Annotated in this window: 54 protein-coding genes and 2 tRNA genes (1 of these 56 cut by a window edge); 27 read left to right on the top strand and 29 right to left on the bottom strand. The window is 62.4% G+C overall.

The window, feature by feature from the left end:
* A protein-coding gene (locus BN1143_RS07885; protein WP_042050217.1) for a disulfide bond formation protein B crosses the window boundary here: on the top strand, positions 1-574 show its 3' portion. It extends 2 nt beyond the left edge of the window; only the last 574 of its 576 coding nucleotides appear in the window; its start codon straddles the left edge of the window (only 1 of its three bases is visible, at position 1); it ends in the stop codon at positions 572-574.
* 156 nt (positions 575-730) lie between these two features.
* On the opposite strand, the gene BN1143_RS07880 is transcribed toward BN1143_RS07885, so the two are convergent.
* Positions 731-1,975: an MFS transporter gene (locus tag BN1143_RS07880; protein WP_042050215.1), complete on the bottom strand. Its 1,245-nt coding sequence runs from the start codon at positions 1,973-1,975 to the stop codon at positions 731-733.
* Positions 1,976-2,062: 87 nt separating this feature from the next.
* Between BN1143_RS07880 and BN1143_RS07875 the strand changes: the two genes are divergently transcribed.
* Positions 2,063-2,971 (top strand): LysR family transcriptional regulator, encoded by a 909-nt coding sequence (locus tag BN1143_RS07875; protein ID WP_042050213.1) that lies wholly within the window; start codon positions 2,063-2,065, stop codon positions 2,969-2,971.
* Between the two features lie 417 nt (positions 2,972-3,388).
* On the opposite strand, the gene BN1143_RS21840 is transcribed toward BN1143_RS07875, so the two are convergent.
* The 12 genes from BN1143_RS21840 to nudF all read right to left on the bottom strand — a co-directional run bounded on the left by BN1143_RS21840 (position 3,389) and on the right by nudF (position 15,746).
* Entirely contained in the window at positions 3,389-4,273 is an 885-nt protein-coding gene (locus BN1143_RS21840) for an alpha/beta hydrolase family protein (RefSeq protein WP_231570564.1), read from the bottom strand.
* A 254-nt stretch (positions 4,274-4,527) separates the two neighbouring features.
* Complete coding sequence (parC, locus tag BN1143_RS07870) at positions 4,528-6,822, bottom strand: DNA topoisomerase IV subunit A (RefSeq protein WP_042050211.1); 2,295 nt, start codon at positions 6,820-6,822, stop codon at positions 4,528-4,530.
* 109 nt (positions 6,823-6,931) lie between these two features.
* The gene (gene parE, locus BN1143_RS07865) at positions 6,932-8,830 is read right to left on the bottom strand and encodes a DNA topoisomerase IV subunit B (protein ID WP_010636044.1); all 1,899 of its coding nucleotides are present in this window, start codon (positions 8,828-8,830) and stop codon (positions 6,932-6,934) included.
* 114 nt (positions 8,831-8,944) lie between these two features.
* The gene (locus BN1143_RS07860) at positions 8,945-10,954 is read right to left on the bottom strand and encodes an FUSC family protein (protein WP_042050209.1); all 2,010 of its coding nucleotides are present in this window, start codon (positions 10,952-10,954) and stop codon (positions 8,945-8,947) included.
* 1 nt (position 10,955) lies between these two features.
* Positions 10,956-11,822: an efflux RND transporter periplasmic adaptor subunit gene (locus tag BN1143_RS07855; RefSeq protein WP_042050207.1), complete on the bottom strand. Its 867-nt coding sequence runs from the start codon at positions 11,820-11,822 to the stop codon at positions 10,956-10,958.
* Positions 11,815-12,033, bottom strand: a complete 219-nt coding sequence (locus BN1143_RS07850) for a DUF1656 domain-containing protein (protein ID WP_005305321.1) — start codon at positions 12,031-12,033, stop codon at positions 11,815-11,817. The genes BN1143_RS07855 and BN1143_RS07850 overlap by 8 nt, the downstream gene beginning before the upstream one ends.
* Positions 12,034-12,150: 117 nt before the next feature.
* Positions 12,151-12,552: a GFA family protein gene (locus BN1143_RS07845; protein WP_005305324.1), complete on the bottom strand. Its 402-nt coding sequence runs from the start codon at positions 12,550-12,552 to the stop codon at positions 12,151-12,153.
* 36 nt (positions 12,553-12,588) lie between these two features.
* Positions 12,589-13,212, bottom strand: a complete 624-nt coding sequence (locus BN1143_RS07840; RefSeq protein ID WP_042050206.1) for an NUDIX hydrolase — start codon at positions 13,210-13,212, stop codon at positions 12,589-12,591.
* 2 nt (positions 13,213-13,214) lie between these two features.
* Positions 13,215-13,802 carry a YqiA/YcfP family alpha/beta fold hydrolase gene (locus BN1143_RS07835; protein ID WP_017785033.1) on the bottom strand — a complete coding sequence of 196 codons (588 nt, stop codon included), beginning with the start codon at positions 13,800-13,802 and terminating at the stop codon, positions 13,215-13,217.
* A gap of 9 nt (positions 13,803-13,811) precedes the next feature.
* Entirely contained in the window at positions 13,812-14,630 is an 819-nt protein-coding gene (cpdA, locus tag BN1143_RS07830; RefSeq protein WP_042050205.1) for a 3',5'-cyclic-AMP phosphodiesterase, read from the bottom strand.
* A 26-nt stretch (positions 14,631-14,656) separates the two neighbouring features.
* Entirely contained in the window at positions 14,657-15,058 is a 402-nt protein-coding gene (locus tag BN1143_RS07825; RefSeq protein WP_414730663.1) for a DUF1249 domain-containing protein, read from the bottom strand.
* Positions 15,059-15,104: 46 nt separating this feature from the next.
* Positions 15,105-15,746 carry an ADP-ribose diphosphatase gene (nudF, locus tag BN1143_RS07820; RefSeq protein WP_026139168.1) on the bottom strand — a complete coding sequence of 214 codons (642 nt, stop codon included), beginning with the start codon at positions 15,744-15,746 and terminating at the stop codon, positions 15,105-15,107.
* A gap of 305 nt (positions 15,747-16,051) precedes the next feature.
* Between nudF and tolC the strand changes: the two genes are divergently transcribed.
* Positions 16,052-17,377 (top strand): outer membrane channel protein TolC, encoded by a 1,326-nt coding sequence (gene tolC, locus BN1143_RS07815; RefSeq protein WP_042050203.1) that lies wholly within the window; start codon positions 16,052-16,054, stop codon positions 17,375-17,377.
* 135 nt (positions 17,378-17,512) lie between these two features.
* On the opposite strand, the gene hldE is transcribed toward tolC, so the two are convergent.
* A complete protein-coding gene (gene hldE, locus BN1143_RS07810) occupies positions 17,513-18,940 on the bottom strand; it encodes a bifunctional D-glycero-beta-D-manno-heptose-7-phosphate kinase/D-glycero-beta-D-manno-heptose 1-phosphate adenylyltransferase HldE (protein WP_042050201.1) in 1,428 nt (475 codons plus the stop codon).
* Positions 18,941-19,203: 263 nt separating this feature from the next.
* On the opposite strand from hldE, the gene lpxL reads away from it, so the two are divergent.
* Both lpxL and BN1143_RS07800 read left to right on the top strand, forming a co-directional pair.
* Positions 19,204-20,127, top strand: a complete 924-nt coding sequence (lpxL, locus tag BN1143_RS07805) for an LpxL/LpxP family Kdo(2)-lipid IV(A) lauroyl/palmitoleoyl acyltransferase (protein WP_042050200.1) — start codon at positions 19,204-19,206, stop codon at positions 20,125-20,127.
* A 150-nt stretch (positions 20,128-20,277) separates the two neighbouring features.
* A complete protein-coding gene (locus BN1143_RS07800) occupies positions 20,278-20,745 on the top strand; it encodes an energy transducer TonB (RefSeq protein WP_005305352.1) in 468 nt (155 codons plus the stop codon).
* A 100-nt stretch (positions 20,746-20,845) separates the two neighbouring features.
* Here BN1143_RS07800 and BN1143_RS07795 read toward each other — a convergent pair whose 3' ends face one another.
* Entirely contained in the window at positions 20,846-21,808 is a 963-nt protein-coding gene (locus BN1143_RS07795; RefSeq protein ID WP_042050199.1) for a CYTH domain-containing protein, read from the bottom strand.
* Positions 21,809-21,977: 169 nt separating this feature from the next.
* Here BN1143_RS07795 and BN1143_RS07790 point away from each other — a divergent pair, with 169 nt between their 5' ends.
* The 3 genes from BN1143_RS07790 (at position 21,978) to ybaK (ending at position 24,564) form a co-directional block, all read left to right on the top strand.
* Positions 21,978-22,658: a TIGR00153 family protein gene (locus BN1143_RS07790; protein WP_005305357.1), complete on the top strand. Its 681-nt coding sequence runs from the start codon at positions 21,978-21,980 to the stop codon at positions 22,656-22,658.
* Positions 22,659-22,682: 24 nt separating this feature from the next.
* On the top strand, positions 22,683-23,948 hold the full coding sequence (locus tag BN1143_RS07785; protein WP_005305360.1) for an inorganic phosphate transporter: 1,266 nt from the start codon (positions 22,683-22,685) through the stop codon (positions 23,946-23,948).
* A gap of 145 nt (positions 23,949-24,093) precedes the next feature.
* On the top strand, positions 24,094-24,564 hold the full coding sequence (gene ybaK, locus BN1143_RS07780; RefSeq protein ID WP_017788178.1) for a Cys-tRNA(Pro) deacylase: 471 nt from the start codon (positions 24,094-24,096) through the stop codon (positions 24,562-24,564).
* 46 nt (positions 24,565-24,610) lie between these two features.
* On the opposite strand, the gene BN1143_RS07775 is transcribed toward ybaK, so the two are convergent.
* The 3 genes from BN1143_RS07775 to BN1143_RS07765 are packed head-to-tail and all read right to left on the bottom strand — an operon-like array spanning position 24,611 to position 26,257.
* Positions 24,611-25,345: a GNAT family N-acetyltransferase gene (locus tag BN1143_RS07775; RefSeq protein ID WP_042050198.1), complete on the bottom strand. Its 735-nt coding sequence runs from the start codon at positions 25,343-25,345 to the stop codon at positions 24,611-24,613.
* Entirely contained in the window at positions 25,335-25,772 is a 438-nt protein-coding gene (locus BN1143_RS07770; protein WP_042050197.1) for a rhodanese-like domain-containing protein, read from the bottom strand. Before BN1143_RS07770 ends, BN1143_RS07775 begins: the two co-directional genes overlap by 11 nt.
* A 17-nt stretch (positions 25,773-25,789) precedes the next feature.
* Positions 25,790-26,257 (bottom strand): OsmC family protein, encoded by a 468-nt coding sequence (locus tag BN1143_RS07765; protein ID WP_042050196.1) that lies wholly within the window; start codon positions 26,255-26,257, stop codon positions 25,790-25,792.
* Between the two features lie 131 nt (positions 26,258-26,388).
* On the opposite strand from BN1143_RS07765, the gene pdxR reads away from it, so the two are divergent.
* Entirely contained in the window at positions 26,389-27,825 is a 1,437-nt protein-coding gene (gene pdxR / locus BN1143_RS07760) for a MocR-like pyridoxine biosynthesis transcription factor PdxR (RefSeq protein WP_042050195.1), read from the top strand.
* A 54-nt stretch (positions 27,826-27,879) separates the two neighbouring features.
* Positions 27,880-28,758, top strand: a complete 879-nt coding sequence (locus BN1143_RS07755; RefSeq protein WP_042050194.1) for a hypothetical protein — start codon at positions 27,880-27,882, stop codon at positions 28,756-28,758.
* A gap of 6 nt (positions 28,759-28,764) precedes the next feature.
* On the opposite strand, the gene BN1143_RS07750 is transcribed toward BN1143_RS07755, so the two are convergent.
* A complete protein-coding gene (locus BN1143_RS07750) occupies positions 28,765-29,640 on the bottom strand; it encodes a LysR family transcriptional regulator (RefSeq protein ID WP_042050193.1) in 876 nt (291 codons plus the stop codon).
* A 127-nt stretch (positions 29,641-29,767) separates the two neighbouring features.
* Between BN1143_RS07750 and BN1143_RS07745 the strand changes: the two genes are divergently transcribed.
* From BN1143_RS07745 to BN1143_RS07730, 4 genes are all read left to right on the top strand, one after another.
* Positions 29,768-30,169 carry a CidA/LrgA family protein gene (locus tag BN1143_RS07745; protein WP_005305385.1) on the top strand — a complete coding sequence of 134 codons (402 nt, stop codon included), beginning with the start codon at positions 29,768-29,770 and terminating at the stop codon, positions 30,167-30,169.
* Positions 30,162-30,851 carry an LrgB family protein gene (locus tag BN1143_RS07740; RefSeq protein WP_042050192.1) on the top strand — a complete coding sequence of 230 codons (690 nt, stop codon included), beginning with the start codon at positions 30,162-30,164 and terminating at the stop codon, positions 30,849-30,851. Before BN1143_RS07745 ends, BN1143_RS07740 begins: the two co-directional genes overlap by 8 nt.
* 100 nt (positions 30,852-30,951) lie before the next feature.
* Positions 30,952-31,866: a hypothetical protein gene (locus BN1143_RS07735; protein ID WP_042050190.1), complete on the top strand. Its 915-nt coding sequence runs from the start codon at positions 30,952-30,954 to the stop codon at positions 31,864-31,866.
* 73 nt (positions 31,867-31,939) lie between these two features.
* Positions 31,940-32,818 (top strand): type 2 periplasmic-binding domain-containing protein, encoded by an 879-nt coding sequence (locus BN1143_RS07730; RefSeq protein ID WP_042050189.1) that lies wholly within the window; start codon positions 31,940-31,942, stop codon positions 32,816-32,818.
* Positions 32,819-32,918: 100 nt separating this feature from the next.
* Here the strand turns inward: BN1143_RS07730 and BN1143_RS07725 are convergent, their stop codons facing one another.
* Positions 32,919-34,157, bottom strand: coding sequence for a multifunctional CCA addition/repair protein (locus BN1143_RS07725; protein ID WP_042050188.1), 1,239 nt, complete (start codon positions 34,155-34,157; stop codon positions 32,919-32,921).
* Positions 34,158-34,428: 271 nt separating this feature from the next.
* On the opposite strand from BN1143_RS07725, the gene exeA reads away from it, so the two are divergent.
* The 5 genes from exeA to mltC all read left to right on the top strand — a co-directional run bounded on the left by exeA (position 34,429) and on the right by mltC (position 39,475).
* The gene (exeA, locus tag BN1143_RS07720) at positions 34,429-36,072 is read left to right on the top strand and encodes a type II secretion system protein ExeA (protein WP_017778382.1); all 1,644 of its coding nucleotides are present in this window, start codon (positions 34,429-34,431) and stop codon (positions 36,070-36,072) included.
* On the top strand, positions 36,072-36,755 hold the full coding sequence (exeB, locus tag BN1143_RS07715; protein WP_042050187.1) for a GspB family T2SS assembly factor variant ExeB: 684 nt from the start codon (positions 36,072-36,074) through the stop codon (positions 36,753-36,755). The genes exeA and exeB overlap by 1 nt, the downstream gene beginning before the upstream one ends.
* Positions 36,756-36,938: 183 nt before the next feature.
* Positions 36,939-38,000 (top strand): A/G-specific adenine glycosylase, encoded by a 1,062-nt coding sequence (gene mutY / locus BN1143_RS07710; RefSeq protein ID WP_017778384.1) that lies wholly within the window; start codon positions 36,939-36,941, stop codon positions 37,998-38,000.
* An 8-nt stretch (positions 38,001-38,008) separates the two neighbouring features.
* A complete protein-coding gene (locus BN1143_RS07705) occupies positions 38,009-38,281 on the top strand; it encodes an oxidative damage protection protein (protein WP_005305420.1) in 273 nt (90 codons plus the stop codon).
* 93 nt (positions 38,282-38,374) lie between these two features.
* A complete protein-coding gene (mltC, locus tag BN1143_RS07700) occupies positions 38,375-39,475 on the top strand; it encodes a membrane-bound lytic murein transglycosylase MltC (protein ID WP_005305423.1) in 1,101 nt (366 codons plus the stop codon).
* 66 nt (positions 39,476-39,541) lie between these two features.
* Here mltC and BN1143_RS07695 read toward each other — a convergent pair whose 3' ends face one another.
* Positions 39,542-39,922 (bottom strand): YgiW/YdeI family stress tolerance OB fold protein, encoded by a 381-nt coding sequence (locus BN1143_RS07695; protein ID WP_005305426.1) that lies wholly within the window; start codon positions 39,920-39,922, stop codon positions 39,542-39,544.
* A gap of 237 nt (positions 39,923-40,159) precedes the next feature.
* Here BN1143_RS07695 and BN1143_RS07690 point away from each other — a divergent pair, with 237 nt between their 5' ends.
* Positions 40,160-41,176 (top strand): SGNH/GDSL hydrolase family protein, encoded by a 1,017-nt coding sequence (locus tag BN1143_RS07690; RefSeq protein ID WP_005305430.1) that lies wholly within the window; start codon positions 40,160-40,162, stop codon positions 41,174-41,176.
* Between the two features lie 61 nt (positions 41,177-41,237).
* Here BN1143_RS07690 and BN1143_RS07685 read toward each other — a convergent pair whose 3' ends face one another.
* Positions 41,238-41,972, bottom strand: a complete 735-nt coding sequence (locus tag BN1143_RS07685) for a substrate-binding periplasmic protein (RefSeq protein WP_026141191.1) — start codon at positions 41,970-41,972, stop codon at positions 41,238-41,240.
* 232 nt (positions 41,973-42,204) lie between these two features.
* Between BN1143_RS07685 and ompA the strand changes: the two genes are divergently transcribed.
* Entirely contained in the window at positions 42,205-43,263 is a 1,059-nt protein-coding gene (gene ompA, locus BN1143_RS07680) for a porin OmpA (RefSeq protein WP_042050245.1), read from the top strand.
* An 85-nt stretch (positions 43,264-43,348) separates the two neighbouring features.
* Here ompA and BN1143_RS07675 read toward each other — a convergent pair whose 3' ends face one another.
* Genes BN1143_RS07675 through BN1143_RS07665 form a run of 3 tightly spaced genes read right to left on the bottom strand, consistent with a single transcriptional unit; the run spans position 43,349 to position 46,837 of the window.
* Positions 43,349-43,918 (bottom strand): PqiC family protein, encoded by a 570-nt coding sequence (locus BN1143_RS07675; protein WP_017778389.1) that lies wholly within the window; start codon positions 43,916-43,918, stop codon positions 43,349-43,351.
* The gene (gene pqiB / locus BN1143_RS07670; protein ID WP_005305443.1) at positions 43,918-45,564 is read right to left on the bottom strand and encodes an intermembrane transport protein PqiB; all 1,647 of its coding nucleotides are present in this window, start codon (positions 45,562-45,564) and stop codon (positions 43,918-43,920) included. The genes BN1143_RS07675 and pqiB overlap by 1 nt, the downstream gene beginning before the upstream one ends.
* Positions 45,557-46,837 carry a paraquat-inducible protein A gene (locus BN1143_RS07665; protein WP_026142031.1) on the bottom strand — a complete coding sequence of 427 codons (1,281 nt, stop codon included), beginning with the start codon at positions 46,835-46,837 and terminating at the stop codon, positions 45,557-45,559. The genes pqiB and BN1143_RS07665 overlap by 8 nt, the downstream gene beginning before the upstream one ends.
* Before the next feature lie 177 nt (positions 46,838-47,014).
* Here BN1143_RS07665 and hfq point away from each other — a divergent pair, with 177 nt between their 5' ends.
* Positions 47,015-47,374 (top strand): RNA chaperone Hfq, encoded by a 360-nt coding sequence (gene hfq, locus BN1143_RS07660; RefSeq protein ID WP_005305447.1) that lies wholly within the window; start codon positions 47,015-47,017, stop codon positions 47,372-47,374.
* Between the two features lie 146 nt (positions 47,375-47,520).
* On the opposite strand, the gene BN1143_RS07655 is transcribed toward hfq, so the two are convergent.
* The 4 genes from BN1143_RS07655 to dapA all read right to left on the bottom strand — a co-directional run bounded on the left by BN1143_RS07655 (position 47,521) and on the right by dapA (position 51,892).
* Positions 47,521-48,111: an HAD family hydrolase gene (locus BN1143_RS07655; RefSeq protein ID WP_042050184.1), complete on the bottom strand. Its 591-nt coding sequence runs from the start codon at positions 48,109-48,111 to the stop codon at positions 47,521-47,523.
* A 65-nt stretch (positions 48,112-48,176) separates the two neighbouring features.
* Positions 48,177-49,280, bottom strand: a complete 1,104-nt coding sequence (locus tag BN1143_RS07650; RefSeq protein ID WP_042050183.1) for an EAL and HDOD domain-containing protein — start codon at positions 49,278-49,280, stop codon at positions 48,177-48,179.
* Between the two features lie 4 nt (positions 49,281-49,284).
* Complete coding sequence (locus BN1143_RS07645) at positions 49,285-50,925, bottom strand: GGDEF domain-containing protein (protein WP_017788195.1); 1,641 nt, start codon at positions 50,923-50,925, stop codon at positions 49,285-49,287.
* Between the two features lie 94 nt (positions 50,926-51,019).
* The gene (gene dapA / locus BN1143_RS07640) at positions 51,020-51,892 is read right to left on the bottom strand and encodes a 4-hydroxy-tetrahydrodipicolinate synthase (protein WP_042050182.1); all 873 of its coding nucleotides are present in this window, start codon (positions 51,890-51,892) and stop codon (positions 51,020-51,022) included.
* A 280-nt stretch (positions 51,893-52,172) separates the two neighbouring features.
* Here dapA and rsmC point away from each other — a divergent pair, with 280 nt between their 5' ends.
* The 5 genes from rsmC (at position 52,173) to BN1143_RS07615 (ending at position 56,361) form a co-directional block, all read left to right on the top strand.
* Positions 52,173-53,201, top strand: a complete 1,029-nt coding sequence (gene rsmC / locus BN1143_RS07635; RefSeq protein WP_042050181.1) for a 16S rRNA (guanine(1207)-N(2))-methyltransferase RsmC — start codon at positions 52,173-52,175, stop codon at positions 53,199-53,201.
* 149 nt (positions 53,202-53,350) lie between these two features.
* Complete coding sequence (gene glgC, locus BN1143_RS07630; protein ID WP_005305468.1) at positions 53,351-54,568, top strand: glucose-1-phosphate adenylyltransferase; 1,218 nt, start codon at positions 53,351-53,353, stop codon at positions 54,566-54,568.
* On the top strand, positions 54,558-56,018 hold the full coding sequence (gene glgA / locus BN1143_RS07625; RefSeq protein ID WP_042050180.1) for a glycogen synthase GlgA: 1,461 nt from the start codon (positions 54,558-54,560) through the stop codon (positions 56,016-56,018). The genes glgC and glgA overlap by 11 nt, the downstream gene beginning before the upstream one ends.
* Positions 56,019-56,134: 116 nt before the next feature.
* Positions 56,135-56,220: transfer RNA gene (locus BN1143_RS07620), tRNA-Leu, on the top strand.
* Between the two features lie 55 nt (positions 56,221-56,275).
* Positions 56,276-56,361 (top strand) — tRNA-Leu (locus tag BN1143_RS07615).
* The last annotated feature ends 1 nt before the right edge of the window (position 56,362 follow it).

Below are 56,362 nucleotides of genomic sequence, written 5' to 3'. Positions count from 1 at the left end.
GCGCCTTTCGACCTCCTCAACAGCCGCGAAGAGTGACCTGCCACAGTTGCTCGATACGCTGGGGCTGGCCGGTATCTGCCTGACCCTGATCGTCGCCTTCTATTACCAGCTCTATCTGGCCGAGCTGCCCTGCCCCTTGTGTTTATTGCAGCGGGTCGGCCTTGTGGTCGCCGGTTTCGGCTTTATGTTCAACCTGCAATTTGGCGCAAAAGGGGCCCACTACGGCATAGTGATTGTCGGCGCGCTGACCACCGCCATGATCGGTGCCCGGCAGGTGCTGCTGCATATTCTGCCCGGCGATCCCGGTTATGGTTCCACCTTTCTCGGGCTGCACTTTTATAGCTGGTCGCTGGTCAGCGCCCTGCTGATCCTATTGGCCGTCGCCCTGATATTGATGGTGCGAGACGGGCTCGCTATTCCCCTGCCCAAGCTGGATCTGGCGCGCTGGGGACGCATGGCCTCCCTGCTGTTTGTCTTGCTGATTGCGGCAAACCTGATCTCTACCGTACTGGAGTGCGGCGCGGGACAGTGCGCCGATAATCCGGTCGGCTATGAGCTGCTGAGCCAGCGTTAACAATCCTCAAAGGTGGCGGCCAGTCCGCCACCTTTTATGGCCGTCTTATATTGCCGAAAGGGGCAACAAACGCGGCGCATTGCACTCACTGGCAATCTTCATACCTCGCCAATCAAACCTGCGGCCCTGCTGCCTCATCATGAATAAAACATGATGCTAATCGGCCACCACACATACCCGTTTCAGCAGCCGATGGAGAAAGACGGGCTGCACCAGCGTCAGCGCTATCACCAGCCAGGCCAGGGTAGCCATATTGCCCAGGTGACCATCGACATCCATCAACAGCATCGAGGAGACGACGGCGGCCGAACCGCTGAATATATGCTGGAACACATTCTGCAATGACATGAACCCTGCTCGTTCCCCGGGCTCTGCAACCTGGCTAGTCACTGCCGCAGCGGTAATCGTCCGTGTCGATGTCACCACCATGAACAAGGTAAAAATGATCATCGTCGGCAACAAGGGGGAACCCAGGAAACCATCCCAGACAATGGCGATAATCAATCCCCCCAGCCACATGGTGACGTGCATTGGGCCAACCCGGTCTATCAAATAGCCACCCAACTGCATCGCAAGCACGCTGACCACGCCGCCCATGACATAGTACTGACTCATTTCGCCGCGAGGCACACCGAGGTTGAACTGAAAATAGGTGGCCATGTTTGGGACAATCAGGAAGGTACTGAAAATGGCCAACCCGATTGCCATGAATGCATGCCATACCACGGCTCGTTTCAACATCTCCGTGATTGAAAAGACCTTCTGCTCTCGTCCCAGGTGAGCAGTCATATTCGGCAGCCGTATAGATACCAGCACGCTGACGCACAAGCCCAATCCGCCAACGGCATAAAAGGGGGCGCTCCACCCTTTCAACATGGCCAGCTCCAGCCCCAGGGGGACACCGGCAATGGCTGACAACGAGAAAGCCCCCATCACTATCGCCATCGCTCGACCACGTTGTGGTACTGGCGTCGCATCCACGACGATCGCCATCGCTATCGACGTTGCCGGACCGGCAAATATACCGGCCAACAAACGGGTAAAGAACAGGCTTTCCATATTCCACGCCAGCGCGCATGCCCAGGTGGACAGGGTGACCCCCAGCAATGAGAGCAATGCCACCTGTTTTCTATCAAATCGATCAATATATCTGGCACATAATAAGGATGATAATGCGGCGGCCAGTGCATACCCTCCCCCCAAATATCCTATATAGGTTGGGCTGATACCCAGCGCACGAGACAAGTCAGGCCCAAGCGGCATAATCATCATAAAGTCCAACGCACTCACCAATTGGATAAAGGCGGCCAGCCAGACGCACCCCATATCCATCACTGCACCGTTAGAATAAGGTTTATTACCTGATTTGTTTTTTTCTGATGCCATAGTGTTCGCGCTCAATATTTGGAGGCAGACAGCATATCCCCTACCATCCTCTATTTTTATCCTTTAGAATGGCACAGACTGTTATCATATCAGGGACAATGGATGCGCACCGGCCTGGACTTTACCTCATCAAGGATATTTATTGCCGTGACTGAACAGGGCAGTTTTATCGGTGCATCCAAGACCCTTGAAATACCGACTTCAAACATCAGCAGGAGTATTGCTCAGCTGGAAGAGAGACTGTCACTCCAGCTTATTGAACGCAGTACTCGGCATATGAAACTCACCCAGGCGGGCCAGCTGCTCTATTCCCGAGTAAAACCCTTGCTGGAATCACTGGAGCAAACCGAAGCTGAATTGACATCACAGCAGATCCAGCTGAAAGGGCCACTGCGCCTGTGCATTCCCAATGAAGCCGGTCCCAGGCTGCTCGGCACAGCCATCGCTGACTTTGCCTGTCAGCATCCCGAAATAAAGATCAGCTGTATTACCAACCTGTCAGGATTTGAGACATTAAGGGAAGATCTGGACATAGCCGTCATCATTCACAGAGGAAAGCTGGATGACAGCGATTATATCGCCAGCCATCTGACCACCATTCCCTGTACCGTGGTTGGTTCCCCTGCTCTTATTCAGCGATGCGGACAGCCCAACCACACGGCCCAGCTAAAGGATCTCCCCTGCATCACCACGGTAAGCGCCCTAAAAGGCATGCCGTGGCAGTTCGCTCGTCCCGACGCTGAATTTTCCACCGTTCAGGTCAATGAACACTATCGGGTCAATAGTGGTGAGCTGGCGCTAAAAGCCGCGCTCGCCGGGGTCGGGTTTGCCATTCTGGCCAAGGTCTCTTGCCAATCGTTTATTGATGATGGCAGCTTGGTCGAAATTGAACTTGAGTTACCCGCCGCCCCATTGCAGTTGTTTGCTGTTTATGCAAACCGCCAATATCTACCGGCTAAGACGCGCGTATTTATTGATTTTATACGGCAAAACATCATGAGTTATCAGTAGCTAAAATCGGTAACGTCTCACCAGGCTGACTTTTCGAGACACCAAAATGGTGAACCAACCAGATTCTATCACTCAAGCATGCTTCACTAATCCAACCTGCGCCCCTCACCCTGACCCTCTCCCAAAGGGAGAGGGAACCAGCGCCTGCCAACCTGTAGCCATAGATGTCACGCATTCCAAAAATGCTGCGGTCTGGGCTCCCTTCTCCCCTTGCGGGAGAAGGGTCGGGGATGAGGGGGAGCAAGCCATCGACAACTAGTAGAGCGTTAAATCAAGCAGGAGCGCGTAGGGTCGATTAGCGAAGCGTAATCGTCCGCACCGCAATCCCGGTGGCGATGGACATAGAGAAGAGATCAGCTGGAGCATCAACAGAATAATGGCAACCTGTTTTCGCGTTCGTCTGATGACTCTTCGCCATCAGACCCGCGGCTCTTTCACTTTAAGCCACGCTCTGCTGAGAAATTCAGAAATTCTACCGTTAATTACCGTGTGTATATCGTCTCTGTTTACTCCTGGTGCATCATTACAAATAGCTTGTGCCAGTTTATTTAATTGAGCAGAGCATGGAGAGAGAAAAACAAAATGACCGGCATTGTGTATTACCTGAAATTCTTTTTCTGCAGCCAACGTGGTGGCTAGCTCCCTGGCATTTTCTTTCCAAGAAAGCTCTTCATCCTGATCACCAGTAAAAATAAGGGTAGGGGCAATCACTCTTCTGAGTGAGCCGGGAGCGAATGCCATACTCACCGGAGCCATGAAAACCCATGCCTTTATCCTAGAATCGGGGTGCACAACTAGACCGGGATGATCATTTATTATCACCCCTTTGGTTGAACATATGGCTTTCATCTCATGTTTACGACAATAATTTCCATAGCGTCCTGCATCGACTTCCCCACCTCTTAACAACAGTCCTGTTGCTCCACCGGCAGAGAAGCCAATAAATGCTATTTTATCTTCATCAATATATTTGGCTAGTTCAACATCATTGGTCGCAGCAGTAATAACGGCAGATATTTGTAATGGACGACCATACCACGAACTAATGGCCCCTGCTCCTGTCTGATCCTTGTAGTTATCACCAGGGTGCGTGAGGGTAATAACAATATTTCCCTGCCGAGCCAGAGTCGTGGCAAGGTCATGATGACTCCATAAACTACCAGCGTTGCCATGTGATATCACTATGACTGGATAGCGTCCTGGTACTATATTCAGCGCCTTTTGTGCCGCTATTTGATAAGGGCCTATCGTACTTGGTGTCTTTTCTGCGGCCACACCGGGATAGAAATATACGGCATCCATAGGCTTTCTACCTACAGGATCAGTCACTATAAGACGCTTAAACCCTGTATATTCAGCCGATGCGACGAAGGATGGCAAGGCACTACACGTACATATTGCACAAAGTAAAAAATAACGAAAAAGAAGCCTCATCAGATATCCTTTCTGATCCAATCGACACAGGGACGACACGCTACCACTATCCCCATGAGGAGTCATTTTTCACAAAAAAATGGGAGCGAATAATTCGCTCCCATCTTGTATAGATCCGTTGACTACCCTTCCTGATTTTCTCCGGCTACCGGTTCGGCGCCGGCGACGGGTTCAATCTCGATGCGATCGACCCGCTGCAAACCGCGGGGCAATTTGGCGCCGCGGCGGCCGCGCTCGCCGCGGTAGTAGTCAAGGTCGGATGGCTTGAGGGTGAGCTTGCGCTTGCCGGCAAACAGGGTAACCGACTGGCCCTGCGGGATAACGGCGGCCATCACCACAAACTCCTCCCGCGCCTTCACGCGCGCCGAGGGGATGCTGATGAGCTTGTTGCCCTTGCCCTTGCCGAGCACCGGCAGTGTGCTCAGCGGGAACAGCAACATGCGTCCTTCGTTGGAGATGGCCATGCAGAGATCGGTGTCCGGTGCGCCTATCTTCTGGGGCGCCATGACGATGCCCCCTTCCGGCACGGTGAGCAGCGCCTTGCCGTTCTTGTTCTTGCCAATCAGGTCGTCGTATTTGCAGACGAAGCCGTAACCGGCGTCGCTCGCGATCAGATACGGCTCGCCCTCGTTGCCCATCACCAGATGGCGCACCTCTTCACCAGCCCCCAGCGCGAAGCGGCCGGTGAGCGGCTCGCCCTGACTACGGGCGGAGGGCAGGGTGTGAGCCTCCAGCGAGTAGGTTCTCCCCAGGGTGGAGAGGAACACCGCCTGCTGGTTGCTACGGCCATGGGCGTGGGCGAGATAGTTGTCCCCCGCCTTGTAGGAGAGACCCTCCACGTCCACGTCGTGGCCCTTGGCGGCGCGCACCCAGCCCTTGTCGGACAGGATCACGGTGACCGGCTCACTCGGGGTGAGCTCCTTCTCGGTCAGGGCCACGGCGGTGGCGCGCTCCACCAGCGGGGTGCGGCGATCGTCGCCGTACTTCTCGGCATCCGCCAGGATCTCTTTCTTCAGCAGGGTGCTGAGACGGCGCTCGGAACCCAGGATCAGTTCGAGCTTGTCGCGCTCTTCCGCCAGTTCGTTCTGTTCGGCGCGCAGCTTGAACTCTTCGAGCTTGGCCAGGTGGCGCAGTTTGAGCTCGAGGATCGCCTCGGCCTGGGTCTCGCTGATGTTGAAACGCTCCATCATCACCCGGCCCGGCTCCTCCTCGGTACGGATGATCTCGATCACCTCGTCGATGTTGAGGTAGGCGATCAGCAAACCTTCGAGGATGTGCAGGCGGGCCAACACTTTGTCGAGGCGATACTGTAGGCGGCGACGCACCGTCTCACGGCGAAAACTCAGCCACTCGGTGAGGATGGTCTTGAGGTCTTTCACCTGGGGCCGGTTGTCCAGACCCAGGATGTTGAGGTTGACCCGGTAGTTCTTCTCCAAGTCCGTGGTGGCGAACAGGTGGGCCATCAGCCCCTCCACGTCCACCCGGTTGGAGCGCGGCACGATCACCAGACGGGTCGGGTTTTCGTGGTCCGACTCATCGCGCAGATCGGTGACCATCGGCAGCTTTTTCGCCACCATCTGGGCGGCAATCTGCTCCATGATCTTGGCGCCGGAGGCCTGATGGGGCAGCGCTGTGATGACGATGTCGCCATCTTCTTCGCTCCACACCGCCCGCTGCTTGATTGAGCCCTTGCCGGTCTCGTAGATTTTGCGGATGTCGTCGCGGGGCGTGATGATCTCGGCATTGGTCGGGTAGTCCGGCCCCTGCACATGGGCCATCAGCGCATCCAGGCCAGCATTGGGGTTGTCCAGGAGCTCCACACAGGCGTGGGCCACTTCCCGCGCGTTGTGGGGCGGGATATCGGTCGCCATCCCCACCGCGATGCCGGTCACCCCGTTGAGCAGGATGTGCGGCAGGCGGGCGGGCAGCACCACGGGCTCTTTCATGGTGCCGTCGAAGTTCGGCGTCCACTCCACCGTGCCCTGACCCAGCTCGGAGAGCAGCAGCTCGGAGAAGCGCGACAGCCGCGCCTCGGTATAACGCATGGCGGCGAAGGATTTGGGATCGTCCGGTGCCCCCCAGTTGCCCTGACCGTCCACCAGCGGGTAGCGGTAGGAGAAGGGCTGGGCCATCAGCACCATGGCTTCGTAACAGGCGCTGTCGCCGTGGGGGTGGTACTTACCCAGCACGTCACCCACGGTACGGGCGGACTTCTTGTGCTTGGAGAGGGCCGACAGACCCAGCTCGCTCATGGCGTAGATGATGCGCCGCTGCACGGGCTTGAGGCCGTCGCCGATATGCGGCAGGGCCCGATCCATGATGACGTACATGGAGTAGTTCAAGTAAGCCTGTTCGGTGAAGGTGCGCATTGGCTGGCGCTCTACCCCGTCCAGACTGAGCTCGATAGCATCACTCATGTGATTATCTCTTTCGGTTCGGGAGCCGCCACAGGGCGACTCCGGCTAAATGCTTGCTGGCCCTGTCCGGGCCAGCCGACGGCTTGGATGATGACGAGAGCGGGCTGACCTAGATGATCGCCAGGTTGCCCTTCTCTTCCAGCCACTCGCGGCGATCGCTCGCGCGCTTCTTGGCCAGCAGCATGTCCATCAGCTGCAGGGTCTCATCCCCCTCGTCCCCTTCGGCGCCCATGGTGAGTTGCACCAGGCGGCGGGTGTTGGGATCCATGGTGGTTTCCCGCAGCTGTTTCGGGTTCATCTCACCCAGCCCCTTGAATCGGGTCACCATCACCTTGCCCTTTTTCTTCTCGGCTTCGACCCGCTGCAACACGCCGTTCTTCTCGTCCTCGTCGAGGGCGTAGTAGACCTCTTTGCCGATATCGATCCGGTAGAGGGGCGGCATGGCCACGTAGACGTGCCCCTTCTCCACCAGCGCGCGGAAATGCTTCACAAAGAGCGCGCAGAGCAGGGTGGCGATATGCAGACCGTCCGAGTCCGCATCCGCCAGAATGCATACCTTGCCGTAGCGCAGGCCGGAGAGATCGTCGGAGTCCGGGTCGAGCCCGATGGCTACCGAGATGTCGTGCACTTCTTGCGAGGCGAGTACCTGACCGGCCTCCACCTCCCAGGTGTTCAGGATCTTGCCGCGCAGCGGCATGATGGCCTGAAACTCCCGATCCCGTGCCTGCTTGGCACTACCACCCGCAGAGTCACCCTCCACCAGGAACAGCTCCCCCTGCATGGGGTCGGCGCAGCCGCAGTCGGTGAGCTTGCCGGGCAGGGCCGGGCCCTGGGTTATCTTCTTGCGCACCACCGTCTTGGCGGCGCGCATCCGGCGCTGGGCGCTGGAGATGCAGAGCTCGGCCAGCTGTTCGGCCAGCTCAGTGTTGCTGTTGAGGTAGAGGCTGAAGGCATCCTTCACCACGCCCGACACGAACGCCGAGCTCTGGCGCGAGGAGAGCCGCTCCTTGGTCTGACCGGCAAACTGCGGATCCTGCATCTTGATGGAGAGGATGTAGGCGCAGCGATCCCAGATGTCTTCCGGGGTCAGCTTGACCCCGCGCGGCAGCAGGTTGCGGAACTCGCAGAACTCGCGCATGGCGTCGAGCAGCCCCTGGCGCAGACCGTTGACGTGGGTACCGCCCTGGGCGGTGGGGATCAGGTTTACATAGGATTCGGCGAGGCATTCGCCCCCTTCAGGCAGCCAGCACAGGGCCCAGTCCACCGCCGACTGCTCGGTGCTGAAGGCGCCGACAAAGGGCTGCTCCGGCAGGCAGGTGAACTGCTTGACCGCGTCGACCAGGTAATCCTTGAGGCCGTCTTCATAGCACCACTCCAGCTTGATGCCGGTGTTCTTGTCGAGGAACTTGATGGTCAGACCCGGGCAGAGCACCGCCTTGGCCTTGAGCAGGTGCTCCAGCTTGGAGACCGAGAAACGGGGCGAATCGAAGTAGTGGGCTTCCGGCCAGAAGCGCACCCTGGTGCCGGTGTTGCGGCGCCCGCAGGTGCCGGTGATAGTCAGCTCCTGCACCTTCTCACCCTTCTCGAAGGCGATGTCGTAGACCTGGCCATCGCGGCGCACCGTCACCTCGACCCGCTCGGAGAGGGCGTTTACTACCGAGATACCCACCCCGTGCAGACCGCCGGAGAACTGGTAGTTCTTGTTGGAGAACTTGCCGCCCGCGTGCAGCTTGCAGAGGATCAGCTCCACCCCGCACACCCCTTCCTCCGGATGGATGTCGACCGGCATGCCGCGGCCGTCGTCGATCACCTCGAGGGACTGATCTTCATACAGGGTCACCTCCAGGGTACGGGCGTGACCCGCCAGCGCCTCATCGACGCTGTTGTCGATGACCTCCTGGCCGAGGTGATTGGGCCGGGTGGTATCGGTATACATGCCGGGGCGGCGACGCACCGGTTCAAGGCCATTGAGGACCTCAATGGCATCCGCATTGTATTGAGTAGACATGGAGGGCCTTGCGAATTGACGTTTGGGGAGAATCTTACTCGTTGGGAGGGTATTGGACAAACCCGGCGGCGGCAAAGCTTGATCCGGACGGGGTAAGTCGCCCCGCCGGCCCGTTCAGCGTGCCTCGGCCGCCACCGGCAGCGCCTGCTGCAACTGGGAGAGGGAGCTGTGCAGCCGCCACACCATGCCGGCCAGCTCCCGCGCCGTCGGCTCCCTGTGGTTGGCCAGGGCCGCGCTGATCCGCTGCAGCTCGGCCAGGGTGCGATCCAGGGAGGCATGCTGCACCCCCTGCTCGGTGAGGATCCCCTGCAGAGAGCGGATGCAGTTGTCGCGCACCAGGTAGAGGGGCTGATCCTCGCCGCGCCACTGGCGCAACTGCCAGACGATGTGGCTGCAGTTGAGCAGCACCACGCCCCAGCGCAGCACCCAGAGGCGGGCGGTCTGATCCTGGCTCTGGCTGAGCTGGCTGATGCAGTGATAGATGAGCGATTCGAACTGGCTCTCGCTCTGGCGCGGGGCCGGCTCCAGCTGATCGATAAAGTGGCAGCGCAGGGAGCGGATGAGGCGGCGGCTCTTGCGCCGATCCGAGCTCGGTCGCAGCAGCTGGAATGCCAGTCCGGCGCTCATCACCCCCAGCGCCTGCCCCAGGCTGCCGTTGATGTACTGCAGGTAGTCGTAGCTCGGTGGATTGGTGATGGCGAGAAAGGAGCCGAGCAGCACGATGAGCTGGCCCCACAGCACCGCCTGCCTGGGCTGTTGCTGCTTGAACAGTTGCATGGTGATGAGCACGGGCAGCAGCAGGGCGCAGAAGAGCCAGAAGTCGTCGAGGCGGATCATCAGGCCGAACTTGACCACAAAGCAGATGAGGCTCAGCAGCAGGATCGCCTTGAGCATGGTGTTGGCCCCCTTGGCAGGTGCCGGGGTGGCCGAGTAGAGCACGCAGCAGATGGCGAGCAGGGTCAGCGCCGAGCTGCCCGCATCCCACTGGCTGTGGATCCAGAAGGCGCAGCCCAGCAGCACGCAGAGGAAAGTACGCCCGCCGTTGTAGGCCGCCTCCAGCGTGTCGGTGTGGTTGGTGAGCGAGGAGTGGTGCGGCGGCGCCGGCCACTCCTGATCGTCGTAGCGGGCCAGCCGATCCAGCCAGCGCTGACACTCCAGATAGCTCCAGCAGAAGTGGCGCAGCCGTCGCCAGAAGGTGTGCAGCCGGTAGTCTCTGGCCGCCGTCGGCACCAAGGGGGCCAGCAACCGGGCAATGCGATACTTGTCACAGCCGGGCTGGCCCAGCTCGACCAGCAGCCGCTCCAGCAGCGCCTGCAGACCCTCCGGTTGCGCCGGCCAGTTGTGCAGCATGCGGCGCTGGCTGGAGATGAGGCTGATGAGGCGCAGCTGGCGGTGCAGCAGGAAGTTGAGCAGCTTGTTGTGGCGCCGCAACCTGTGATGGCTCCAGACCGCCTGGATGCGCAGCACGTTCATGGTGAGGATCTGGCCGATCAGCCCCTCGTGGGCGGTGCGCACCTCCGGGCTCGCCTCCCCCAGCCAGAGCAGCTGGGCATGCTCCAGCAGACGGGCCTGGGTCTTTTGCAGCGACTGCAGCAGGGTCTCGCCATCGGAGGTGCTAGGCAAGATCATCATCAGCAGGCCGCCGCAGAGGATGCCGACGATCACCTCGCTCACCCGCGCCTGGGCGATGTCGAAGATGTGCTGCGGGTCGGTCACGTTGACGCAGGAGAAGGCGATGATGGCGGCGGTGTAGCCCGCCAGCGCAAAGGCGTAGGAGACGTTGTTCTGATGGTGGTTGGAGATGTAGGTGCACAGCGCCAACCAGAGCGCGATGAGGAAGCTGAACAGCCAGGGATCGCTGATGCCAAGGCCGGTGATCACCACCGCCGCCATTGCACCGATGAGGCTGCCCACCACTCGCCCCAGACTCTTGCTGATGACCCCGCCCACGGTGGGAAAGCTCACCACCGCGGCTGAGGTCATCGCCCAGTAGGGGGAGTCCAGCTCCAGCACGAAGGCCAGCCAGAGCGACAGGCACATGGCCAGGCTGTTGCGCAGGGCGTAGCGCCACTGGCCGCCATTGGCCTTGCCCCAGGGGGTCTGGCGCCAGAGCGAGGCGACCACCTTACTCCCCTATGGTGATGGTGCAGGTGGTGCCTGCAATCAGCGTCAGTTCGGGCGGCACCTCCAGCAGCTTGATCCGCACCGGTACCCGCTGGGCCAGCCGTACCCAGGGCACATTGGGTTTGACGTCCAGCAGCAGGTTGTCGACCCCCTCCACGCTCTGATCGTGGATGGCGCGCCCTATGCTCTCCACCTCGCCGCGCAGCCGCTGCTCCCCGCTGTAGAGCACCACCTCGGCCGGTTTGCCCGGCGCTATGTGCCTGAGCTTGGTCTCCTCGAAGTAGCCCTGCACGTAGAAGGAGTGGATGTCCACCAGCGCCACCAGCGGCACGCCGGCGCTGGCATAGTTGCCGACCCGGGTCTGCAAGTTGGTGATGTAACCGTCGCTCGCGGCATGCACCCGGGTCTTGGCCAGCGACCATCTGGCCTGCTCCAGATTGGCCTGAGCCACCTGGTAGGCCGCCCTCATCGCCTGGGCATTGAGGCGGGCCTCGTCCACCGCCTCGGCGGAGATGACGCTGCGCGACAGGCCGCTGCGCCGGCTCGCCTCGTGCTCCGCCTTGTCGAGATCCGATTTGGCCTTGGCCAGCGCCGCCTGGGCGTTGTCCAGCGCGATCCGGTAGGGCTCGGGATCCAGGGTAAAGATCTCCTCCCCCGCCTTGACCAGCTGGTTGTCTTTCACCGCTATCCTGACGATCTTGCCCGACACCTCGGGGGTGATGCTGACCAGCTCGGCCCGCACCTTGCCATCCCGGGTCCAGGGCCCCTGCATGTAGTAGTTCCACAGCCACCAGCCCGCCGCCAGCGCCAGCGCGCAGACCAGCAGGGTGGAGAAGTATTTGAGGGTCGCGAGGGGTGATTTAGCCATGTAGCAATATCCATAGGGCGCCGCTGACGGCGAGGATAAACAGGGAGAGATCCATCAGCAGGGGATGCCAGACATCCCCGCCGTAGAGCCAGTCACGCAGCAGGTGGTGCACCGGCAGCCAGCCCAGCAGACCGAGCAGGACCGCCTTGAACAGGGGCGGAAAGTAGAGAGAGGCGCCCAGGATCAGATCCGGCAGGGCTGAAGTTGTCACAAGCGGGCTCCCTGTTGGCAAGCGAGATAATGCGGACTCAAGGCCCGCCCTGCGGCGGGTCTGGCAAGATTATCACAGCCATGCAGGGCGCTACAGAAGCAGATGAGACCCTGCCGGTCAGACCAGCCGATCCGCCGGATGGTTGATGCCGTCGCGCGTCGGCACCTCGCCCAGCTCGAATGGATTGACCCCTTCGAGGCAGGCGAGATTGTAACCATACTGGGCCGGATTGGAGCGACGCTGATGGTGGGTGTAGATGCCGCAGATGCTGCAGAAGTAGTGTTTGGCGGTGCGGGTATTGAACTGGTAGCAGCTCAGCACCGCCTCCCCCTGCAGGATGCGGATGCCGGAGAGCGGCACCGAGGCGACGATGGCGCCCCGCCGCCGGCAGAGCGAACAGTCGCAACGGCGCGGATCCACCACGCCATCCGGCAGGGTCAGCTCCAGCACCACGGCGCCGCAGTGACAGCTGGCCTTGTGTCGCTCCTGGATGGGGGTATTGCCGATGCGCTTGATCATGCTGCCTCCTTGCAGACGGGGTCACATCCTCAGATGTCAATCAAACAGGGTATCCTGCCGCCCCTGCAAAAGATGGTCGTACAGGGTGCGCAGCTGGGATTCCACCACCCGATGGCGAGAGAGCGGGGGCAAGTCATCGATGGGAAAGAACCCCGCCCCTTTGGTTTCATCGGTTTCGTCCAGCAGCTGGCCGCCGGTCACCTCGCACAGGAAGAACGCCTTGTGAGCGTGGGGCAGCTGAGGTGGATGGGGGTGTTTGAGCTTGTCGAACAGCGCCAGCAGCTGCACAGTCCGACACGCCAGGCCGGTCTCCTCCACCACTTCGCGCACCACGGCCCCCGCCGGCGAGTCACCGATGTCGCACCAGCCCCCCGGCAGAGTCCAGCAGCCGTCGCTGCGCTCCTGCACCAGCAGGATATGGCCCGCATCGTTTTGAATGAAGGCCCGCACATCGAGCTTGGGGGTGGGATAACCGCGATCGAGGGCGATCCAGTCGCTGATGGCTTCCGGTGCCAGCTCGCTCTGGCTGGCGATGAGCGCCACAGTGGCGGCTCGCAGCGCCTCGAAGCGGCCGATATCGAAGGGATCGTTGGAGTAAGTGAGGCCCGCTTGCGCCGTGGCCAGCACCTGTTCCAGAAAGGCGGCCAATGGCGGTTGCATTATTAAAGCCCGAGGAAACGGACGATCTGGGCGGGGTAGCGTTCGAACGCCACAAAGGCGTGGTCGCCACCGCACTCCAGCGAGAGGCGGGCAAAACGGTATTCGTCCAGCGCCTTGCGATAGTCGAGCACCTCGTCTTCCTGCTGTTGCAGTACCCAGAGTCGCTCGGGGACGCTCACCGGGACCGCCAGTGCCCGCAGCTCATCCATGTGTTCAGGCAGCAGTTGATACTGTTCCCCCGTGTAGGGGTTGGTCTGGGGGCCGAGGTAGTCGCAGAGCAGCTCGTGCGGGCGCACCGCCGGGTTGATCAGGGCGGCGCGGCAGCCATATCGCTCGCTGACCCGGGTCGCCATAAAGCCGCCGAGGGAGCTGCCCACGGCGCCAAGCGTGAATGCGCTGCCATAACGGCTCTGCAGATCGGCAATGGTCTGCTCGATGGCCGCCCAGGCCGCCGCCGGGGTGTTGGGCTGGGCCGGGATCACCACCTCGATATCGGGCCTGTGCTCGGCCACCCAGGCAGCCATCTGCTGCGCCTTGGCGGAGCCGGGCGAGGAGTTGAAACCGTGCAGGTAGAGGAGTACGGGCTTCATCGCAACTCCTCAATAACCGGTGGCATCGGGGTCGGGCACGAACTGCCCCACCGGCAGACGCCACACCTGGCTGGCGATGCGACCATCCGGGTAGAGGGTGAGGTAGCGCCAGCCCGGGCCGGACTCGTCCAGCGCGAAGCCATCGGAGAGCGGTTTGAACTGGATGCAGGTGGAGGGGCTGGCGATCAGCCGCACCCCGCGGTGCACCTCGTCAAACTCCTGATGGACGTGGCCAAACAGGATTGTCTTCTGCTGCGGGTGGCGAGCCAGCACGGCAAACAGGTCGTCGGCATTCTTGAGATTGTGCTGATCGAGCCAGGCGCAACCCACCGGCACCGCCTGGTGGTGCAGGGCGATCAGGGCATGGCGCTCGGGATGCTGGCGCAGCGCCTGATCCAGCGCCGCCAGCTGGTGATCCCCCAGCACCCCGTGGGGTTTGCCGCGCACCTGGGTATCCAGCAGGATCACCTGCCAGTGCTCACCCACCAGCTGCTTGGCCTCGCTGATGCCGGCCGCATGCAGGTATTCGGTCATCAGGGGGCCGTCGTCGTGGTTGCCGGGCAGCCAGTAGATGGGGCGCGCCAGCGGCGCCATCATGGAGGCGAAACGCTGGTAGGACTCCGGGCTGTGATCCTGGGAGAGATCCCCGGTAGCGAGGATCAGATCGAACGGGTGGTCGTTGGCCTGCACCCGTTCCAGCACGGCAGCCAGGCTCTCGGCAGTGCGCACGGCCAATAGCCGCCCCTCGGCACTCGCGAAGAGGTGGGTGTCGGTAATTTGCAACAGGCGCGCACTGCCGTCCTGCGCCTGGGGTAGCTCTGTTTCCAAAATCACGCTTCTTTTTATGAGTTCAACTAGAGGATGTTTATCAGGCTGGTACCATGTCTGAGACAAAATTTTAGCCAATCGGCCAGAAACAGGTTTACCTGCTCCTTTTCATCCCGCTGGTGCATATTTTTATTGGGATAATCATAACGTGGTTGCAACCTTGAAATCTGTTGCGCCGCACACACTTCCGCCATCCGCACGTCATGGTACAAACGAATCTCTATCCGAGCCTGCAAATAACTCGGCAACTCCGGGTTGTGCTGGGCCAGGATCACCTGACTGGTGAAGCGGCTTTCCTCGCTCACCATGAGCTGGAACTGCAGGCCGTTGCCCACCTGATAACGGCGTTCCGCCCCCACACTGCCGCCTGGGGGCAGCAGCTTCATCAAGGTCATGTAGTTGACCTCGCAGGTACGCTGCAAGGACATCAAATCAGGCACATAGCGCTTGGCCTGGGTATGAACGAGCGCCACCTCAGCGCTCCGCCAGCCAGCGGGCACGCAGCTCGCCGTGATTGAGAGCCAGCCACTGCAGGGCGATGACCGAGGCGGCGTTGTCGATGCGCCCCTCTTTGAGCCAGGCATAGGCCTGCTCGCGGCTCACCACGTGCACCCGGATGTCTTCCCCCTCTTCCGCCAGACCGTGGATCCCCTCGGCCTGGCTGGCATCCACTTCGCCCACGTAGACCTCGATCCGTTCGGTGCTGCCGCCCGGGCTCACCAGATAGCTGATGGCGTGCTCGCAGCGGCCGACCTCGATGCCCGCCTCTTCCACCGCTTCGCGCCGCACCACGGCCTCGGCGGTCTCCCCTTCATCTATGATGCCGGCCACCAGTTCCAGCAACCAGGGGGTGGCGCTGGTCTCGATGGCGCCGATGCGAAACTGCTCCACCAGCACTATCTGATCGCGCACCGGGTCGTAGGGCAACAGGGCGGCGGCATGGCCACGCTCGAACAGCTCGCGGACGATGGGCTCGTTCCAGCCTCCCGCAAACAACTTGTGCTGCAGGCGATAGATGTTCACCTTGAAGAAGCCGTTATATCCCGATGATTTATCGATGATTTTCACGTCATCGGCAGAGTAGTGACGGGTTTGGGGCAAGGCTTGCTGCGACATACGAGACTCCCACCAGCTTGACTTGGCTCGGTTAGACCATAAAATCCGGGAACATGAATGAACATTCATTCACTCGCTCCCGTCGGAGAAGAGGGATGGATTTTAGCAGCCACAGGGCATTTGGCTAGGCGCGAGGGGGAGAAAACTCACCCTCGTCCTTGACGTTCCTGTCGCTGGAAAAGAGACAGTTAGCATAAAATTTTGCTTATAGTAGAGTGATTAAGCTGAAATCAAGCTTGCTCAATGACAATACCCTCCTTCATCCAGCGACAGCTTTGGGTTAATACATAAGGTTAAAACGATCTATGAAAAGAACACTCTTGTCAGCCATGGTGTTGTTGGGCGTCAGCGCCGGCGCCCATGCCGAAAACCTGCTCGATATCTACCAACAGGCCCAGATCAAGGATACCCAGCTGCTGGAATCCAAAGCCAAACGCGACCAGGCCTTCGAGAAGATCAACGAGTCCCGCGCCTCCCTCTTGCCGCAGATCAACCTGGGTGCCGGGCTGAACTACCTGCAGAACAAGGGTGACACCCAGACCAACAGCAACGCCACCGGTTCCCTGTCGCTGGATCAATCCATCTACCGCCGCAGCAACTGGGTCAACCTGAGCCTGACCGAGAAGAGCGCCACCCAGTCCGACGTGGCCTACAACCTCGAAATCCAGAACCTGATGCTGCGTACCGCCCAGGCCTATTTCAACGTGCTCAAGGCCATGGACACCCTGGAGTTCGTGCGCGCCAACAAGGCCGCGGTGGAACGCCAGCTGGAACAGACCCAGCAGCGCTTCGAAGTGGGCCTGACCGCCATCACCGACGTGCACGAAGCCGAGGCCGAGCGCGACCAGGCGCTGGCGGACGAGATCAACGCCGAGAACACCCTGGACAACAGCTACGAGAGCCTGCGCGAGCTGACCGGCATCGACCACCGTCAGCTGGACGTGCTCAACACCGATCGCTTCAGCCCGCAGAAGACCCCGTTCAACTCCGACAAGTGGCTCGAGCTGGCACTGGACAAGAACCTGCAACTGCACAGCGCCCGCATCGGCAAGGATATCGCCAAGGAGCAGATCGATCTGGCCAAGACAGGTCATGAGCCGACCCTGGATCTGGGTGCTGGCCTCTCCAGCACCTACAGCGACTACAAGGACGAGATCCGCAACCCGGAGAGCAACGCCAATCAGGCCAACATAGGTCTGAACTTCAAGCTGCCGCTCTACACCGGCGGGGCGACCACCTCCCAGGTCAAGCAGTCCCAGTTCAACTACGTGGCCGCCAGCGAGCAGCTGGAGCGCAGCTTCCGCAACGTGCAGAGCACGGTGCGCTCCTCCTACAACAACGTGAACGCCAGCATCGGCTCGGTGCGCGCCTACGGCCAGTCCGTCATCTCCGCCGACAGCGCCCTGAAGGCGACCGAAGCGGGCTACGAGGTCGGCACCCGCACCATAGTCGACGTGCTGGACTCCACCCGCAAGCTGTACCAGGCCAAGCAGAAGCTCTCCGAGGCCCGCTACAACTACATCCTGAGCATCCTCTCCCTCAAGCAGGCCGCCGGCACGCTGGAACAGAAGGATCTGGAAGACGTGAACCAGGGGCTGATGCCCGCCAGCCAGGCCAAGAGCAAATCCTGAGCCGATTGATGGCAGCAAAAAGGCGACCCCAGGGTCGCCTTTTTCATCTCTGGCCTGCGGGGATCGGTGGGTTCGAATCGCCGTCCAGCTCCCACCGCAGAGCATAAAAAAACCCGGCCTTGGCCGGGTTTTCGCTTATCCGCGTTCGCGGATGGTCTTGATGATGTCGGTGGTGGAGCAGCCATCCTCGAAGTTGAGGACCCGCACCTCGCCGCCGTTGGCGGTCACCTCGGCGTAGCCGGCAATCTCTTCCGGCTTGTAGTCGCCGCCCTTGACCAGCAGGTCCGGCAGCACCTCGGCGATCAGTCGCTGCGGGGTCTCCTCGGAGAAGGGCACCACCCAGTCCACTGCGCCCAGCGCGGCCAGCACGGCCATCCGGCGCTCGGTCGGATTGACCGGACGACCCGGCCCCTTGAGGCGGCGCACCGACTCGTCGGTGTTGACCGCCACGATCAGGCGATCCCCCAGCTTGCCGGCATTGGCCAGGTAGGAGACGTGACCTGCGTGCAGGATGTCGAAACAGCCGTTGGTCATCACCACCTTCTCGCCACGCAGGCGGGCGGCCTGCACGGCAATCTTGAGCTGGGCTTCGGACATGACGCCAAAACCGGTCTCCTGCTCGGTGTAGAGCGCATTGGCGAGCTCGACCGGGCTGACGGTGGAGGTCCCCAGCTTGCCGACCACGATGCCGGCGGCGGTGTTGGCCAGGGCACAGGCCTCGTCCAGGCTCTTGCCGGCGGCCAGCGAGGTGGCCAGGGTGGAGATGACGGTATCACCGGCACCGGTCACGTCATACACCTCGTGGGCCTGGGCCGGCAGGTGCAGCTCGGGCTGACCTTCGCGGATCAGGGTCATGCCGTTTTCGGAACGGGTGACCAGCAGGGCCTCCAGCTCGAAGCGCTTGACCAGCTCCAGCCCCTTGGCAACCAGCTCCTCTTCGCTTTTCACCTTGCCCACCACGGCCTCGAACTCGGACATGTTGGGGGTCAGCAGGGTGGCGCCGCGGTACTTCTCGAAATCGGTCCCCTTGGGATCGACCAGCACCGGGATGCCGGCGGCGCGAGCGCGCTGGATCATGCCGGGCACGTCGTTGAGGGCGCCCTTGCCGTAGTCGGAGAGAATCATCACGTTGCTGTTCGGCAGCGCCTGCTCCACCTTGCCCATCAGCAGGGTGGCATCCACATCGTGGAAGGCCTCTTCGAAATCGAGGCGCAGCAGCTGCTGGTTGCGCGACAGCACCCGCAGCTTGGTGATGGTCGGATAGTCGGCCAGACGAACGAAATCACAGGCGACCTTGACGCCGGCCATCTGGCCAGCCAGGGCATCGGCAGCCTCATCCTGACCGGTCAGGCCCAGCAGCACGGCGTGAGCCCCCAGGGCGGCGGAGTTGAGCGCCACGTTGGCGGCGCCACCCGGGCGCTCCTCAATGTGTTCGACCTTGACCACGGGCACCGGTGCCTCGGGCGAGATCCGGCCGGTGGGGCCATGCCAATAACGGTCCAACATGACATCGCCAACGACCAGAATGCGGGCTTTTTCAAACTCGGGCAGGGTGATCTTCATCTGTATCGACTCTCAAAACCTGAAAAATCAGCCGCCGATTTTATCACACTCTTTTATTGGGTGTGAAAAAAGCGCAAAGGCGCCGCTTGGTGCTTTTCAGCTCTGACCAGGGCAGAGGTCATTCGCACCCGGACCCGCTTTTCGGCTAGAATCCCCCGATTGCGAGTAAAACGATCCGCTCTGGATATCCACGTGCTTTTATCGCCTCCCCTTATCCGGCCGGGTCTTCCCTGCCCATGGCGATTGCGAACAAGAGACTTTTCATGGCCCACGACAATGCTCCCCGTCTAGAACCCCGCCTGTTTCATCCCCGTTACTGGGCCAGCTGGTTCGGTCTCAGCCTGCTCTGGCTGCTGGTGCTGCTGCCCTGGCGCAGCCAGATGTTGCTGGGTCGCCAGCTCGGCAACCTGGCCCGCAAGGTTTTGAAATCCCGCGTCAAGGTTGCCCGCCGCAATCTGGAACTGGCGATGCCCGAGTTGAGTCGGGATCAGCGCGAAACGCTGCTCAAGCAGAATTTCGAGAGCGTGGGCTGCGCCATCTTCGAGGTGGGCATGGCCTGGTTCTGGCCAGACTGGCGGATGCGCAACCTGATGAAGGTGGAAGGGGAAGAGCACGTCATCGCCGCCATGGAGAAGGGTCAGGGCATGCTGCTGCTCTCCTGCCACTTCCTGACGCTGGAGCTCAACGCCCGCTGTTTCGGCCTGGTGCGACCCGGGGTCGGCGTCTACCGTCCCAACACCAATCCGGTACTGGAGTATGCCCAGTATCACGGCCGCTGCGCCTCCAACAAATACCTGGTGGACCGGATGGACGTGAAGGGGATGATCAAGGCGCTGCGCAACGGCGATGCGCTCTGGTACGCGCCGGATCACGACTACGGCAGCCATGCCAGCGTGTTCGTGCCCTACTTCGCGGTGGAGCAGGCCGCCACTATCACAGGCACCGCCACCCTGGCGCGGGTGAAAAACACCGTCACCCTACCCTGCTACAACATCCGCACCAGCGAGGGTTACACCCTGCATATCGGGGCGCCGCTCGCCGACTATCCGAGTGGCGACGACCTGGCCGATGCGGCCCGAGCCAACCGCGAGATCGAGGCCGCCGTGCGCAAGGCGCCGGAGCAGTACATGTGGCTGCACCGCCGCTTCAAGACCAGGCCCAACCCGGAGGATGCGGGTTACTACTGAGCCAATCAGTGCAGAAAGCCGCCGAAAGGCGGTTTTTTCTGGCCTGTCGCCGGTAAAGGGTTTTCATTCGTGGCTGAATATTTTATTAATGGCCCTGCCGAGCGGCGGGTCCCGGCTCGCCTGCAATACCAATAACGAAGGGAAGCGAACATGAAAGCCACTCTTTTGCTGGGCGCCCTGTGCGCATTGACCGGCTGCAGCCAGCAGAGCCACACCGTCCACCTGACCTCCCTCCCCTTAAGCGATCTCAAGGAAGTGAACGCCCAGTGGAGCCCGCTCACCCGGATGGAGTCCCGCTACCCCAGAGAGGCCATCCTAGCGGAGCAGACCGGCTGCAGCTCCCTCGAGTACGTGATTAGTCCAGCGGGGCGGGCCGAGCAGATCCGGGTGCTGGAGAGCAGCGATCCACAGTTCAGCGATGCCGCCATCGCCGTGCTGCAGCAGTGGCAATGGCAGGCCACCGCCGCCAACCCGCAGCACAGTCCGGTCAAATCCCGCACCCGCTTCGAATTCTGCATCGAGCACAACGGCCAGCCCTGCGACACCAGTGCACTGGAACAGCGCTGTCAGGGGGAAGACGTGGTGCGCAGCACCGGGCTGGTCTACACCCAGGTCTGATCTGGCCTCGATTGCCTGCCGGCGACGCGCCCACCGCCAACCAAAGAAAAAGGTGAGCCAGGCTCACCTTTTTTGCATTGCAGGCGCGACCCAGCTCGGCTCATCCGCCTTGCCGGTGCAGCCAGGCGGCGATGGCCAGTTGCAGGCCCACGTAATCGGCCTGCAGAAACAGCGCCGGCAACGCCTGCTGCCAGTCGGCCTGCCCGGCGACCAAGGCCAGCCGCTGCCCGAGCCGGGTCAGGGTGTCGAGCCAGGCCGGGGGCGGCAACAGGTCGGCCGCCTCGGCAACCAGAACCATCCCCAGGCGCAGCTGTTGCAACGCCAGCGTCTGCTGCGCGGCGTCCGTCTGCTCCAGCCAGAACTGTTCATGGTGCTGCCAATGCTGCAGACCCAGGGTGATGCGCGCTACAGCACTCAGCTCGGTGACCGCGGGCAGGGACTGCAGCGCCAGTGGCTTGCCAAGCCCCGCCAGTCGATACCCGCGCTGGGCCTTGGACTGAGCCCCGAGGCGCAGGCCGCCCAGCCCCGCCAGCTGCTCAGCCAAGCCAAACAGGGCGCTCGCCTCGCCAGATTTGAGCTCCAGCTCCAGCTCGTCGATGGGGCTCTTGCCGAGCACGCCGACGATCTCCCCCTGATCCCAGGCCAGCTCGATTTCGGCCCCCTCGAAGGCGATCAGCCAGTGGCGACGCAGAAAGTCGGTGCGAAACTGGGCCACCAGTTCGCCCTGGATCCCGTCGCGCACCGCCAGGCTTGGCCAGATCGCATCGGGGAAAGCGGCCAAGGCAGGCTGGTCGCCCTCGACGGGGGCATTGTATTCGGGTCTGGCATGCAATCCGCCCACCACCTGACCCCGACATTTAATCGTCTGTTCGGCAAAATCATCGCTGCGACGAATTCGCAATCCCATTTCGAGTCGGCGTAAATCCAGCGCGGGCGTATCAAAATAGACATTGCCGAGCTCGGCTTGGGAGCTGGATATAATTTCCAGTGAATTCAGAAGGTTGAAAAAAGGCTGTCGAATATCTCGGGAGACAAAAAACTTTATCTCGATCTCAGTTTGCATAGTCATTCCGGGCTGGCAGGCAACTTTGGGGGGCGTGATGCTAAGCGCGAGGATATAATGCCTGCGATACATCAGGATTAATTCACGGTTTTATTGATGGCGCAGTTCGGTTACCATGCGCCCCTCATAAAATCGTATCGAGTGTTTTTTCACCGACACAGGTTTGGCCATGCCAGTAAATACTATTTTGGGGCTTTTTGCCAAGTCCCCCATCAAGCCGCTGCAGAAGCATATCGTCAAGGTTCACCAGTGCTCCCAGCAGTTGGTTCCCTTCTTTGATGCCGTTGCCGAAGACCGTTGGGAAGATGCCGAGAAGATCCGGCAACAGATTGCCCAGCTGGAGAAAGAAGCGGACATCCTCAAGCGTGAAATCCGTCTGAAGCTGCCCCGTGGTCTGTTCCTGCCGGTCGCCCGTACCGACCTGCTCGAACTGCTGACCCAGCAGGACAAGATCGCCAACCGTGCCAAGGATATTTCCGGCCGCATGCTTGGCCGCAAAATGGAATTCCCCTCCGAGATGCGGGCCGATTTCATGGCCTATCTCAAACGCTGTATCGATGCGACCGCCCAAGCCGAGAAAGCCATCGGAGAACTCGATGAGCTGCTCGAAACCGGCTTTAAAGGACGTGAAGTTGAAATGGTTGCCGAGATGATCCACCAGCTGGATCTTATCGAGGACGATACTGACACCATGCAGATCGGGCTGCGCCAACAGCTGCAAGCCGTTGAGCAGAAATACAATCCGATCGACGTTATGTTCCTCTACAAGATCCTCGAATGGGTAGGTGACCTGGCAGATCAGGCCGAGCGTGTAGGCGCCCGTCTGGAACTGATGCTGGCTCGTTCGTAATCGACTGACTGGGTAAAACACTGAATGGACATTATCGCGAATTACGGCACCACTCTGGTGCTCGTGGCGGCCTTGTTCGGCTTTTTGATGGCCTGGGGCATTGGCGCGAATGACGTGGCCAACGCCATGGGCACGTCGGTCGGCACCAAATCCCTGACCATCCGTCAGGCGATCATCATCGCCATGATCTTTGAATTTGCCGGTGCCTATCTGGCCGGTGGTGAAGTCACCGCCACCATCCGCAACGGCATCATCGACAGCAACGCCTTTGCCGCCACTCCGGATCTGCTGGTGCTCGGCATGATCGCCTCCCTGCTGGCCGCCGGCGCCTGGTTGATCCTGGCCTCCTACTTCGGCTGGCCCGTCTCCACCACCCACTCCATCATCGGCGCCATCGTCGGCTTCGCCGTGGTGAGCGTGGGCCCGGAAGCGGTGCAGTGGAGCAAGTTCGGCGGCATCGTCGGCTCCTGGGTGGTCACTCCGGCCATCTCCGGCGTCATCGCCTACTTCATGTTCATCAGCGTGCAGAAGCTCATCTTCAACACCGATGATCCCCTCAACAACGCCAAGCGCTACGTCCCCTTCTACATGTTCCTGACCGCGCTGGTGATCTGCCTGGTCACCATCAAGAAGGGGCTGACCCACGTCGGTCTGCACCTGAGCGATGGCGAGGGTATCCTGCTCTCCGTTGCCATTTCCATCGCAGTGGCCTTTGCCGGCTGGATCTACATTCGCGGCCAGCAGTACAACCCGCAGGATGACAGCAAGATGCACTTCGCCAACGTGGAGAAGGTGTTCGGCATCCTGATGATCATCACCGCCTGTGCCATGGCCTTTGCCCACGGCTCCAACGACGTGGCCAACGCCATCGGTCCGCTCTCCGCGGTCGCCTCCATCGTGGCGGCCGGCGGCGAGATCGGCGGCAGTTCCCACATCGCCTGGTGGATCCTGCCGCTCGGCGGCATCGGCATCGTGATCGGTCTGGCCACCATGGGCGAGAAGGTGATGGCGACCGTCGGCACCGGCATCACCCACCTGACCCCGAGCCGTGGCTTCGCCGCCCAGCTGGCCACCGCCGCCACCGTGGTGATCGCCTCCGGTACCGGTCTGCCCATCTCCACCACCCAGACCCTGGTCGGTGCTGTCATGGGCGTGGGTCTGGCCCGCGGTATCGCGGCCCTGAACCTGGGCGTGCTGCGCAACATAGTGGTCTCCTGGGTCATCACATTGCCTGCGGGTGCCATCCTGGCCATCGCCATCTTCTACGTGCTACAGATCTGCTTCTCCTGAGGCGCACCGCAGTGAAGAGCCCGGGTCATTGACCTGGGCTTTTTTGTCTCTCTCCCCTTATCCCTCCCTGTCAATGCAGGCTGCTTGCATCACCCGCCCGGCAGGCGCAGACTGTTTGGCCTTGTTTCGACTCAAGGCTCTCATCATGACACCAGCCATCAACCTGCTGAAAAAGCTCAAGATCCCCCACAAGCTCTACCCCTACGAGTGCGAAGCCCACGACGACTTCGGCAAGCATGCCGCGACCCAGCTCGGCCTGCCGGAAGCCCAGGTGTTCAAGACCCTGATCGCCCACCACGACAAGCAGGCGGTGGTGGCCATCGTCCCATCGTCCGGGCTGTGCAGCCTCAAGCAGCTGGCCAAGGCCACCGGTCTCAAGAAGGTGGAGATGATGAAGCCGGCAGAGGCCGAGAAGCTGACCGGTTACAAGGTGGGTGGCATCAGCCCGCTGGCCCAGAAGAAGCTGTTGCCCACCGTGCTCGACGACTCTGCCATGCAGTTTGACGAGATCCTGGTGAGCGGCGGCAAGCGCGGCCTCTCGGTCGGGGTAGCCCCCGCCGACATGCTGCGCCTGATGAAGTGGATTGCCGCCCCCATCGGCGAGCACCATGACTAACGCCTGAAATGACAGAGGCCCCGCGAGCGGGGCCTCGTTTGTCTTGTCACGGCAACTGACCATCGGCACGACAAGCTGTGGTCAGTTCGGACAACCGCAACCGCTGCCTGCCGCGCTCATCGAAGTTGTCGGGCGCCAGCCAGCGCGCAAAGCAATCCTGCAGCGCCGGCCACTCACTGTCGATCACCGAGAACCAGGCGGTGTCCCGCGTCCGCCCCTTGTCCACCCGGTTCTGGCGAAAGGTCCCCTCGTAACTGAAACCGAGCCGCAGCGCCGCCTGCCAGGAGGGCTTGTTCAAGGCATTGCACTTCCATTCGTAACGACGGTAGCCGAGGGCGAAGGCATTGGCCATCATCAGCGCCATGGCCGCCGTCGCCAGCCTTGAGCGCTGCAGGGCGGGGGAAAAGTGCAGCCAGCCCACCTCTATGCTGCCCGCCAGAGGGTCGATGCGCAGGTAGCTGGCCAGCCCCAGCGGCTGTTCGCCATCCTCGTCGAAGATGGTGTAGAACTGGGGGTCTGTCTTGGCGGCGCACTCTCGCAGCCAGACCAGCATATCCGCCTCTGTTGCATAGGGGCCTGTGGTCAGATAGGTCCACATGGCCCCACTGTCGGCGCGGAAGGCCTGCCACAGGCCGGGGCCGTGACGCTCGGGATCCAGCGGCTCCAGCCGGCAGCCCCAGCCGTTGAGCGTGCGGCGGGGCGGAAACTCGGCGCCCCGCCAGTCGGGCAGCGGCGCTCCGACCGGCTGGTCGAACTCGTTCAGATGGATATCAGCAGCCACAGGCAATCCCTCCCGTTTGCAGCACACCCGGTTCGCTACCGGTAGCGACCGCAAAACCGTCCTGCCGCCACCAGTGCAGGCCACCGATCAGCTCCTTGACCTGAAAGCCGAGCGCCGCCAGCTTGCAGGCGCCACGGGTCGAGCCGTTGCAGCCGATGCCGTCGCAATAGCAGACATAGACCTTGTCCCGCGCCAGTACTGCCGTGGTGGCCGGGTTCATAGTGGCGTGGGGGAAGCTGATGGCACCGGGGATGTGTCCCTCGGCGTAGTGACCGGCAGAGCGGGTGTCGATGACCACGATCTGCTCTTCCCCGGCCAGCAGATCGGCGGCCAGATCCGCCGGGTCGGTGCGAAAGGCCAGCTGGGCCTCGAAGAAGAGGCGGGCTTGCTCGGCGCTGGCCAGTCCGCTGCTCAATACATGACTCATAGTGACGCTCCTTGTACTCACACCCGGATCCGGGTGGTGATGACTGTGGTGACCGAGTTGGCGATGAAACACTCCTCGTGGGCCTGGTGGTGCAACTGCTCAAGCGCGACCAGATCCGGCTGGCGTTCGCCGCCGAACTGCACCAGCGGCTGCAGGGTGACCCGGGTGATGGCCTGACGAGTGCGGGTATTGGCCTCCATGATGCCCACCGCCTCGTCCCGGTAGCTCTCCACCCGATAGCCCGCCCTGGCCGCCAGCCAGAGGAAGGTGAGCATGTGGCAGCTGGAGATAGCCGCGACGAAGGCCTCTTCCGGATCGACGTGCTCGGCCACCGACCAGGGCAGCGGCACCACGTGGGGGGACGAGGAGGCGGGCACCCTGACGCCGCCGTCGAACTCCCACCAGTGGGCCCGGCTGTAGCGTTGATCGACGAAGGGCTCGCTAGCCCCGCGCTGCCAGCTGATGGTGGCGCTGTACTCCGACATGCAGACTCCTTTCTCAATTGCCAATCGTTGTGGATCCCGAACCTTGAGCCTCAATGTAGCGACATAATGGCCTTGCCACGCCGACCAATTTTGCCAATATGAGCAGACCAATTAGCGCCCGGGAGCTCCCCATGCCTGCCCTGCCCACCCTGTTTGCCACCCAGCAAGCCAGCGATCTGCCGCTGCACGAACAGCTGGTGCGCACCCTGCGTTCGGCCATGCTGGCCGGCCACCTGCCCCAGCACAGCCGGCTGCCCGCCAGCCGCATGCTGGCCGCGGATCTGGGGGTCTCTCGCAGCACGGTGGAGCTGGCCTATGGCCGGCTGGAGGCGGAAGGCTATCTGGTACGCAAGGTGGGGGCCGGCAGTTTCGTGGCGCTGGCGGCGGTCTCCCCGACTCCGCGCCCGCCCCAGTCAGCGGCCGGTCTGTCGCGCCGAGGTCAGGAGATGGCCGACAGCGGCGCCTGCCACGACGTGCCCGAGGTGGGCCGCTCCTTTGCCTCCAGCCAGCCGGATCCCCGCCTCTTCCCCCAGGCCCTGTGGGGCCGGTTGATGCAGCAGCAGTGGCGCCGGCACGCCGGCGACTGGATGAATTACGGGGATCCGCAGGGGCTGGAGGCACTGCGCGGCGCCATCAGCAGCTATCTGGTGCAGTCGCGCGGCGTGATGTGCGAGCCGGATCAGATCCTGATCCTCACCAGCTCCCAGCAGGGGATCCTGCTGGCGACCCAGCTGCTGATCGATGCCGGCGATACCGTCTGGGTGGAGGACCCCGGCTACCCCGGGGCCCGCACCGCCATGGAGAGTGCCGGCGCCCGGGTGCACCCGGTGCCGGTGGATGAAGAGGGGCTCAACCCACAGGGGGATCACCCGGCGCCGCGGCTCATCTACACCACGCCGGCCCACCAGTATCCCCTCGGCGTGCCCATGAGCCTGCCGCGGCGGATGGCGCTGCTGGCCGAGGCCGAGCGGCACGGCGCCTGGATCCTAGAGGACGACTACGACGGCGAGTACCAGTACGATCAGCGGCCGCTCCCCGCCCTGCAGGGGTTGGATGGTCAGGGACGGGTGCTCTACGTGGGCACCTTCAGCAAGGTGCTGTTCGGCTCGCTGCGCCTCGCCTACCTGGTGCTGCCCAGGCCGCTGATGGAGTCCTTCTGTCGGGCCCGGGCCGCGGTCGACGGCCACAGCAACCAGCTGCTGCAAGCGGTGACTGCCGACTTCATCCGCGCCGGCCACTTCGCCACCCACCTGCGCCAGAGCAGGTTGGTCTATCAGAGCCGCCGCGACCTGCTGCTGGCCGAGCTGGTCAGCCACTGCCCCGCCCTCACCCCCATCCACGGCGGGGCCGGCCTGCAGTGCGCCGTGCGGCTGCCCCCCGGCGGCGAGGCGCGCTGGACAGAGGCCGCCAACGCACAGGGGCTGGGGCTGCGTCCCCTCGGCCAGTTCTACCTGGGCCCGCCAACGCAGGAGGGGTGGCTGCTCGGCTTTGCCTCCCTCGACAACCAGACCCTGCGCCGCCTCTGCCGCCGGCTGGGCAGCCTGCTGGCAAGCGACCGGCACGCCTGAACGGCTGAGGGCCGAACTATAATGGATGAAACAAAATCATAGAGCCTAGCCTGGATGTATAGACTCCTGTTCCTGCTTCTCTCCCTCTTCCTCTCCTCCACGTCGTTGGCGGCGACCCGCTTTACCTATATCAGCCCGGAGAGCGAGAAGGACCCACGCATGACCTATGACAGGGAGCTGCTCCGCCTCGCCCTCGACAAGACCCGCGACACCTTCGGTGACTATGAGCTGCAACCAGCGCCGCCCATGACCAAGGCTCGGGTCCGGCTCAGTCTGGAGCTCAACAGCTTTACCAACCTGTTCGCCATGGACAGCTACAGCAGCGCGCGGGACGAGAAAGGGCTGGCCTATGTCCGTTTTCCTGTCCATCTTGGCATCGTCAGTTACCGCATCTGTTTCGTCAGCCCAGGCCAACAGGCGGCCATGGCACAGGTGCACGACCTCGAGGGGTTGCGTCGCTTCAGCTTCGGTCAGGGCAAGGGCTGGCTGGACGTGGAGATACTGCGCCATGCAGGCCTCAAGGTGGTGGAGGTCGACGGCTACGAGATGCTGTTCAAGATGGTGGCTCGCGGCCGCTTCGATCTCCTGTGCCGCGGGGCGAGCGAGCTACGCAGCGAACTGCTCACCCACAAGGAGATCAAGGGGTTGAAGATGGACAGCTCCCTGCTGCTCTACTATCCGCTGCCCAGGGTCTTCTATACCAATGCCGCCAACGGCGAGGCCATGAGGCGGGTGGAGACGGGGCTGCAGCAAGCCTGGCAGGATGGTTCGCTGCAAGCCTTGTGGCGCCGCAGTTTCGGTCCCGCCATCGCCTTCGCCGGGCTCAAGCAGAGGCGCATGCTGAAGCTGGAGAATCCTTTCCTCAAGGGCATCAACTTCGATTACCAGCACTACTTCTACAACCCGGCGACGGATCGCTTCGGCAAACCCTGATGAGGCTCAGCCCTGCTCGCGGCAGAGCGCCAGCCAGGCCTCGGCGGTGCGGGAGAGATAGCGCTCGCTCGGCCAGATCACCCCGAGCCGCCAGCTCAGCTCTGGCACCAGCGGCCTCAGCACCAGGCCGTCCGGCGTCAGCCGGCGGCAGATGGGCTCGGGCAAAAAGGCGACCCCCATGCCGCTGCGCACCATGGCGGTGAGAAAGTCCCACTGGCTGCTGCGCGCCGCCACCTGAGGCTCGAAACCGGCCACCCGGCACGCCTGTTCCAGCCGCTCGCTCAGGGTGAAAGCCTGGGTGTAGAGCAGGAAGGGCTCGTCCCGCAGCGCCTCCAGCCGGATCTCGCCGCAATCCCGCCAACGCGGCAGATCGGGCAGCACCACCTGAATGGGATACTGATCCAGCTCCAGGACGCTCAAAGCCCCCTCCTCCCTGGTCGGCAGCATGGTGATGGCGAGATCCAGCTCCCCTTCCAGCACCGCCTGCTCGATGCGCCGGCCACCGTACTCGACGATGGAGAGTTCGACCTTGGGGTAGCGGCTGCGATAGGCGCGGATCAGATCCGCATAGACGTGACCCACCATGGGCGGAATGCCGAGGGCCAGCCGGCCAAATTGCAGGCTCTGCAGATCGGCGAGTTCCGCCTCCAGTTGCTGCATTTCGGCCAGGATGGTCTGGGCCCGGTTGAACAATACCCGGCCGCTGTCGGTCAGGGTGAAGCGGCGTCCCGCGCGGCTCAGCAGGGGCTGGCCCAGCTCCTCCTCCATGTTGCGGATCATCTTGCTGATGGTGGGCTGGGTGACGAACAGTTTCTCGGAGGCGCGGGTGAAGCTCTGTTCCCGCACCAGTTCGACAAAGTAACGCAGGGCGCGGATGTCCATGGCGATCTCCTGACAGACGGCAAAACTGAATCATGCCTATTTGGCATGATTTTGATAATTTTAATTCATTTTTTGCAGGTTTAACCCATCCCTATACTGTGAGCAAGTTCACAGAAAGACCCATATCATGAAAGCCCTCTCCCTTCGCTGGTTACAAACCCCCTTCCAGATCCTGTTGCTGGCCGCCATCTGGCTGCTGGCCGATACCGCGGTGCGCACCCTCCACCTGCCGCTGCCCGCCAACCTCACCGGCATGCTGTTGCTGCTGGCCTGCATCCTGCTCGGGGTGGTCAAGGCCCAGTGGTTTGAAGCCGGCGCCCGCTGGCTGCTGGCGGAAATGCTGCTGTTCTTCGTCCCCGCCGTGGTGGCGGTGGTTAACTATCAGGAGCTGCTGTTGCAGGAGGGGTGGCGCATCATGGTGGTGCTGCTGGTGAGCACAACCCTGGTGCTCGGCACCACGGCGCTGGTGGTGGACAGGGTCTACCGCCTCGAGTTGAAACTGGCCCGCCGGAGTCGTCGCCATGTCTGATACCCTGCTCGGCCTGCTCTGCTTCGCCCTGACCCTGCTCTTCTACTACGCCAGCAAATGGCTCTACGGCAAGAAGCGCATCCTGCCACTGATGCCGCTGCTGCTGGCGCCGACCCTGCTGGTGGCGGTCGTCATGCTGTTCCATATCCCCTATCAGGACTACATGGCCGAATCCCATTGGCTGCTCTGGCTGCTGGGGCCGGCCACCGTGGCCTTCGCGGTGCCGGTCTACGAGAACCGCCGGCTCATTCGCCGCCACTGGCTGTCACTGTCGGTGGGGGTGGTCGCCTCCGTCATGATGGCGGTGGGCAGTACCGTGCTGCTGGCCCGCTGGCTTGATCTCTCCGACATGCTGCAGCGCAGTCTGGCGATGCGCTCCATCACCACCCCCTTCGCGGTGGAGGCGACCCGCGCCATCGGCGGTCAGAGCGATCTCACCGCGCTGTTCGTGGTACTGACCGGCGTCATCGGCATGGCGGTGGGAGAGAGCGTGCTCACCCTGCTGGCCATTCGCAGCCGGCTCGGCAAGGGGGCGGGCTTTGGTGCCTCGGCCCACGGCGCCGGCACCGCCAAGGCCTATCAGATGGGCAACGAGGAGGGGGTGGTCTCCAGCATGGTGATGATGATCGCCGGCATGGTGACAGTGCTGCTGGCGCCTCTGCTGGGTCAGCTGTTCTGGTAGCGATCGCGCGGCAGGTAAAGGCCGCAGGTTCCGGCGCCGGAGAGCCCGTCCCGACGCCATCAACCGCTACACTCAACTCAATGTGACAGTAGTGAGCGGTATGATGAACCACAGAACGATGATCCTGGGGCTGCTGGCCGGCAGTCTGCTCTTCTCCCCCCTGCTGCCGGCCGCGGACATAGTGACCTATGTCAGCCCGGAGAGTGACCGGGATTTACGTTCCCTCTACGGCCAGCAGCTGCTGCAGCTGGCCCTGGAGAAGACCCGCGACAGCTTCGGTGACTACGAACTACGCCCGGCCCCGTCCATGAGCCGGACCCGGCTGCGTCAGGTGCTGCAATACAACCTCTACCCCAACCTGCTGGCCATCGACAGCTTCCCGCGCCCGGAGGGGAGCCACGACCTCGACTATGTCCGCTTCCCGGTGGATCTCGGCATTCTCGGCTATCGCATCTGCTTCGTCAGCCCCAAGCAGCAGCAGGCCGTGGCCCGGGTGCGCACCCTCAGCGATCTGCAGCAGTTCACCCATGGCCAGGGCCGCGGCTGGCAGGATGCCGACATACTGCGCGCCGCCGGCTTCAAGGTACAAGAGGTCGAGGGCTACGAGCGGTTGTTCAAGCTGGTGGTGCGCGGCCGGGTTGACCTCTTCTGCCGGGGTGCCAACGAGCTGCTGAGCGAGCTGGATACCCACAAGGATCTGGGGCCGCTGACGGTCGACCAGCATCTGGCGCTCTACTACCCCTTCGTCCACCTCTTCTACAGCCACAAGGAGAACCAGCGTGCCCTGCGCCGGATCCGGGCCGGCCTGCAGCTGGCCTGGCAGGATGGCTCACTACAGGCGCTCTGGCTCAAGGCTTACCAGCCGGCGCTGGCGTTTGCCAGGCTCGACCAGCGGCAACTGTTCAGACTGGACAACCCCCTGCTGCAGGGACTCGACTTCGATTACCACCCCTATCTTTACGATCCCCTCACCCAGCGCTTCGGACCGGGCGAGCCCGCCACCGGCAAACCCTGACCCTGCCTCTGCCACCCACGGCCGGGAGAGTCACTACACTCAGAAGAGTCTCTGCTTTTCACAGGATCGCATGATGCACTGGACCCTGCTGCTCGCCCTGTTGACGGCCATGCCCGTGCTGGCCGGCCCGACCCTGTTCACCTACATGAGCCCGGAGAGCGAGCACGACCCCAGAAGCACCTATGATCGCGAGGTCCTGCGCCTGGCGCTGGAGAAGACCCGCGCCAGCCATGGCGACTACCGGATGCAGGCCGCCCCCCCCATGACCCTGGCCCGGATGTGGGTCAGCCTGCGCTTCAACCACTACCCCAACCTGTTCGCCATGGACAGCTATCGCGCCGATCGGGACATGAGCGGCATCGACTACGTGCGCTTTCCCATCCATATCGGCATCGTCAGCTACCGCATCTGCTTCGTCAGCCCCACCCGCAAGGATGAGGTTGCCAAGGCCACCAGCCTGGATGAGCTGAAGCGCTTCGACATCGGCCAGGGCAAGGGCTGGCTCGACGTAGAGATCCTGCGCCGGGCCGGCTTCAAGGTGCTGGAGGTGGAGGGCTACGAGCAGTTGTTCAAGATGGTGGCGCGCGGCCGTTTCGATCTTTTCTGCCGCGGTATCAACGAGTTGCCTCAGGAAAAGCTGAACCACAAAGAGGTGGAAGGGCTGATGATGGATGAGAGCCTGGCCCTCTACTATCCCCTGCCTCGGGTCTTCTTCACCCACAACGGCAACCGGCAGGCCATCGACCGGGTGCAGCAGGGGCTCAAGGCCGCCTGGCGCGATGGCTCCCTGCAGGCGCTCTGGCTGAAGGCATTCAAGCCCTCCCTCAGCTTCGCCCACCTCAATACCCGCCGGCTGTTCCGGCTGGAAAACCCCTACATCAAGGGGATCGACTTCAACTACCAGGCCTACTTCTACGACCCGGTGCATGAGCGATTCGGCCCTGGTGACTAGGCGGCCACCCGCCATGCCGGCGCGACCATGAAAAAGCCCGGGTCACTGACCCGGGCTTTTTTGTCCATGCCTCGTCTCCATGCCTCGTCTCCATGCCTCGTCAATCCTCGAGGAAGGTCCACTCGTCGCGCACCCGGCTGATGGCATCGAGCCGGCGCTTGGCCAGCTGCTCGCGAATAGCCTCCCCCTTGAAGCCGGCCGCCACTATCTCCTTCACCGGCACCGCCTGGGCGGCCGCCAGCGCCTGCGCCACATAGTCGGGTTCGGCATAGACCCGCTCCTCGAAGCCGGTACGGCCGTGAAAGTCGGCCCGGCAGGCGTCCAGCAGCTGGGCGAAGCGCTCGGGCCTGCGCCAGGCATCGGCCTTGTCGAACACCTTGAGCAGGGTCGCCGGCTTGAGCTCGAAGGCGATGTGGATATGGGTGTGCAGGTCGCTCACCAGCAGCGCCAGGTCGCGACACTCGTTCGGTACCCGGAAGCGCTCGCAGAAGTCGCGGATGAGCGGCAGCCCCTTCTGGCCGTGACCGTGGTGGCTCGGCCAGAATTCCGGCGGGGTCAGCCCCTTGCCAAAGTCGTGGCACAGCGCCGCGAAGCGCACCGCCAGCTCGGGGGAGAGGCGGCAGGCCTGCGCCAGCACCATCATGGTGTGGATGCCGGTATCGATCTCCGGGTGCCACTTGGCGGGAGCCGGCACCCCGAACAGGGCGTCCAGCTCGGGGAACAGGGCGGCCAGGGCGCCACACTCGCGCAACACCTCGAAGAACACCTGCGGGGTCGGCCCCAGCAGCACCTTCTCCAGCTCCTTCCAGACCCGCTCCGGGGTCAGGTGGGCCAGCTCGCCAGCCTGGGTCATCTCGCGCATCAGCGCCAGCGTCTCGGGGGCCACCACGAAGCCCTGGGCGTGGAAGCGGGCGGCGAAGCGGGCCACCCGCAGGATGCGCAGCGGATCTTCGGCAAAGGCGGGGGAGACGTGGCGCAACACCCGTTGTTTCAGATCCTCGATGCCGCCATAGGGATCGTGCAGTTGCCCCGCGTCATCTTCGGCGATGGCGTTGACAGTGAGATCCCGGCGCAGCAGATCCTGCTCCAGCGTCACCTCAGGCGAGGCGTGGCAGACGAAGCCGGTGTAACCCTGCCCCTGCTTGCGCTCGGTGCGGGCCAGCGCGTACTCCTGCTGGGTCTTGGGGTGCAGAAACACGGGAAAGTCGCGGCCTACCTGGGTAAAACCCCGCGCCAGCATCTGTTCCACGGTCGCCCCGACCACCAGGTGATCCCTGTCCCCCTGCGGCAATCCCAGCAGGCGATCCCGCACCGCGCCCCCAACCAGATAAGTCTGCAAGCTCTGTCTCCCTTGATAAACCTGTCCCGATTATACCGGTTTGACCGATGGAGACTATTCCCGGCCCGACATCGATGCCATGCGAGCCCGGTTGGCGGGCCGCCCTCGATACTCACAGGCCCTTTTTCCCACCGCCAGCCGCCATGGCCGCAACCCTGATTTCCCCACCTGTATATCAGGGTGCGCGCTGGCCCCCCTTATGGCATCCGGGTCTTTGACATCCCTTGGGGGAGGCTTTAACCTGCCGCCCATAACAACGGAATGGATCCTTATGTACACACAGTTCTTCGGTCTGTCGGAGCACCCGTTCTCCATCTCGCCCAATCCCAAATACCTCTACATGAGTGAACGGCACGGGGAAGCCCTCGCCCACCTCAACTACGGGTTGCAGGATGGGGGCGGCTTCGTGCTGCTGACCGGGGAAGTGGGCACCGGCAAGACCACCGTCTCCCGCTGCCTGTTGCAGCAGTTGCCGGCAGAGACCGAGATCGCCTACATCCTCAATCCATCCCTGACCGAACGGGATCTGCTGGCGGCCATCTGCGACGAGTTCCAGCTGGGCTATGGCCAGGATGCCGGCCTCAAGCAGCTGTTCGACCTCATCCGCGATCACCTGCTGGCCAATCTGGCGGCTGGCAAGCGCAGCGTGGTGCTGGTGGACGAAGCCCAGCACCTGCTGCCCGGCGTGCTGGAGCAGTTGCGTCTGCTCACCAACCTGGAGACCGACGAGAAGAAGCTGCTGCAGGTGGTGCTCATCGGCCAGCCCGAGCTGCAGCAGATGCTGCGCCAGCCCCTGCTGCGCCAGCTGGCTCAACGCATCACCGCCCGCTACCACCTGCTGCCGCTCTCCTGCCAGGACGTGGACGCCTATGTCCGCTTTCGTCTGCAGGTGGCCGGCTGCGTGCAGCCCATCTTCACCCCCAAAGCTATCCAGACCCTGCACCGCCTCTCCGGCGGCATTCCGCGCCTCATCAACCTCATCTGCGACCGCGCCCTGATCGCCGCCTTCGCCCGCGGCAGCCACAAGATAGTGCACGGCGACATCAGCCTGGCGGCCTTCGAGGTGAGCGGCATCCGTGACGAGGGCACCTGGCAGTCCGGCCTGATGGTGGCACTGGTTGGCGCCTTGCTGGTGGCCACCGGCTGGTGGGGCTGGCAATTCTTCGGGGTCTTCCCAACTCGCCCGGTGGTGACGGTGGAGGTACCGGTCAAGGTGGACGACACCCCGGAGCAGCAGGAGCAGCTGACCCGCGCCATCAATCAGGCGCTGGAGCCGGACAGCGCCATGCAGAATCTCTACAAGGTGTGGGGCTACCAGACCGAGCTGGATGAGGCCACCTGCGACAACGCGCCGCGCGCCGGCCTGCGCTGCCAGGAGGGCGAGGCCTCCCTGGCCGATCTGCAGGCGCTGCAGTATCCCGCCCTCGTCAGCCTGACCGACGAGACCGGCGGCACCTATTACGCCACCCTGGTCAACCTCGGCCCCGACAAGGCCAACCTGCTCATCGGCAACCAGAGCTGGCAGGTGGACCGGCAGTGGCTGAGCGATTACTGGGGTGGCAGCTACACCCTGCTGTGGCGCATGCCCAAGGGCGGCGTCACCCTGATCGGCAACAACGCCGGCCCCACTCAGGTGCAGTGGCTCGACAACGCCCTCAGCCGGGCCCTGCAGCAGCCGGATCGCAAGGTCCGTCGCTTCGATGCCGAGCTCAAGACCAAGCTGCAGCAGTTCCAGCGCGAGCAGGGGCTGACGCCGGACGGCATCGCCGGCAGCAACACCCTGCTGCGCCTCAACGTGATGGCCGGCGAACCCATGCCGAAGCTGGAGGATGACGCCCAGCGGGCCAGCAAGCCGGCCAAGCTGGCTCCGGCAGAGGATGATGCCATCAACACACTGTCGGAGGAGGCTTCCTGATGTCCACCCTGCTCAAGGCGCTGCGGCGGGCCGATCAGCCCCAGTTCACCCCGCACATTCCGGCAATGGGGCTGCCGGTCAGCCAGGATGAGGAACAACCCAGGCGCTGGATCTGGTGGCTGCTGGCCCCGCTGGCGCTGGTGATGGGGGCCGCCGCCAACTATGGCTGGCACCTGCTCAACAACCGCCCCATCGAGAAGACGGTGGAGGTGAAGGAGGTGGTGACCCCACCCTTCGTGCGGGTCGAGCCCAAACCGATGATCACCCGGCCGCTGCCACCGCCGCCGCCCGAGCCCGTGGTCACCCCCAAGGCCGATGCACAGCCTTCACCGGCGCCAGCCGACAGCAGCCAGGGGCTGGCCGAGCGCATCCTCAATGCCCTCAACAATACTCCGCTGCGGGATCAGGGCGCGCCGCCGCTGGTGCCGGCCGAGCTGCAGGCCACGCCGCTCAGCGCTCTGCCGCAGGCGCTCCGCCAGCAGGTACCGCCGCTGGCCTACGGCGCCCACGTCTTCTCCTCCAACCCGGCCAACCGGGCCGTGAGGTTGAACGGGCGCACCTACCGGGAAGGGAGCGAAGTCGCCCCCGGCGTCACCCTGCTCGCCATCGCCCAGGATTACATCATCCTGCAGGTGGGTGGGCAGAATGCCAGCCTCAAGGCGCTGCAGGACTGGCGCGGCTGAACCACGCATACCACCGCCATTTCAAGAGGGAGCCTGAGAGCTCCCCTTTTTAATCAATGACATGAGAACAAAGTGAGCAATCCGAGCAACACCACCTTCGCCAACCGGGCGTTGCACTGGTATCAGTGCCAAGACCGCTACACGTTAGTCAATTTAGTTTTAAATCAATAATATGAGCATAATGTGAACAACTCAGATAACGTGACCTTCGCCACCAGGATCCTGGACTGGTATCAGCTCCACGGTCGCAAGACCCTGCCCTGGCAACAGGAGAAGACCCCCTACCGGGTCTGGGTCTCGGAAATCATGCTGCAGCAGACCCAGGTCGCTACGGTCATTCCCTACTATCAGCGCTTCATGGCCCGCTTTCCTGACGTGCTGGCACTGGCCGATGCCCCCATCGACGAGGTGCTGCACCACTGGACCGGGCTCGGCTATTACGCCCGCGCCCGCAACCTGCACAAGGCGGCCCTGCAGATCCGCGACCTCCATGGCGGCCTCTTCCCGGAGCGGCTGGAGGAGGTGATGGCGCTGCCGGGGATCGGCCGCTCCACCGCGGGTGCCGTGCTCTCCCTCTCCCTTGGCCAGCCCCACGCCATCCTGGATGGCAACGTGAAGCGGGTACTCACCCGCTGGCTGGCCCTGCCCGGCTGGCCCGGTCAGAAACAGGTGGAGAACGATCTGTGGGAGCTGGCCATCCGCCTCACCCCCAAACTCGGGGTGGCCCACTACAACCAGGCCATGATGGACATGGGCGCCACCGTCTGTACCCGCAGCAAGCCCGCTTGCGACCGTTGCCCGGTGTGGGAGGATTGCCAGGGGCTGTCGCAGGGCAACCCCACCACCTACCCCAACAGCAAGCCCAAGAAGAGCATCCCGGCCCGTACCGGCATCATGCTGCTCATCCGCCACGGTGATCAGCTGCTGCTGGAGAAGCGGCCGCCGCAGGGGATCTGGGGCGGGCTCTACTGCTTCCCCCAGGTGGAGTCGGACGCCGAGGTGGCGGGGCTGTTGCAGCGGCTCGGCCTGACCGGCAGCGAGCCCCGCGAACTGGCCGGTTTTCGCCATACTTTCAGCCACTTTCACCTCGACATCCGGCCCATGCTGATCGAAACCGACGCGCCGCCGGCCCCCCTGCTCATGGAAGCGGATAACCGACTCTGGTATAACTTACGCCATCCTGCAGAGGTGGGTCTGGCGGCCGCCACGGCCCGTCTGCTCGCCTATCCGGACTTACAACCATAGAGGTCAACATGAGCCGTACCGTATTTTGCCAGCGCCTGAAAAAAGAGGGCCCGGGTCTCGATTTCCAGCTCTACCCCGGTGAACTCGGCAAGCGCATTTTTGACAACATCAGCAAGGAAGCCTGGACTGAGTGGCAGAAGAAGCAGGTGATGCTGATCAACGAGAAGAAGTTGAACATGATGAACCTCGAGCATCGCCAGCTGCTGGAGAAAGAGATGGTGAACTACCTGTTCGAAGCGGGTGAAGTGGCCATCGACGGTTATACCCCGCCCAGCAAATAACCCGTGAACGGGACCGGCCTGCGCAGGCCGGCCCCGTCGACTCACGGCAACGACGGAAGTGACGGGCGGCCCGCCGCCCAGTTTGAGGACTCTATGGGCCGAATTTTCTGGCTGCTGTGCACCCTGCTGTTTCTCTCTGCCTGCTCATCCTCCCCCAAGCCCAATGGCAACGAGGATGACGATCTCGTCAACGGCAAGGACATCCGCGGCTTTGAACACATGATCAGTGCGCTCTCCCACAACGTGAACGAGATTTGGGGGCGTGAGGCGCTGTTTGCGGGCAAGTTTGACTACGTCAAATACACGGATCAATACAAGAGCCGGGCCCACATCGACTTCTCCAGCGGCCACATCATGGTCGAGACCGTCTCCGGCATCGATCCGCGCTCCCACCTGCGCCGCGCCATCATCGAGACCCTGCTCACCCCGGACGATCCGGCGGAAGTGGATCTCTACTCCGACGCCGAGATCCTGCCCGGCGGCGAGCCCTTCCTCTACGGTCAGGTGCTGGACAACCAGGGCCAGCCGATCCGCTTCGACTGGCGTGCCGAGCGCTATGCCGACTACCTGCTCAACACGGCGATGAAGAAGCGCACCCTCGGCATCCGTACCATCTTCTTCGTCGACATCCCCATGGTGGCCAACCATGAGGACCGGCGGGGCTACAAGTACGCCAGCCTGATCCGGGAAGCCTCCCGCAAGTACGGGGTGGCGGAAAGCCTGATCTACGCGGTGATCAAGACCGAGAGCAGCTTCAACCCCTATGCGGTCAGCCATGCCAACGCCTACGGCCTGATGCAGGTGATCCCGGCCACCGCCGGGCGGGACGTCTACGTGCGGGTCAAGGGCAAGAGCGGCCAGCCGACCCGGGAGGACCTGTTCAACCCGGCCTACAACATAGACGTGGGCACCGCCTACCTGCACCTGCTGCAGACCGTCTATCTGGTGGATATCCAGGATCCGCGCTCGCGTCGCTACGCCGTCATCTCCGCCTACAACGGCGGCGCCGGCGGGGTGCTCAATACCTTCTCCAGCGACCGCAAGGCGGCGCCCGGCATGATCAACCAGCTCTCGCCCGAGGCGGTCTACCAGATCCTGACCGAGCAGCACCCCAAGGCGGAAGCCCGCCGCTATCTCTACAAGGTCAATCAGGCCGAGAAGGGGTTCAAGCGCACGCTGGCCCGCACCGGCTAAGCAGACCAAAGCAAAAGGGCGCCTCATGGAGGCGCCCTTGTTACGTCTGGCGTGCGGAATCAGCCCTTATTTGGCGATGAAACCACCCTTGCTCTGCGGGGCGGCGCCCACCTTCTCCAGCTTCTCCACCTCCACTTCGGTCTTGTTCCAGCTGTGGTCCACCTCGCCACGGATGCGGATCAGATCGTCCGGGCCCACTTCGGTGCCACGCCACACGTCTTGATCCACTTCCACTTCCACCTCGCCACTGGCGTCGCGGAACAGGTAGTTCTCGCCGCCCAGGTGCTTGACCAGCTTCCCTTCCAGGGTGGCCCAGCTGTCATCGGCCAGATCCTTCAACTGCGCGACGGACACCTTGTTCTGCTCCTGCGGGCCGGTATAGGCCGCCATGGCGAAAGAAGAGATGGACATCAGGGTCAACAGACCGATTACGCTTGCCTTGTTCATTTCATGCTCCTGTCATTGGGTACGGGTGCAGTCTGCCTGCCGGGGCGTGAAACAAACGTGAAGCCTCCCCATCTGGGTGAAGGGGATGTGACCGTAATCGATTTAATCAGCCCGCACTGCTGCGAAATAAAATTCGGCCTTATACCCTGCAAGATGGCAAAACAGCTTCCCAGCACCTTTGCCTATCGAGGAACAGCCTGCAGGCACCACCTGCTTCCAATCAATGAGAACAACAAGATGAAGAAATGGTTTGTGTGTTTATTGGGACTCTTCGCGCTGACAGTTCAGGCAGCCGACAGTCGCCCCGCCTTCTCCCGGATCGTGATGTTTGGCGACAGCCTCTCCGACACCGGCAAGATGTACAGCAAGATGCGCGGTTATCTCCCCTCCAGCCCTCCCTACTATCAGGGCCGCTTCTCCAACGGACCGGTCTGGCTGGAGCAGCTGACCCGGCAGTTCCCGGGGCTGACCATCGCCAACGAGGCGGAGGGGGGCGCCACCGCGGTGGCCTACAACAAGATCTCCTGGAATCCCAAGTATCAGGTCATCAACAACCTGGATTACGAGGTGACCCAGTTCCTGCAAAAGGACAGCTTCAAGCCCGATGATCTGGTGATCCTCTGGGTCGGTGCCAACGATTACCTGGCCTATGGCTGGAACACCGAGCAGGATGCCAAGCGGGTGCGCGACGCCATCAGCGATGCGGCCAACCGCATGGTATTGAACGGCGCCAAGCAGATTCTGCTGTTCAACCTGCCGGATCTGGGTCAGAACCCCTCGGCCCGCAGCCAGAAGGTGGTCGAGGCGGCCAGCCATGTCTCCGCCTACCACAACCAGTTGCTGCTGAACCTGGCACGCCAGCTGGCCCCCACCGGCATCGTCAAGCTGTTCGAGATCGACAAGCAGTTCGCCGAGATGCTGCGCGAGCCGCAGAACTTCGGCCTGAGCGACACCGAGAACGCCTGCTACGGCGGTGGCTATGTGTGGAAGCCGTTTGCCTCCCGCAGTGCCACCAGTGTCGCCAGCGACAGCAGCCTCTCCGCCTTCAACCCGCAGGAACGCCTCGCCATCGCCGGCAACCCGCTGCTGGCCCAGGCCGTGGCCAGCCCCATGGTGCGGCGCAGCGCCAGCACCCTCGACTGCGAAGGCAAGATGTTCTGGGATCAGGTTCACCCCACCACTGTCGTGCACGCCGCCCTGAGCGAGCGGGCCGGTGCCTTCATCGAGGCTCAGTACGAGTTCCTCGCCCACTGATGACAAAGGGCCGACGACAGTCGGCCCTTTCTGTTGCGCAGCCCTCACAGGCCAGCACGGCTCAGCGGTAGCGCTTCACGATGCCGTCGTAGATGCCGTTCTGCTTGATGGTGGCCAGCGCCTCCTGCAGCCGCTTGACCACCTCGGGCGAGGTTTTCAGACTCGCCGCCACGTAGAGATCCCCCCCGGTAAAATCCTCGATGTCGTGCACTATCTTGAGGGTGGACGGCCCATAGCCCGCCTGGCGCGCATAGTAGTAGGCCGTCTCCTGCGACACCGGCCAGAGATCGATGCGCCCCATCAACAGTTTGAGCAGATTGGCTTCATGGTTGTTGTTGCGCTGCAGATTGGAAAAATTGCGGCTGATGAGGTACTGCTCCAGCGCGTCGTTGCGCACCGTGCCGATGGACCAGGCTCGCGCCTGCGACAGCTGGCTAAAGGGCTTGATATCGTCGCGCTTGGCCAGGGCGAACACATGGAAGTCGATACGCGCTATCACCCCGATCCACTGGAACTGCGCCTCGCGCTCGGGGAAGCGGCTGATGCTGTAGATGAGCACGTTGGGACGGCTGCGCGCCAGCGAGATGGCCCGCGCCCAGGGGTAGATGTCCAGGCTGTATTCGAAGCCGGCCTCTTCCAGCATGGCCTCCACCACCTCGGTGCCCAGCCCCTTGACCTCGGCCTCTTCCAGATAGTTGTAGGGGGCATAGTCTTCGGTCACCACCTGCAGGGTTTCGGCTGCCCAGCCCGGCACCAGACATAACGCCCAGCACAACCATATCCACCTGATGTTCATGCTCACCTCGCTGCAGACTCGCCTCGCTTAACTATTGCGCCCCCTCGGCAGAGCGCAAATCACGGCGGCAAATTGCGGCGATGAAAATCACATTATGTTTTATATCAGTTGCTTGAGAACCCAGGGAAAGCGACTACCCTTACTCTGTTGTGGCTGTGCTATAAGCCCGACCCATAAGGAGAGGCGACCCCGTCAACCTCCCCTCAACAATATGAAATTGCAGAGGCTCAACATGAATAAAACACTGATTACCTTGCTGGTTTCAGGCTTGCTTGCGGCCAACGCCCAGGCAGCCGGACAGGACAACACCTGGTATGGCGGTGCCAAGCTGGGTTGGTCCAACTTCTATGGCGTCGATCACAACCAAGATATCAAGGACAACTACGCCATCAGCGAAGAGGACAAGAACGATGTCGGCGCCGGCGCCTTCCTCGGCTATCAGGTCAACCAGAACCTGGGCTTCGAACTGGGTTACGACTGGCTCGGCAAGTACAAATACACGGCGACCGACAAGCTGGATCCCACCGACATCGGCCGAGACGAGATAAAAGCCCAGCTGGCCCAGCTCACCATGAAGATCGGCATGCCGGTCAGTGACAGCCTGGATCTCTATACCCGCCTCGGTGGCGCTTACGCCTGGACCGACAGCAAGCAGTTCGACAATGACAACGGCGCCGCCTTTGTCGGGGCGCTGGGGGCGGAATACGCCTTCAACCGTGACTGGGCCGCCCGCCTCGAGTACCAATACACCACCCCGCTCGGCGACAACTCGCTCGACAAGGCCGGGGCCGAACTCGACAACGGCCTGCTGGCGGTCGCCGTGGTCTATCGCTTCGGCCAGGTCGCCCCCGTGGTGGCGGCGCCGATGCCGGCTCCGGCCCCCGAACCCGTGATGGTCGACAAGCAGTTCACCCTGAGCTCGGACGTGCTGTTCGACTTCAACAAGGCGACCCTCAAGCCGGCCGGTGGTCAGGCGCTGGATAACCTCTACAGCCAGATCGAGCAGGCCAGACCCAAGGATGGTGTCGCCACCGTGATCGGCTACACCGACCGTATCGGTTCCGATGCCTACAACCAGAAGCTCTCCGAGCAACGTGCCCGGACCGTCGCCGACTACCTGGTCGGCAAGGGTCTGCCGGCAGACAAGGTCAACGTGGAAGGGCGCGGCAAGGGCAATCCGGTCACCGGCGACAGCTGCACCAGCAAGTCCAAGCGCGAGCTGATCGTCTGCCTGGCCCCGGATCGCCGGGTCGAGGTCAAGGTCGAAGGGATCTCGGAAGTTCAGCAGTGATCCTCAAGCGTGGCTGACGGCCACGAATGAAAAACGGGAGGCCAAGGCCTCCCGTTTCATTTTGAGTCGGTGCATCGGCATCTCGTCAGGCGCCCTTGCGCACCTCGGCCGCAATCTGGTCGAGCAGTTGCTGCCAGCCAGCCCCCAGCTCGCTCACCAGAGTGCCGTAGCCATCGGCAGGCAGCACCCGCACCTGCTGGAAGGGGACGTCACGCAGGACAGAGCCCTCTTCGGTCAGCAGGCGCCAGCGGCCGCTCAGCACGGCGCGACCGTCGTGGCGGCCCTGGAAGCGCTCCACCGAGATGGTCAGCACCGGCCCCTTGCGGGCTCCATCCTGCCGCACCACCCAGCCCGGCAAGCGGCTGGAGAGGCCGTTCAGGGTCAGCTGATCGAGCTGGGCATCCAGCGACCCCGCCCAGCGATGGTATTCGGCGAAGTGCAGCTCCTTGCCCTCCAGCTGATAGACCAGGCTCATCCGATCCAGCTGGCCGGACAGAGAGACAGGTTTGAGCACCAGCTGATGCTGCGGCTGCGCCACCACGGCAGCCGGTTGCTGCGCCTCGGCGTCGAGGGAGTAGTAGTGCAGCTGCGTCGGTGCCGCGCTGCAACCCGCCAGCAGGCCCAGCAAGGCCAGCGTCATCATCCGTTTCTTCATCATTGACCTCGCTTGGGCTCGGGATCACGGGGACGAGCCCGATCGAAAATCAACGAGCTCGGCTGCTCGTTGAGCGAATGTACCAACGGTTGCAACTCGCGCATCAGCTGGTTGAGCGACTGCACCGACTGCCGCAGATCCTGGTTGGTCTGGGAGTTGGCATCATACTCCTGCAGCGTGCTCTGCAGCTGTTTCAGGCTGTCGTTGAGGGACGCCGGCAACTGCTGGGTCGCGCTCTGACCGGTGAACTTGTTCAGGTTGGCACTCAGCGCACTGACGTTCTTCAGGGTCTGATCCAGGGTCGCCAGGGTGTGGTTGACCTGGTTCAGGGTCTGGGCGGTGTCCATGTCGACGAACTTGTCGAGGATCTGGTTCACCTTGCGTTCGATCTGATCCAGCCCTGCCTGCACGGTCGGGAATACCTGATAGCCCGCCAGCTTGGTGGGCTGGAACTTGGGCGCATCGGGGTAGAAGTTCAGATCCACCACCTTGCCCCCGGTCAGCAGGCTGGAGGTCTTGAGCGTCGCCCGCAACCCCTCCTTGAACTGCTTGCCGAACAGGGCGCGCCACTGCTCCTTTTCCGCGTTGGCATAGCGGTGGGAGAGACGCTGCACCTCGATCCGCGCCAGCACCGGGATCTGCCGGCTCTGGAACATCTGCACCCCTTTCTCGTCGATGAGATAGGGCGCCGAGATGACGGTACCGACCCGGATGCCGCGATACTCCACCGCCGCCCCCGGGTGCAGGCCACCGACGCTGTCCTCGAACAGGAACACGTAGTCGATGAACTGATCTAGGCTACCGGCCAGCACGCTGGCCTGATCCTGGAACAGGGTGAAGTCGTCCATCTGCTTGACCGGCTCGCCGGGTGCCCAGCCAGGGGGCAGCCCCATGGTGATGCCACCGTCCAGCAGGCTCTCCAGCGAATCCATCTTCACCTTCATCCCCTCGCTGCTCATGGAAACTTCGAAGCCCGGGGTCATCCAGAAGCGGGAGTTGCTGCTCACCAGCACGTCATAGGGGGCATTGATGAAGATCTGGTACTGCATCTCGCTCTTCTCGGGCAGGAACTTCGCCTCTTCCACCTGGCCTATGGTGAAGCCCTGGTAGTTGATGGGCGAACCCACCCCGAGTGCTCGGGTATCGCGGCTGCTCAGCGATAATCGCAGCCCCTTGGCGTCCTGGGAGGCCAGCGGCGGCTTGTCCAGCATGGCGTACTCGTCGCGCGCCTTGCCCTTCTTGCCGGGGGCCAGCTCGATATAGGCGCCGGAGAGCAGGGTACCTAGGCCCGACACCCCTTCGCGTCCCACCCGCGGCTTGACCACCCAGAACTGGCTGTCCTTCTTGAGCATACCGGCGGCGGCATTGGTCAGGCGGGCCTTCAGCACCGCGTGGCTGTAGTCATCGCTGAGCTCCACCGCCTCGATGCGACCCACCTCCACCTCGCGGGAGCGGATCATGGTCTTGCCCGCCACTATGCCTTCGGCCGTTGCCACCGTCAGGGTGAAGCTGGGACCTTGCGAATACCAGTGCTGGAACAGCATCCAGATCCCGATGAACAGCGCCAGCAGCGGCACCATCCAGATTGCGGCGGCCGAGCTCAGAAAGTCCGAGCCAGGTTTCCACCTCTTCTTACGCTCACTCACGTTCGCGTTCTCCTTGTTGTAAATCCCAAATCAGGCGGGAATCGAAACTCATGGCTGCCACCATGGTCACCAGCACCACACCTGCAAAAGCGACGGCCGCAGGGCCCGGATAGATGGTCATCAGGTTGTCGAGCCGGATCAGACCCGCCAGGATGGCCACCACGAAGACGTCGATCATCGACCAGCGCCCCACAAATTCAGTCATGCGATAGAGCTTGAGCTTGCCAAGGGGCGAGGTGCCCTGCCCGCGCTGCACCATGTAGCAGAGCCACAGCAGCGCCAGGATCTTCACCAGCGGCACTACCACGCTGGCGAAGAAGATCACCGCCGCGATGGGATAGGAGCCCATGGCCCACAGCACCAGCACCCCGCCCAGAATGGTGGAGGGGCTGTCATCCCCGAGGAAGACGGTATCCATGATGGGATAAAGGTTGGCCGGCACATAGAGGATGATGGAGGTAAAGAGCAGGGCCCAGGTACGGTTCAACCCGCCCGGCTTGCGGCTGTGCAGATGCTCGCCGCAGCGTTTGCAGCTGTGGGCACCGGCTTCGCTCAGGGCGCCGCAGATGTGGCAACCCACCAGGCCGGCGCTCATGGCGCTGGCCTCGTCGTCATCCACCGTCACGCCATGCGGCTCGCTCGGCCCGAACAGCCGCTGCCACAACCACATCCGGTCCAGCGACGAGATCATCTTGATCAGCAGCAGGGTGTAGCCGACGAAGGCCCAGAACGACAACCCCATCTTGATGTCGGCCATCCCCATCAGTTTGACCAGGGAGATGAGCACCCCGATGAGGAAGACATCCACCATCAGCCAGGGCTTGATCCGGCACAGCAGCCGACCGAGAGAGCGCAGGGCATTGCTGTGCAGATCCTTGTCGACCCGCCACAGCACCAGCATGATGGAGCCCATGTAGACCAGTGGCAGGCCGATGAGGGTCAGGCTCAGCACGGCCCCGAGGAACAGGTAACCCTGATCCACCAGGGTGGTGATGCACTGCAGGAAGGTCATCTCCTGCCCCACCCCCTTGGCGGAGAAGGACATGAAGGTAAAGGCGTTGGAGAGCACGAACATGATGATGGCCGCAAAGCCGTAGGCGATGGGCCTGCGCTCCTGTTCCGGCAGATGGCGGCTCAGGGTATGGCCGCAGCGCGGACAGCTGCTCGCCTCCCCCACGGCCAGCGTGGTGGCCGGCACCAGCAGGTCGCACTCTTCGCACGCGGTGGCGTCATGGGTATAGGTGGGTTGATGTTGGTGTGAAACCGGATGCAAGATGAAACCCCAGCATGAGGCCCGCCACGGGGCCAGAACCGCCAATTATTACAGCAGCGGCCCGTGCCGACCAGCCCTCTCATTGCACCACCTCGACCGGGCGTGAGAATGACTTTGACAAGCAAGTGACCATTTAGCACAATCAAACGCCACTTTTTTTCCGCGGGACAATAATTTATGACAACTGAATCCCCAAGCTACTCCACGATCGAGCAAGCCTTCTCCCTCGGGAACGGGCAAGATTCTGCCCTCAACTGGTTGCGCAAAAACCGCAGTCAGGTCGCCATCTTCCTGGTGAGCGGCATCAAGCTGGAGGGGACCATCAGCGGTTTCGACCAGTACAGCGTGCTGCTGACCGATGCCCATGGCAACCAGCAGCTGGTCTACAAGGCCAAGATCTCCACCATCGCTATGCACTCCGGCCGGCCGCAGGTCAATATCCAGCGTGCTCGCAAGCCTCGCGTCTCCATGGCACCGCGCCCCCACGGCGCACCCGGTCGTTACGACGACAACCAGGGCGGCAACAGCGACCAGTAAGGCCATGCCCATGTCACCCCGCGACCATCGCTGCGTCAGAGGGTGACCGAGTCCATTCCCATTTGTCATGACAGTCCCGTATGGGAATGGACTTTCTACCTCAGCGCCCATGATGACGCTCTCTGCCCAGATTCAATGCGGCAGCTTCAATACTGCAAGCCGACCGGTCTGCCCTCCCTAACCATGCAGGTCTGCATCCCCGCAGCCTGACCGGCCTGTACGCCAATCCCCGTATCCTCGAACACCAGACAACCCGCCGGATCGACCCCCAGCTTGCTGGCCACCAGCAGGAAGGTATCCGGGTGGGGTTTGTGCAACTCGACATCATCGGCCGTCACCACCACGGAGAAGTAGCGATCCAGCCCGGTATTGCGCAGCACGGCGGCGGCATTGACCCGTGGTGAACCGGTGCCGATCCCCATGGGGATGCGACCATGGTAACGCTCGACCAATGTCTGCATGGCCGGGAAGACGGTCGCCTTGTGCAGGTTGGCCACGTAGTGTTCGGTCTTGCAGCGGGTCACGATGAGCGGATCCAGCGCAATCTGTTGCTGCTCGGCCGCCAGCAGGGCGATTTTGCGGCTCGGCATGCCGCCCAGTTCATAGAACCAGTCGGGGTCGAAGTGAAAGCCAAACTCCCGGGCCGTGTGCGCCCAGGCGGCGAGGTGCAGCGGCATGGAGTCCACCAGGGTGCCGTCGAGGTCGAATACCAGGCCTTGAAAGCCGGAGAGGGTCATGGTGCGGGATCCGTGTCTGAAAAAGGGCCCCTATTCTAGCCAGAGCCCCTCTCCCTCGCCACGGCCTAGGTGGCGAGAAACGCTTGCCCCCACATTTGTGCCTGAAAATAGATGGGAGTCAGCTTGGCGGGATCCAGCTGATAAGTAGGTGCCAGCTGGGCCAGCAGTGGCCAGTCGCCCTGTTCATAGCACTTCACCAGCTGAAACAGATGAAACAGCGGTCCCTCACGAAACTCCAGCGCTCGCTTCACGTCCTTGGGCAGATGGGCCTTGAGCTGTTCGGAGAGCAGCGACCCGTCCAGCACCAACCCCACCAGGAAGGCCCAGCTGGCGGCGGACTTGCCGAGCGCGCTCAGGGCGATCAGCTCGCAGAAGCGGCCGCGGGCAATGGCCATGCGGGTGCAGGCCTCCGGAATGTGCTGACTGACCCTAGCCAATCCGTAGATAAGCACGAACTTGCGGATCTCCTGCTCCCCCAGATAGGAGAGCGCCCGGTTCACCGAAACGATGGGGCTGGCATGATCGAAGCCGGGGGCGTTGACGTAGCTCAACAGCTGCCCCGGCAGCCAGGCATCCTGCTGCAGCAGGGTCGCCACCCGGGCGAAGGAGAACTCCTCGTGACAGATGAGCTGCAGTATCTCCTGCACCAGCTTCATGTCCGGCTGGGCGGCACGCTGGTTAACCAGCTCGGGGCGTGCCAGGAAGCCGCCGGCAAAGAAATCGACCCCTGCCTCCTTGAGCGGCAGAAAATCCCCCCAGCTCTCGATGCCGAGGGCCATCCGCTTGTGTTCGGTCGGCTGACGGATCCCCTCCTCCCCCATCCAGAACACCAGCAGACGGGAGGCGCTGAGCCAGCGCTGCTCGCGCTGGGCACCGTGCACCGCCAGCCGGCGCCGGTAGTCGCGCCACTGCTCCAATACGGGAAAAGAGGTGGGCAACCGTTCGGCCGAAGCCTCTACCAGTGGAATGGTGTCCTGATCGAACAGCAGGGGGCGCAGCTCATCGAGCTGTTCGTGGGTGAAAGGCAGCAGATATTGGCGCCCCTGTGCCAGCAACCGGCACTGGGCGGCCAGCAGGGGCCATTCGGCAGGGTCGGCAAGCTGATAGTCAATGCCATAGGCCACGAGAGCGAGACGACGGTTGAAGATGGGATAACGACGTAACAACATGGGCTCACCGATAGGCTAGCGTACACGCCCTCCCCTGCGATTTGGCATGATAGAGCGCCTGATCGGCCTGTTCGGTCAGGCTCTGCCATGTTCCATCCAGCGAGGGAACCAGATAGCTAAAGCCTATGCTAACCGTAATGAAATCAGCAACTCGGGAGGCTGGATGCGGGATTTTTAATTCACTGAGCCCCTGGTGAATCTGTTCCGCCAGCCGCTCCGCCTCACCGGGTTGTGGGCCGCACAGCAGGATCACGAACTCTTCGCCGCCGTAACGCGCCACCAGATTGGTACGCCGCCGTTCCGCATCCTGCAGCAGGGCGGCCACCTGTTGCAGACACTGATCCCCCTTGGCATGGCCGAAGTGATCGTTGTAGGACTTGAACTCGTCCACGTCGATCATCAGCACCGCCAGCAGACTCTGGTGCCGGCGCGCCCACTCCCACTCCCGCTGCATGGTGAGATCCCACTGGCGACGGTTGGCGATGCCGGTGAGGGGATCTTCCAGCGACAGCATGGAGAGCCGTTTGTTGGCCTCCGCCAGTGCCCGGTTGCTCTCCGCCAGCTGCATGGTACGCTCGCTGACCCGCTGCTCCAGCTCGCGGTTGAATCGTTCAAGCGCCGCCTGGGTACGCTGGCGGATCAGCAACTGGGAGAGCATGGCGGCATACTGCTTGAAGATCTCGCTCTGATAAGCCTTGAGCGGCCGGCGCCACAGCAGGTTGTCGGCGGCGATCCAGCCGATGGGAGTGGCCCCGTCCCACAGCGAGACCATGGCATTCCAGCCACGCCCCACCTCCTGCTTTTCGTAGTAGAGCGGCGCATCCTCCAGCACCAGCACATAATCCTTGCGGCGCAGCGCCTCCTGCACCGTGGGGTGATCAGGGATCGGGCTGATGAAGTGGTGCTCGTCGATCAGCTCACCCACCTCGTTGGTGCCCCAGGTGCCGTGCATGGTCTTGAACTCGGCATCCACCAGGAAGATGGCGATGCGGTCGAACTGCAGCTCCTGACGAGCCAGCGCCACCGCATCGTGCAGCAGCTGGTGTTCACTGTCACAACGCGCCAGCTTGACTCCCACCTGGTGCAGCGCCTGCAGCATGCTGAGGAAGGAGCCTTGCAGCGCCTGGCTGCGGATGAGGTCGGCCTGGGTGTGCAACCGCTGATCCCGCTCCAGATCGACCTGGCTGGCCAGCAGCCGGCTCTCGAGCTCGGCGGCAAGATAGTGCATCAGCAGCTGGATGCCTTGTTGCTGGCGCCGGGGCAGGCGATCGATGCGGCGGCGGGTCTCCAGGTAGACCACGGCCTCCAACCCCTTGTGGCGCTTGAGCGGGAAACAGGCGCGCAGGCGCACCGTCTGTGGTTCGACCGTTTCCCAGAGCTCGTTGTGCTGGGCGAGCGGCTCCACCATCAGTTGTCCCTTGTCGAGGGCGTGTTCGATGAAGAGGATCGGTAACTTGAGGGGGGCGACGGCATCGGCCGTCAGGCTGACCAGTCCCTGATCGAGCTGGAAGCTGTAGAGCTGCGACTCGGGGGCGCGCAGCCACAAATAGATCTGTTCGGCTTCGGTTTTTTCCCTGATTGCCGCCAGTGTCACTTCACAGAGGTGTTCAAAGCTGGTGAAGTGCTCTGGATCCCATTCCTGCATGCCTGCCATCCTTGGTTGTATCCAAGCGAGTATATCGGCAAAGCCTGCACTTTAATTGACTGGCCAGTCAAAAGCGCGATCCAGAGCCCATTTTTTATAACAAATTCAAGGCGTGCATCGCCTCGCGGATGCGGGTACGCGTTGCCTCGGAGAGCGGCATCACCGGCAGGCGGCACTCCTCGCTACAAAAGCCCAGCAGGGAGACGGCATACTTGGCACCGGCCGGGCTCGGCTCGGCAAACATCGCCTGATGCAGCGGAATGAGTTTGTCTTGCAGTTCACGCGCAGCTTGCCACTGGCCGGCCAGCGCCAGGTTCTGCACCTCGGCCACCAGCTTGGGGGCCACGTTGGCCGTCACCGAGATACAACCCTGACCGCCGCCGATGTTGTAGGCCACGGCGGTGGCATCTTCACCGGAGAGCCAGGAGAACGGCTTCTTGATCAGCTGGCGCTCCACCCAGGGGCGGGCCAGATCGCCGGTCGCATCCTTCACCCCGGCGATGCGCGGCAGCTCGGCCAGGCGGGCCAGGGTCGCCGGCTGCACGTCGACGATGGCGCGCGGCGGGATGTTATAGACGATGATGGGCTTGCTGGTGGCGTCGTGCACCGCCTTGAAGTGGTGATAGAGCCCCTCCTGATTGGGACGGTTGTAGTAACCGGCCACGTGCAGGGTGGCATCGGCCCCCATCTGCTCGGCATAGCGGGTGTATTCGATGGCTTCAACCGGGTTGTTGGAACCGGCGCCGGCGATCACCGGGATGCGGCCAGCCACCAGTTTGACCACCAGCTCCACCACCCGGCAATGCTCGTCGTGGGTCAGGGTCGGACTCTCCCCCGTGGTGCCCACCGGCACTATGCCGTGAGTACCCTGTTCGATATGCCACTCCACCAGACGTGCCAACGCCTCTTCATCCAGTTTGCCCTGTCGAAAGGGGGTGATCAGGGCGACGATTGAACCTTTGAACATGGAATTTCCTTCTCCGTTGACTCATGAATGTGGCAATAAAAAACCCCGGTACGATGTGCGCAACCGGGGTTTGAATCTGCTCAGGGATGAGAGGTTACGCGCGAACGTCGGCAGGCCCGAATGTCAGGCTTTTTTTATGCTTTCGTTTCAACCCGTTGAACCGCATTGCGTCATCTCTGCTCAAAAAATGGTGTCTGGGCATATTTCGGGAACACGGCATAAATGTCAAGGCGAAAGCGGCTATGTATAATGGCCGCCCAAAATTGCGTGGAGAGACCCGATGAGCAGCCCGATCAGTGCCGTCAGCCAGATGCTGGAACGAAACCAAGCCCTCTTTGTCGGCAAGCGGCTGCTAGTGTGCGGCGCCCTGGAGGATGACTATCCGCGCCAGCTGGCAACCCTGACCCACTCCCTCACCGTGTTTACCACGGATTACTGCTATTACCGCAGCCAGCAGGCCGCGCTGGGCGACGCCATCCTGTTCGATCACCAGCTGGGTGGCGCCCCCCGCTTCGATGCCCTGCTGCTGCTGATGCCCAAGGCCAAGGCCGAAGCCCAATACCTGCTGGCCATGATGACCCCGCTGCTGGCAGCCGGTGCCGAGCTGTTCCTCGCCGGCGAGAACCGCGGCGGCATCAACGGTGCCGACAAGCTGCTGGCTCCCTATAGCGAGAAGCCGGTCAAACGCGATTCGGCCCGTCGCTGCTCCCTCTATCACGGCGAACTGAGCAAACCGGTGGCCCCGTTCGAGCTGGACGCCTGGTTTGGCCGCTACCAGTGCCAGGCTGGCGATACCGAGCTGACCGTGCTGGCCCTGCCCGGCGTGTTCAGTGCATCCGAGCTGGATCTGGGCAGCCAGATGCTGCTGGCCAGCCTGCCGGCCATGCAGGGATCGCTGCTCGATTTCGGTTGCGGCGCCGGGGTGATCGGCTCGGTGCTGGCCAAGCGCAATCCTGAACTCAGGGTCACCATGGTGGACATCAATGCGCTGGCGCTGGAATCCAGCCGCCGTACCCTGGCCATCAACGGCCTGCAGGGCGAGGTGCGGGCGTCCGACGTCTATTCCGACATCCAGGAAAAATTTGACCGCATCGTCTCCAACCCGCCGTTCCACGCCGGTCTCAAGACCTTCTACGCCGCCACCGAAACCTTCCTGGCCAAGGCGCCGGAGCATCTGTCGCCGCAAGGCACCCTCACCATTGTTGCCAACGCCTTTCTGCGATATCAGCCTATACTGGAGACGCACTTCAAACGGACGGAAGTGATCAGCAGCGATGCCAAATTCAAGGTCTATCTGAGCAAAGTGTAAATAAGTGTAAGCAGTCACCGGAAACAGGTAGAGAGCCCCATACGGGATCTGATAAGGTAATTGACACACCTCAAACCACCCCTTTAGGGGTGTTTTTTTGCAGCAAGCTGAAAACCTTTTCATAGTATGAATTCAGGGAGAGAAATACGATGGCAGGCATACTCACCATGATCCTGGCGGGCGGCGAAGGTACTCGCCTCCAGCCACTCACCACCACCCGCAGCAAGCCCTCGGTTCCCTTTGGTGGCAGCTACCGACTGATCGACTTCGTGCTCAACAACTTCGTCAACGCCGACTTCCTGCGCATCTACGTGCTTACCCAGTTCAAGTCCCAGTCCCTCTATCTGCACATGAAGAAGGGTTGGAACATCGTCGGCATCACGGATCGCTTCATCGACCCCATTCCGGCCCAGATGCGGATGGGCAAACGCTGGTATGACGGCACCGCCGACGCCATCTACCAGAACCTGCGCTTCATCGAGATCTCCGACCCCGAGCACGTCTGCATCTTCGGCTCCGACCACATCTACAAGATGGACGTGAGCCAGATGGTGAGCTTCCACAAGCAGAAGGCTGCCGCTCTGACCGTCGCCGCCCTGCGCATGCCCATCGAGGAGGCGAGCGCCTTCGGGGTGATCGAGGTGGATCAGGAGGGCCGGATGATCGGCTTCGAGGAAAAACCCAAGCGGCCCAAGCACATCCCCGGTGATCCCACCCAGGCGCTGGTCTCCATGGGCAACTACATCTTCGAGACCGAGTCGCTCTATCGCGAACTCAAGCGCGACGCCGCCGAAGAGAACTCCAGCCACGACTTCGGCAAGGACATCATCCCCAGCCTGTTCCCGCGTGCCCCCGTCTATGTCTACGACTACAGCACCAACGTGATCCCGGGCGAGAAGCCCAACGTCTACTGGCGCGATGTGGGGACGCTGGACTCCTACTGGCAGGCGCACATGGACCTGGTGGCCGACGATGCCCCCTTCTCCCTCTACAACCGCAAGTGGCCGCTGCATACCCACTATCCGCCGCTGCCGCCCGCCACCTTCGTCGACACCGACGACTGCAAGGTGAAGATCGCCAACTCCTTGATCTCCGGTGGCTGCTTCATCCAGGGCAGCCAGATCCAGCGCTCCATCCTGGGTTTTCGCTGCAACATAGGCCCTTGCAGCCACATCAGCGAGTCGGTTCTGCTCGGTGACGTGAAGATTGGCGAGGGCTGCTCCATCCGCCGCGCCATCATCGACAAGAACGTTGAAATTGCGCCCGGCACCGTGATCGGTGAAAATCTGGACCATGACAGAGAGCGATTTACCGTGTCCGAAGGCGGTATCGTCGTGGTACCTAAGGGAGCAAGAGTTGGCTATTAACCCACTGAAAATCCTGTTCGTTGCCTCGGAAGTTGAGGGGCTTGTGAAGACCGGGGGCCTGGCGGACGTAGCCAGAGCCCTGCCGCTGTACCTGGCCCAGAAGGGACATGATGTCAGAATCATGCTCCCCTTCTACAAGACGATAAAGCGACGGGATGAGGCCAAACTGCTGGTCTCGCGCTGGTTGCCAACCCACCCGGGCCTGCCAGATATAGGCTATCGCATCTATCAAATGGATCTCGAAGGGGTCTGTGTCTACCTGCTCGACTGCCCGCAGTACTTCGATCGCCCCCAGCTCTATGCCGAAAACAACCAGGCCTATCCGGACAACGGCGAGCGTTTCGCCTTCCTGGCCGCCGCCGCGCTGCACGCCTGCGAGCAGCTCGCCTTTGCCCCCGAGATAGTGCACTGCAACGACTGGCACACCGGCCTGCTGCCTCTGCTGCTGAAAACCCGACACGCCCACAACCCCTTCTTCCAGCACACTCGCAGCGTGATCAGCATTCACAACGCGGCGTTCCAGGGGGTATTCGAGCGCCAGCAGTTCTGGGCCGTGCCCGAGATTGCCGACTACGAACAGCGCATCAGCTATGACTACGGCCACGTCAACCTGCTCAAGTGCGGGGTGCTCTATGCCGACAAGATCAACGCGGTCAGCCCCAACTATGCCAGCGAATTGCTGACCCACCTGGGGGCCCACGGCATGGCCAGCGTCTTCCAGCAGCGGGCGGCGGATCTGCGTGGCATCCTCAACGGCTGCGACTATCAGGACTGGGATCCAGCCTTCGACGACTTCCTGCCAGCCACCTATGACGTCGACAATCTGGCCGGCAAGGGCGTCTGCAAGCAGAGCCTGCAGCAGGAGCTGGGCCTGCCGGTGGTGGACCTGCCCATCTACGGCATGGTGTGCCGGCTGACCGAACAAAAAGGCGTGCATCTGCTGCTGCCGGTGCTGGACAAGTTTCTCCATCACAAGGTGCAGGTGGTGATCGTCGGCTCGGGAGATCCCTCCCTCGCCACCCAGCTGCACACCCTGGCCCAGCAATTCCCGGACAGGCTCGCCTTCATCAATACCTATGACGACCGGCTCGCCCACCTGGTGGAGGCCGGTGCCGACTTCTTCCTGATGCCCTCCCTGTTCGAGCCGTGCGGTCTCAACCAGATGTACAGCCTGGCCTACGGTACCCTGCCGCTGGTACGGGCGGTCGGCGGCCTGAAGGATACGGTGGTGGACTGGGATGCCGATCCGGCACATGCGACCGGCTTCTGCTTCAACGATCCGACCGCCAACATACTGCTCGATGCCATGCGCCGCAGCCTGCTCTATTACCTGCAGGACCCCGAGCAGTTTGCCCGGGTTCAGCGCAATGCCATGAATACCCGTTTCAACTGGCCCGATTCGGTCATCCAGTACGAACAGATGTATCGGGACGCCCTGGCTCGCCAGTGACGCTAATTGCTGAAGTTTTGTCCCCTTGATGCTGCTTTGGGCGTCAACAGCGAAAAAAGTACCTTCTGGCTGTTGACGCCCCCCCAAAACTCTATAGAATCCCCCACCGCAGTGATGCGAAGGTGGCGGAATTGGTAGACGCGCTAGCTTCAGGTGTTAGTGTCCCACGGATGTGAGGGTTCGAGTCCCTCTCTTCGCACCATACTGCAACATGCTCTTATCAGACGGCATATAAATCCAGACTGATAACCCGATGTGCGAAGGTGGCGGAATTGGTAGACGCGCTAGCTTCAGGTGTTAGTGCCCCCCGGGTGTGAGGGTTCGAGTCCCTCTCTTCGCACCAT

Source organism: Aeromonas dhakensis (genome assembly GCF_000820305.1).
GTDB classification, from domain to species: Bacteria; Pseudomonadota; Gammaproteobacteria; order Enterobacterales; family Aeromonadaceae; genus Aeromonas; species Aeromonas dhakensis.
The sequence above is the reverse complement of the archived record's forward strand: the minus strand, read 5'-3'. Positions and strand labels throughout refer to the sequence as shown.

Bases quoted from the DNA above. Each gene is read 5' to 3' on its own strand.
- BN1143_RS07800 (WP_005305352.1), top strand. From the start codon at position 20,278: ATGAAAGCCACTCTTTTGCTGGGCGCCCTGTGCGCATTGACCGGCTGC.
- BN1143_RS07695 (WP_005305426.1), bottom strand. From the start codon at position 39,922: ATGAACAAGGCAAGCGTAATCGGTCTGTTGACCCTGATGTCCATCTCT.
- hldE (WP_042050201.1), bottom strand. From the start codon at position 18,940: ATGAAGATCACCCTGCCCGAGTTTGAAAAAGCCCGCATTCTGGTCGTT.
- BN1143_RS07740 (WP_042050192.1), top strand. From the start codon at position 30,162: ATGTCTGATACCCTGCTCGGCCTGCTCTGCTTCGCCCTGACCCTGCTC.
- BN1143_RS07645 (WP_017788195.1), bottom strand. From the start codon at position 50,925: ATGCAGGAATGGGATCCAGAGCACTTCACCAGCTTTGAACACCTCTGT.
- BN1143_RS07705 (WP_005305420.1), top strand. From the start codon at position 38,009: ATGAGCCGTACCGTATTTTGCCAGCGCCTGAAAAAAGAGGGCCCGGGT.
- mltC (WP_005305423.1), top strand. From the start codon at position 38,375: ATGGGCCGAATTTTCTGGCTGCTGTGCACCCTGCTGTTTCTCTCTGCC.
- BN1143_RS07750 (WP_042050193.1), bottom strand. From the start codon at position 29,640: ATGGACATCCGCGCCCTGCGTTACTTTGTCGAACTGGTGCGGGAACAG.
- ompA (WP_042050245.1), top strand. From the start codon at position 42,205: ATGAATAAAACACTGATTACCTTGCTGGTTTCAGGCTTGCTTGCGGCC.
- BN1143_RS07730 (WP_042050189.1), top strand. From the start codon at position 31,940: ATGCACTGGACCCTGCTGCTCGCCCTGTTGACGGCCATGCCCGTGCTG.
- BN1143_RS07840 (WP_042050206.1), bottom strand. From the start codon at position 13,212: ATGCAACCGCCATTGGCCGCCTTTCTGGAACAGGTGCTGGCCACGGCG.
- BN1143_RS07845 (WP_005305324.1), bottom strand. From the start codon at position 12,552: ATGATCAAGCGCATCGGCAATACCCCCATCCAGGAGCGACACAAGGCC.
- hfq (WP_005305447.1), top strand. From the start codon at position 47,015: ATGACAACTGAATCCCCAAGCTACTCCACGATCGAGCAAGCCTTCTCC.
- BN1143_RS07770 (WP_042050197.1), bottom strand. From the start codon at position 25,772: ATGAGTCATGTATTGAGCAGCGGACTGGCCAGCGCCGAGCAAGCCCGC.
- pdxR (WP_042050195.1), top strand. From the start codon at position 26,389: ATGCCTGCCCTGCCCACCCTGTTTGCCACCCAGCAAGCCAGCGATCTG.
- BN1143_RS07875 (WP_042050213.1), top strand. From the start codon at position 2,063: ATGCGCACCGGCCTGGACTTTACCTCATCAAGGATATTTATTGCCGTG.
- BN1143_RS07745 (WP_005305385.1), top strand. From the start codon at position 29,768: ATGAAAGCCCTCTCCCTTCGCTGGTTACAAACCCCCTTCCAGATCCTG.
- exeB (WP_042050187.1), top strand. From the start codon at position 36,072: ATGTCCACCCTGCTCAAGGCGCTGCGGCGGGCCGATCAGCCCCAGTTC.
- BN1143_RS07655 (WP_042050184.1), bottom strand. From the start codon at position 48,111: ATGACCCTCTCCGGCTTTCAAGGCCTGGTATTCGACCTCGACGGCACC.
- BN1143_RS07650 (WP_042050183.1), bottom strand. From the start codon at position 49,280: ATGTTGTTACGTCGTTATCCCATCTTCAACCGTCGTCTCGCTCTCGTG.
- BN1143_RS07825 (WP_414730663.1), bottom strand. From the start codon at position 15,058: ATGTCCTTGCAGCGTACCTGCGAGGTCAACTACATGACCTTGATGAAG.
- BN1143_RS07765 (WP_042050196.1), bottom strand. From the start codon at position 26,257: ATGTCGGAGTACAGCGCCACCATCAGCTGGCAGCGCGGGGCTAGCGAG.
- nudF (WP_026139168.1), bottom strand. From the start codon at position 15,746: ATGTCGCAGCAAGCCTTGCCCCAAACCCGTCACTACTCTGCCGATGAC.
- BN1143_RS07855 (WP_042050207.1), bottom strand. From the start codon at position 11,822: ATGGCTAAATCACCCCTCGCGACCCTCAAATACTTCTCCACCCTGCTG.
- BN1143_RS07675 (WP_017778389.1), bottom strand. From the start codon at position 43,918: ATGAAGAAACGGATGATGACGCTGGCCTTGCTGGGCCTGCTGGCGGGT.
- glgC (WP_005305468.1), top strand. From the start codon at position 53,351: ATGGCAGGCATACTCACCATGATCCTGGCGGGCGGCGAAGGTACTCGC.
- parC (WP_042050211.1), bottom strand. From the start codon at position 6,822: ATGAGTGATGCTATCGAGCTCAGTCTGGACGGGGTAGAGCGCCAGCCA.
- parE (WP_010636044.1), bottom strand. From the start codon at position 8,830: ATGTCTACTCAATACAATGCGGATGCCATTGAGGTCCTCAATGGCCTT.
- exeA (WP_017778382.1), top strand. From the start codon at position 34,429: ATGTACACACAGTTCTTCGGTCTGTCGGAGCACCCGTTCTCCATCTCG.
- BN1143_RS07690 (WP_005305430.1), top strand. From the start codon at position 40,160: ATGAAGAAATGGTTTGTGTGTTTATTGGGACTCTTCGCGCTGACAGTT.
- BN1143_RS07755 (WP_042050194.1), top strand. From the start codon at position 27,880: ATGTATAGACTCCTGTTCCTGCTTCTCTCCCTCTTCCTCTCCTCCACG.
- BN1143_RS07735 (WP_042050190.1), top strand. From the start codon at position 30,952: ATGATGAACCACAGAACGATGATCCTGGGGCTGCTGGCCGGCAGTCTG.
- ybaK (WP_017788178.1), top strand. From the start codon at position 24,094: ATGACACCAGCCATCAACCTGCTGAAAAAGCTCAAGATCCCCCACAAG.
- BN1143_RS07835 (WP_017785033.1), bottom strand. From the start codon at position 13,802: ATGAAGCCCGTACTCCTCTACCTGCACGGTTTCAACTCCTCGCCCGGC.
- tolC (WP_042050203.1), top strand. From the start codon at position 16,052: ATGAAAAGAACACTCTTGTCAGCCATGGTGTTGTTGGGCGTCAGCGCC.
- dapA (WP_042050182.1), bottom strand. From the start codon at position 51,892: ATGTTCAAAGGTTCAATCGTCGCCCTGATCACCCCCTTTCGACAGGGC.
- BN1143_RS21840 (WP_231570564.1), bottom strand. From the start codon at position 4,273: ATGGATGCCGTATATTTCTATCCCGGTGTGGCCGCAGAAAAGACACCA.
- BN1143_RS07795 (WP_042050199.1), bottom strand. From the start codon at position 21,808: ATGCAAACTGAGATCGAGATAAAGTTTTTTGTCTCCCGAGATATTCGA.
- BN1143_RS07685 (WP_026141191.1), bottom strand. From the start codon at position 41,972: ATGAACATCAGGTGGATATGGTTGTGCTGGGCGTTATGTCTGGTGCCG.
- lpxL (WP_042050200.1), top strand. From the start codon at position 19,204: ATGGCCCACGACAATGCTCCCCGTCTAGAACCCCGCCTGTTTCATCCC.
- rsmC (WP_042050181.1), top strand. From the start codon at position 52,173: ATGAGCAGCCCGATCAGTGCCGTCAGCCAGATGCTGGAACGAAACCAA.
- BN1143_RS07790 (WP_005305357.1), top strand. From the start codon at position 21,978: ATGCCAGTAAATACTATTTTGGGGCTTTTTGCCAAGTCCCCCATCAAG.
- BN1143_RS07785 (WP_005305360.1), top strand. From the start codon at position 22,683: ATGGACATTATCGCGAATTACGGCACCACTCTGGTGCTCGTGGCGGCC.